This is a genomic window from Variovorax sp. MPBD4-3 (assembly GCF_058809745.1).
In genome coordinates, this window is the sequence record NZ_JBXASW010000005.1 from 1 (window position 1) to 55149 (window position 55149).

Annotated in this window: 53 protein-coding genes (1 of these 53 only partly in view); 24 read left to right on the forward strand and 29 right to left on the reverse strand. The window is 66.5% G+C overall.

Going from position 1 to position 55149, the window contains the following annotated elements; translation table 11 throughout:
- Positions 1–40: 40 nt before the first annotated feature.
- Both AC1RVW_RS04040 and AC1RVW_RS04045 read right to left on the reverse strand, forming a co-directional pair.
- Positions 41–880, reverse strand: coding sequence for a siderophore-interacting protein (locus tag AC1RVW_RS04040; protein WP_493198161.1), 840 nt, complete (start codon positions 878–880; stop codon positions 41–43).
- Positions 881–929: 49 nt separating this feature from the next.
- A complete protein-coding gene (locus AC1RVW_RS04045; protein ID WP_493198163.1) occupies positions 930–1514 on the reverse strand; it encodes a PadR family transcriptional regulator in 585 nt (194 codons plus the stop codon).
- A gap of 69 nt (positions 1515–1583) precedes the next feature.
- On the opposite strand from AC1RVW_RS04045, the gene AC1RVW_RS04050 reads away from it, so the two are divergent.
- Entirely contained in the window at positions 1584–1793 is a 210-nt protein-coding gene (locus tag AC1RVW_RS04050) for a DUF938 domain-containing protein (protein WP_493198165.1), read from the forward strand.
- Here the strand turns inward: AC1RVW_RS04050 and AC1RVW_RS04055 are convergent.
- The 3 genes from AC1RVW_RS04055 to AC1RVW_RS04065 all read right to left on the reverse strand — a co-directional run bounded on the left by AC1RVW_RS04055 (position 1781) and on the right by AC1RVW_RS04065 (position 5915).
- Positions 1781–4318 (reverse strand): TonB-dependent siderophore receptor, encoded by a 2538-nt coding sequence (locus tag AC1RVW_RS04055; RefSeq protein ID WP_493198166.1) that lies wholly within the window; start codon positions 4316–4318, stop codon positions 1781–1783. The genes AC1RVW_RS04050 and AC1RVW_RS04055 overlap by 13 nt on opposite strands.
- An 84-nt stretch (positions 4319–4402) precedes the next feature.
- Positions 4403–5401 carry a FecR family protein gene (locus tag AC1RVW_RS04060; RefSeq protein WP_493198168.1) on the reverse strand — a complete coding sequence of 333 codons (999 nt, stop codon included), beginning with the start codon at positions 5399–5401 and terminating at the stop codon, positions 4403–4405.
- Position 5402: 1 nt separating this feature from the next.
- Positions 5403–5915 carry a sigma-70 family RNA polymerase sigma factor gene (locus AC1RVW_RS04065; protein ID WP_081266517.1) on the reverse strand — a complete coding sequence of 171 codons (513 nt, stop codon included), beginning with the start codon at positions 5913–5915 and terminating at the stop codon, positions 5403–5405.
- Between the two features lie 159 nt (positions 5916–6074).
- Here AC1RVW_RS04065 and AC1RVW_RS04070 point away from each other — a divergent pair, with 159 nt between their 5' ends.
- The 4 genes from AC1RVW_RS04070 (at position 6075) to AC1RVW_RS04085 (ending at position 8621) form a co-directional block, all read left to right on the forward strand.
- Positions 6075–6869 (forward strand): DUF1266 domain-containing protein, encoded by a 795-nt coding sequence (locus tag AC1RVW_RS04070; protein WP_172839788.1) that lies wholly within the window; start codon positions 6075–6077, stop codon positions 6867–6869.
- A 97-nt stretch (positions 6870–6966) separates the two neighbouring features.
- A complete protein-coding gene (locus AC1RVW_RS04075) occupies positions 6967–7893 on the forward strand; it encodes a protein NO VEIN domain-containing protein (protein ID WP_493198171.1) in 927 nt (308 codons plus the stop codon).
- A 19-nt stretch (positions 7894–7912) separates the two neighbouring features.
- Positions 7913–8188 carry a hypothetical protein gene (locus AC1RVW_RS04080; protein ID WP_493198172.1) on the forward strand — a complete coding sequence of 92 codons (276 nt, stop codon included), beginning with the start codon at positions 7913–7915 and terminating at the stop codon, positions 8186–8188.
- Between the two features lie 151 nt (positions 8189–8339).
- Positions 8340–8621 carry a hypothetical protein gene (locus tag AC1RVW_RS04085; RefSeq protein ID WP_493198174.1) on the forward strand — a complete coding sequence of 94 codons (282 nt, stop codon included), beginning with the start codon at positions 8340–8342 and terminating at the stop codon, positions 8619–8621.
- Positions 8622–8817: 196 nt separating this feature from the next.
- Here AC1RVW_RS04085 and AC1RVW_RS04090 read toward each other — a convergent pair whose 3' ends face one another.
- From AC1RVW_RS04090 to AC1RVW_RS04115, 6 genes are all read right to left on the reverse strand, one after another.
- Complete coding sequence (locus tag AC1RVW_RS04090) at positions 8818–9087, reverse strand: DUF3850 domain-containing protein (RefSeq protein WP_493198176.1); 270 nt, start codon at positions 9085–9087, stop codon at positions 8818–8820.
- Positions 9084–11258 (reverse strand): Rossmann-fold NAD(P)-binding domain-containing protein, encoded by a 2175-nt coding sequence (locus AC1RVW_RS04095; protein WP_493198178.1) that lies wholly within the window; start codon positions 11256–11258, stop codon positions 9084–9086. The genes AC1RVW_RS04090 and AC1RVW_RS04095 overlap by 4 nt, the downstream gene beginning before the upstream one ends.
- Positions 11255–11869, reverse strand: coding sequence for a hypothetical protein (locus AC1RVW_RS04100; protein ID WP_493198180.1), 615 nt, complete (start codon positions 11867–11869; stop codon positions 11255–11257). The genes AC1RVW_RS04095 and AC1RVW_RS04100 overlap by 4 nt, the downstream gene beginning before the upstream one ends.
- 335 nt (positions 11870–12204) lie before the next feature.
- Entirely contained in the window at positions 12205–13536 is a 1332-nt protein-coding gene (locus tag AC1RVW_RS04105; protein ID WP_493198182.1) for a sulfatase family protein, read from the reverse strand.
- Between the two features lie 23 nt (positions 13537–13559).
- Positions 13560–14558, reverse strand: a complete 999-nt coding sequence (locus AC1RVW_RS04110) for a Bug family tripartite tricarboxylate transporter substrate binding protein (RefSeq protein ID WP_285412446.1) — start codon at positions 14556–14558, stop codon at positions 13560–13562.
- Between the two features lie 151 nt (positions 14559–14709).
- Positions 14710–15720: a Bug family tripartite tricarboxylate transporter substrate binding protein gene (locus tag AC1RVW_RS04115; protein ID WP_493198184.1), complete on the reverse strand. Its 1011-nt coding sequence runs from the start codon at positions 15718–15720 to the stop codon at positions 14710–14712.
- Between the two features lie 125 nt (positions 15721–15845).
- On the opposite strand from AC1RVW_RS04115, the gene pcaQ reads away from it, so the two are divergent.
- Positions 15846–16805, forward strand: a complete 960-nt coding sequence (gene pcaQ, locus AC1RVW_RS04120; RefSeq protein ID WP_493198186.1) for a pca operon transcription factor PcaQ — start codon at positions 15846–15848, stop codon at positions 16803–16805.
- Complete coding sequence (locus AC1RVW_RS04125) at positions 16802–18013, forward strand: DUF418 domain-containing protein (RefSeq protein ID WP_493198188.1); 1212 nt, start codon at positions 16802–16804, stop codon at positions 18011–18013. The genes pcaQ and AC1RVW_RS04125 overlap by 4 nt, the downstream gene beginning before the upstream one ends.
- Here the strand turns inward: AC1RVW_RS04125 and AC1RVW_RS04130 are convergent.
- The gene (locus AC1RVW_RS04130; protein ID WP_493198190.1) at positions 17986–18606 is read right to left on the reverse strand and encodes a LysE family translocator; all 621 of its coding nucleotides are present in this window, start codon (positions 18604–18606) and stop codon (positions 17986–17988) included. The two genes, AC1RVW_RS04125 and AC1RVW_RS04130, sit on opposite strands and share 28 nt — an antisense overlap.
- 106 nt (positions 18607–18712) lie before the next feature.
- Between AC1RVW_RS04130 and AC1RVW_RS04135 the strand changes: the two genes are divergently transcribed.
- Entirely contained in the window at positions 18713–19207 is a 495-nt protein-coding gene (locus AC1RVW_RS04135; protein WP_493198192.1) for an Lrp/AsnC family transcriptional regulator, read from the forward strand.
- Between the two features lie 126 nt (positions 19208–19333).
- Here AC1RVW_RS04135 and AC1RVW_RS04140 read toward each other — a convergent pair whose 3' ends face one another.
- From AC1RVW_RS04140 to AC1RVW_RS04160, 5 genes are all read right to left on the reverse strand, one after another.
- Positions 19334–19894 (reverse strand): hypothetical protein, encoded by a 561-nt coding sequence (locus tag AC1RVW_RS04140; RefSeq protein ID WP_493198194.1) that lies wholly within the window; start codon positions 19892–19894, stop codon positions 19334–19336.
- 12 nt (positions 19895–19906) lie between these two features.
- Positions 19907–21043 (reverse strand): hypothetical protein, encoded by a 1137-nt coding sequence (locus AC1RVW_RS04145; protein WP_493198196.1) that lies wholly within the window; start codon positions 21041–21043, stop codon positions 19907–19909.
- 139 nt (positions 21044–21182) lie between these two features.
- Complete coding sequence (locus AC1RVW_RS04150) at positions 21183–22262, reverse strand: mechanosensitive ion channel family protein (RefSeq protein ID WP_493198198.1); 1080 nt, start codon at positions 22260–22262, stop codon at positions 21183–21185.
- On the reverse strand, positions 22262–24514 hold the full coding sequence (locus AC1RVW_RS04155) for an FUSC family protein (RefSeq protein ID WP_493198200.1): 2253 nt from the start codon (positions 24512–24514) through the stop codon (positions 22262–22264). Before AC1RVW_RS04155 ends, AC1RVW_RS04150 begins: the two co-directional genes overlap by 1 nt.
- 2 nt (positions 24515–24516) lie before the next feature.
- Entirely contained in the window at positions 24517–25575 is a 1059-nt protein-coding gene (locus tag AC1RVW_RS04160; protein WP_081266529.1) for an inositol monophosphatase family protein, read from the reverse strand.
- A 110-nt stretch (positions 25576–25685) separates the two neighbouring features.
- Between AC1RVW_RS04160 and AC1RVW_RS04165 the strand changes: the two genes are divergently transcribed.
- Complete coding sequence (locus AC1RVW_RS04165; RefSeq protein ID WP_081266530.1) at positions 25686–26426, forward strand: RNA methyltransferase; 741 nt, start codon at positions 25686–25688, stop codon at positions 26424–26426.
- Between the two features lie 76 nt (positions 26427–26502).
- A complete protein-coding gene (gene cysE, locus AC1RVW_RS04170) occupies positions 26503–27276 on the forward strand; it encodes a serine O-acetyltransferase (RefSeq protein ID WP_081266531.1) in 774 nt (257 codons plus the stop codon).
- Positions 27277–27286: 10 nt separating this feature from the next.
- Here the strand turns inward: cysE and cadR are convergent, their stop codons facing one another.
- The gene (cadR, locus tag AC1RVW_RS04175; RefSeq protein ID WP_081266532.1) at positions 27287–27757 is read right to left on the reverse strand and encodes a Cd(II)/Pb(II)-responsive transcriptional regulator; all 471 of its coding nucleotides are present in this window, start codon (positions 27755–27757) and stop codon (positions 27287–27289) included.
- 70 nt (positions 27758–27827) lie between these two features.
- On the opposite strand from cadR, the gene AC1RVW_RS04180 reads away from it, so the two are divergent.
- The gene (locus tag AC1RVW_RS04180; RefSeq protein ID WP_493198203.1) at positions 27828–30149 is read left to right on the forward strand and encodes a heavy metal translocating P-type ATPase; all 2322 of its coding nucleotides are present in this window, start codon (positions 27828–27830) and stop codon (positions 30147–30149) included.
- An 87-nt stretch (positions 30150–30236) separates the two neighbouring features.
- Positions 30237–31490, forward strand: coding sequence for a cation:proton antiporter (locus AC1RVW_RS04185; protein WP_493198205.1), 1254 nt, complete (start codon positions 30237–30239; stop codon positions 31488–31490).
- Between the two features lie 4 nt (positions 31491–31494).
- Here AC1RVW_RS04185 and AC1RVW_RS04190 read toward each other — a convergent pair whose 3' ends face one another.
- Positions 31495–32820: a heavy metal sensor histidine kinase gene (locus AC1RVW_RS04190; protein ID WP_493198207.1), complete on the reverse strand. Its 1326-nt coding sequence runs from the start codon at positions 32818–32820 to the stop codon at positions 31495–31497.
- Positions 32817–33494 carry a heavy metal response regulator transcription factor gene (locus AC1RVW_RS04195; protein WP_081266536.1) on the reverse strand — a complete coding sequence of 226 codons (678 nt, stop codon included), beginning with the start codon at positions 33492–33494 and terminating at the stop codon, positions 32817–32819. The genes AC1RVW_RS04190 and AC1RVW_RS04195 overlap by 4 nt, the downstream gene beginning before the upstream one ends.
- 159 nt (positions 33495–33653) lie before the next feature.
- Between AC1RVW_RS04195 and czcI the strand changes: the two genes are divergently transcribed.
- From czcI to AC1RVW_RS04225, 6 genes are all read left to right on the forward strand, one after another.
- Entirely contained in the window at positions 33654–34028 is a 375-nt protein-coding gene (gene czcI / locus AC1RVW_RS04200) for a cation efflux protein, CzcI family (RefSeq protein WP_493198209.1), read from the forward strand.
- A gap of 95 nt (positions 34029–34123) precedes the next feature.
- Entirely contained in the window at positions 34124–35488 is a 1365-nt protein-coding gene (locus tag AC1RVW_RS04205) for a TolC family protein (protein ID WP_493198211.1), read from the forward strand.
- 18 nt (positions 35489–35506) lie between these two features.
- Positions 35507–36856 carry an efflux RND transporter periplasmic adaptor subunit gene (locus AC1RVW_RS04210; protein ID WP_493198213.1) on the forward strand — a complete coding sequence of 450 codons (1350 nt, stop codon included), beginning with the start codon at positions 35507–35509 and terminating at the stop codon, positions 36854–36856.
- A gap of 10 nt (positions 36857–36866) precedes the next feature.
- Positions 36867–40082 (forward strand): CusA/CzcA family heavy metal efflux RND transporter, encoded by a 3216-nt coding sequence (locus AC1RVW_RS04215; protein ID WP_493198215.1) that lies wholly within the window; start codon positions 36867–36869, stop codon positions 40080–40082.
- A gap of 237 nt (positions 40083–40319) precedes the next feature.
- Positions 40320–42578, forward strand: a complete 2259-nt coding sequence (katG, locus tag AC1RVW_RS04220) for a catalase/peroxidase HPI (protein WP_493198217.1) — start codon at positions 40320–40322, stop codon at positions 42576–42578.
- 161 nt (positions 42579–42739) lie between these two features.
- Complete coding sequence (locus tag AC1RVW_RS04225) at positions 42740–43012, forward strand: hypothetical protein (RefSeq protein WP_493198219.1); 273 nt, start codon at positions 42740–42742, stop codon at positions 43010–43012.
- Between the two features lie 20 nt (positions 43013–43032).
- Here the strand turns inward: AC1RVW_RS04225 and mog are convergent, their stop codons facing one another.
- Together mog and yjgA are read right to left on the reverse strand one after the other, a co-directional pair.
- Positions 43033–43632, reverse strand: coding sequence for a molybdopterin adenylyltransferase (gene mog / locus AC1RVW_RS04230; protein ID WP_493198221.1), 600 nt, complete (start codon positions 43630–43632; stop codon positions 43033–43035).
- Positions 43629–44285, reverse strand: coding sequence for a ribosome biogenesis factor YjgA (yjgA, locus tag AC1RVW_RS04235; protein WP_081266544.1), 657 nt, complete (start codon positions 44283–44285; stop codon positions 43629–43631). The genes mog and yjgA overlap by 4 nt, the downstream gene beginning before the upstream one ends.
- A 105-nt stretch (positions 44286–44390) precedes the next feature.
- Between yjgA and pmbA the strand changes: the two genes are divergently transcribed.
- The gene (gene pmbA, locus AC1RVW_RS04240; RefSeq protein WP_106935009.1) at positions 44391–45761 is read left to right on the forward strand and encodes a metalloprotease PmbA; all 1371 of its coding nucleotides are present in this window, start codon (positions 44391–44393) and stop codon (positions 45759–45761) included.
- Positions 45762–45818: 57 nt separating this feature from the next.
- On the opposite strand, the gene AC1RVW_RS04245 is transcribed toward pmbA, so the two are convergent.
- Positions 45819–46706 carry a LysR family transcriptional regulator gene (locus tag AC1RVW_RS04245; protein ID WP_493198223.1) on the reverse strand — a complete coding sequence of 296 codons (888 nt, stop codon included), beginning with the start codon at positions 46704–46706 and terminating at the stop codon, positions 45819–45821.
- Positions 46707–46807: 101 nt separating this feature from the next.
- Here AC1RVW_RS04245 and AC1RVW_RS04250 point away from each other — a divergent pair, with 101 nt between their 5' ends.
- A complete protein-coding gene (locus AC1RVW_RS04250) occupies positions 46808–47566 on the forward strand; it encodes a sulfite exporter TauE/SafE family protein (protein ID WP_493198225.1) in 759 nt (252 codons plus the stop codon).
- Between the two features lie 7 nt (positions 47567–47573).
- Here AC1RVW_RS04250 and AC1RVW_RS04255 read toward each other — a convergent pair whose 3' ends face one another.
- From AC1RVW_RS04255 to AC1RVW_RS04280, 6 genes are all read right to left on the reverse strand, one after another.
- Entirely contained in the window at positions 47574–48050 is a 477-nt protein-coding gene (locus AC1RVW_RS04255; RefSeq protein WP_493198227.1) for an NUDIX domain-containing protein, read from the reverse strand.
- On the reverse strand, positions 48050–48499 hold the full coding sequence (locus AC1RVW_RS04260) for a GatB/YqeY domain-containing protein (RefSeq protein WP_081266549.1): 450 nt from the start codon (positions 48497–48499) through the stop codon (positions 48050–48052). The genes AC1RVW_RS04255 and AC1RVW_RS04260 overlap by 1 nt, the downstream gene beginning before the upstream one ends.
- A gap of 109 nt (positions 48500–48608) precedes the next feature.
- Positions 48609–48821 carry a 30S ribosomal protein S21 gene (gene rpsU / locus AC1RVW_RS04265; protein WP_007833691.1) on the reverse strand — a complete coding sequence of 71 codons (213 nt, stop codon included), beginning with the start codon at positions 48819–48821 and terminating at the stop codon, positions 48609–48611.
- Between the two features lie 222 nt (positions 48822–49043).
- Positions 49044–50249: a BaiN/RdsA family NAD(P)/FAD-dependent oxidoreductase gene (locus AC1RVW_RS04270; RefSeq protein ID WP_493198229.1), complete on the reverse strand. Its 1206-nt coding sequence runs from the start codon at positions 50247–50249 to the stop codon at positions 49044–49046.
- 11 nt (positions 50250–50260) lie between these two features.
- Entirely contained in the window at positions 50261–51052 is a 792-nt protein-coding gene (locus AC1RVW_RS04275) for a YaeF family permuted papain-like enzyme (protein WP_493198230.1), read from the reverse strand.
- The gene (locus AC1RVW_RS04280; RefSeq protein ID WP_081266551.1) at positions 51052–52182 is read right to left on the reverse strand and encodes a sterol desaturase family protein; all 1131 of its coding nucleotides are present in this window, start codon (positions 52180–52182) and stop codon (positions 51052–51054) included. The genes AC1RVW_RS04275 and AC1RVW_RS04280 overlap by 1 nt, the downstream gene beginning before the upstream one ends.
- 146 nt (positions 52183–52328) lie before the next feature.
- On the opposite strand from AC1RVW_RS04280, the gene AC1RVW_RS04285 reads away from it, so the two are divergent.
- The 4 genes in view from AC1RVW_RS04285 to AC1RVW_RS04300 are tightly spaced (at most 30 nt apart) and all read left to right on the forward strand, a layout consistent with a single transcriptional unit that may run on beyond the window.
- Complete coding sequence (locus AC1RVW_RS04285) at positions 52329–53162, forward strand: transporter substrate-binding domain-containing protein (protein WP_285412415.1); 834 nt, start codon at positions 52329–52331, stop codon at positions 53160–53162.
- Between the two features lie 10 nt (positions 53163–53172).
- Positions 53173–53970, forward strand: a complete 798-nt coding sequence (locus AC1RVW_RS04290; protein ID WP_493198232.1) for an amino acid ABC transporter permease — start codon at positions 53173–53175, stop codon at positions 53968–53970.
- A gap of 1 nt (position 53971) precedes the next feature.
- On the forward strand, positions 53972–54742 hold the full coding sequence (locus AC1RVW_RS04295; RefSeq protein ID WP_081266553.1) for an amino acid ABC transporter ATP-binding protein: 771 nt from the start codon (positions 53972–53974) through the stop codon (positions 54740–54742).
- 30 nt (positions 54743–54772) lie between these two features.
- On the forward strand, positions 54773–55149 hold the 5' portion of the coding sequence (locus tag AC1RVW_RS04300) for an aspartate/glutamate racemase family protein (RefSeq protein ID WP_493198234.1). Its footprint extends 280 nt past the window's final position; only the first 377 of its 657 coding nucleotides appear in the window; it begins with the start codon at positions 54773–54775; the stop codon falls past the right edge of the window.

Here is a 55149-nt window from a genome sequence, read left to right on the forward strand (position 1 = left end):
CATCCCGGCCTTCCCCCAGAGGGGGAAGGAGCAAGGCAACTCACTCGTCGTGGGTGTCGTGCGTCGCCACCGCGCCCTTGCGCCAGTAGCCCGAGGCCCGCGTCCATTTCGGATTCGCGCCGCGCTCGCCCACCAGATGCGCGCGCAGCGCCTTGGCGATGGCCGATTCGCAGCCTACCCACGCATGGAAGTCGCCGGCAGGCAGCTTCGCGGCCTTCAGCGCGTCGAGCAGCACGGGGCTGGTGCCCGGCTCGGCGCCGCGCCTGTGCACCCAGTGCAGCGTGAGTTCGGCGCGGGTCTCGAAGGGCAGCTCGTCGGCTTCGCTGTCGACCTCCGCCAGCACCACCACGCGCGTGCCGGCCGGCAGCTCGGCCAGGCGGCGCGAGATGGCGGGCAGGGCGGTGTCGTCGCCGATCAGCAGGTGCCAGTCGAATTCGGTGGGCACGATGAACGAGCCGCGAGGGCCGCCCACGCCGAGGATGTCGCCGGGCTTGGCCTGCTCCGCCCATTGCGTGGCGGGGCCGGCGTCGTGCAGCGCGAAGTCGATTTCCAGCGTGCCGGCCTGGGCGTCGTGGCGGCGCGGCGTGTAGTCGCGCATGGTGGGGCGGCCGCTCGCGGGCCACACCGGGCCTTCGGGGCCGGCGGTCGGCAGCGTGAGCTTGCCGGTGGCGGCATCGGGAAAAAAGATCTTGGCGTGGTCGTCGAAGCCGGGGCTGTGGAAGCCCGCAAGGTCGTCGCCGGTGAGCGTCACGCGGATCAGGTGCGGCGTCACGCGCTCCACGGTCTTGACCGTGAGCTGGCGGAAGCGCAGTTCATGCCGCACCCGGCGCGGCGTGCGGTCGGGTGCGGAGGCGGTTGGCGAAGTACTGAAGTCAGTCATTGCATGAATCCTGTGGGAACAGGGCGGGTTGAGATTCGGTGGTGGTGGCTCAGATCTTGTCGATCTGCTGTGCGGCGCTGTCGAGCACGGCGGCAAAGTCGTGCGCCTGCTGCTCGGTCAGCGGCGTGCCCGACAGGCGCATGCGCATGGCGAGCTTGAGGTTTTCTATGGCGCGCGTGACTTGCGGCGGGCGCCCGCCGCGCGGGCCGGCGCCGTCTACGCCGCCGCTCATGCGGGCCATCATGGCGTCGGCCGTCTCGCGGTTGGCCGCGAGAAATTCCTGCCCGCCGGCGGTGATGCTGTAGCGCTTGCGCCCGCCGTTGTCGGCGGTTTCCACGCTCAGGTAGCCCAGCTCCTCGAGCAGCGTGAGGGTGGGGTAGACCACGCCGGGGCTGGGCGCATAGCTGCCGCCGAGGCGGTCTTCGATCGCCTTGATCAGTTCGTAGCCGTGGGCGGGCTTGTCGGCGATGAGCTGCAGCAGCACGAAGCGCAGCCCGCCGTGGCCGAACACGCGGCCGCCGGCGCCGCCGCCGCCGCCGCGCCCGCCACGGTGTCCGCGACCGCCGGAAAGGCCGTCTTCATGCTCGCCGCGCGCGGTGTGGCAGTGGTGGTGGCCGAAGTGGAAATGTCTCATGCTGGGCATCCTTCTCGATGTATATCTGAAATTATTTTAGATATATCTAAAAACAAGTCAAATCGATACATGACGGGATGCCCGGCAGCGCGCGAGGGGCTGCCGATTACCTACGGCCCGTATTTCGAGGATGAGGCCCCGGCGCCGGGCAACCTCGCGTTCGACCAAAGCCTGCGCGACCGCAACGTTTCCCTGGGCATCCGCCGGCTGGAAGACGTGGTCGCGCAGGCGCGCAGCTCAGGCCTCGCACTGCGCGAGAGGCACGCTCAGAACTTGTAGCGCGCCGTCAGCTGCACGTTGCGCGGCGCGCCGTACGTGCCCGAGTACCACCAGCCCGAAACCGACGAGATGTACTTGCGGTCGAACAAGTTCTGGACGTTGAGCGTGAGGGAGAGCTGATCGTTGACTTCGTACCGAGCCATCAGGCTGGCCACGGCATAGGCGCCCTGGCGTGCGGTGACCGTGCGTTCGATCTGCCAGGCCTCTCCCGTGTAGTAGAAGCCGCTGCTCCAGTCCACGCCGCCGCCCAGCGTGAGCCGCCGCCAGTCGCCGGACATGCGATAGGTGGTCCACAGGCGAGCCATCTGGCGCGGAAAGGTGGTGTTGATGCGCTGGCCGTTGGGGTCCTTCGAGGTGCTGAAGTTGTAGGACGCAGCCACGTTCCAGCCGCGCGCCAGCGTGCCGTTGAGCTCCAGGTCGATGCCCCGCGTCGTCGCGCCCTTGATGGCGCGCGAGGCCGTGGTCGTGGTGCCCGGAACGAAGTAACCCGAGTCCGCCTCCGCGACGTTGTCCTGCTTGATCTGGTAGACGGCGGCGCTGCTCGTCACCCGGCCGTCGAGGAAGCTGCTCTTGATGCCGGCCTCGTACGTGTCGCCCTTTTGCGGATCGAGCAGCGCGCCGTTGCGGTCGACCGAGCTTTGCGGGTTGTAGATCGTGGCAAAGCTTGTGTAGAGCGTGTGGTTCTCGTTCAGGTCGTACAGCAGACCGGCATAGGGCGTGAACACGCGCCGCTCGGACGAAGGCGAGTTCGTGTGGTAGCCGTCGGTGGTGTCGGTGATGTAGTCGCTGTCGTAGTCAAGCAGCTTGCCGCCCACCACCAGCTTGAACTGGTCGCTCAGCTGGAGGCGGCCCGCGCCGTAGATGCTCTTTTGCCGCCGCGTGCTGTCGAAGGTGACGTAACGGTCCCCGAACACCGGCGTGCCCGTGTTGTTCCAGCTGTAGATGTTGACTGGCGCATTGCGCAGCCCCGAGATGTCGAAGCTGCCGTTGGTGAGGCTGCGGAAGTCGGTGTAGTCGGCGCCGATCACGGCTTCGTGCTGGCGGCCGAACAGGGTGAACGGGCCCGTCAGCTTCAGGTCCACCGTCTTGTTGCGCAGGTTGTAGTCGCGGCGCTCGGCGTTCAGGTTCAGTCCGTCGCCGGTGAACTTGTCGAAAAGGCTGCTGTTGACCGCCAGGTAGACCGAGTCTTCGCGCTGCTTCGAGCGCAGGTAGTTGGCCGAGAGCTTGAGCTTCCAGTCGTTGGCGAGCGACTGCTCCAGCATCACGAAGCCGCTGGTCGAATTGGTGTTGAAGCGGTTGTCGCGGCTCGCGCCGTTGAAGGACACCGGAAAGTCGACCTGCTCGCCGCTGCTGTTGAACAGCGGATAGCCCAGGTAAGACAGCGATCCGCGAGACCGGTTTTCCTGATAGTCGATGCCCGCGGTGAGCTTCAGCGTGGAGGTCAGGTCGGCTTCCACCACGCCGTAGAACACGTCTTTCTTCTTGCGGTAGTAGTCGATGTAGCTGTTGCCTTCCTGGTGCACCGCCACCATCCGGCCGCGCACGCTGCCCGATTCGTTCAGCGGGGTCGAGATGTCCAGCATGCCGCGCCGGTCGCCCCACGAGCCGACGCTGGCCTCCGCCACGCCCTGGAACGCGGCCGTGGGCTTCTTGCGCACCATGTTGATGATGCCGGACGGATCACCCGCGCCCGTGGTCAGGCCCGAGGCGCCGCGCATCACCTCGATGCGGTCGTACAGCGCCATGTCCGCGATGCTCTGCGTGGGCAGCGCATCCAGGCCCAGGAATTCGCTGTGCGTGCTGATCCCGTCGAGCTGGTAGTTGGTGATCGGGTAGCCCCGCGCGCTGGCGCTGTTGCGCTCCGTGCCCAGCGTCGAGGTCGAGAGGCCCGGCGTGCGCGCCAGCACCTGGCCGATGCTGGTGAGGTTCTGGTCTTCCAGGCGCTGCTGCGTGATCACGCTGATCGACTGTGGCGTGTCCTTCAGGCTCAGTCCGAGGCCGGTGGCCGAACTGCTCGGCCCCCTGGCGGTGTAGGCACCAGTGCCTTCGGTGGTGCCAGTGCGGTCGGCCTGCGCCGTCACGCGCACCTCGGCCAGCGTGGAGCCCGCTTCAGGCGTGAACGGCAGCGCCGCGCTGCTTTCGGACGCGACCACCGTCAGCGTGCCGCTCGGTGTCTGCGCCAACGCGAGTCCGCTGCCGGCCAGCGCCTGCTGCGCCGCTTGCGCCACGGTCAGGCGCCCTTGCACCGCAGGCGCCCGGCGTCCGGCCACGAGCGCGGGTGCCGCACTGATGGTGCGGCCGCTCTGGCGGGCGATGCGTGCCAGCACGATGCCCAGCTCATCGGCGGGCAGCTTCCATGCCAGGGCGCCGTCGGTTGCAGCGGGAGCGCCCGGGGATGCGGTTGGCGCTTGCGCGAACGATGCGCTGCCGCATGCGAACAGTGCGGCCAGCGCCAGTGTGGCCTTGCGCGTCGGCAGGGGTGGGCCGGCCTTCGGGCGGGCCGATGAAATAGGGGAGAGCGTCACGTCGGACATTCCTCGTCGGTTCTGTCTGGGTTGATCGGAGTGTTCAACCCTGTATGTCCCGCGAGGGTGCGAAAACCCGTCAGCTCATGCGTCGCGCACGTCCACGTACACAACCAGATCGCTCCAGCGGCGCACGCGCAGCGGCAGCGTGTCCACCAAGTCCTGCAAGACCTGCATCGGCCGGTCCAGCGGGTAGACGCCGAAGACACGCACGCGCGCGGCCGCGGCGCTCACGCGCAACACGGCAGGCGTGTAGGGGCGCAGCGCGTCCAGCACGTCGGCCAGCGGCTGGTCATGCACTTCCAGCACGCCCGCCGACCAGGCGCTGGGGTCGACACGCGTGGCGAAGATCGCTTCGACGCGGTCCGACTGCATCCACGCGCTGCTGCCCTGCTCCAACGCGATGCCGGCGCCTTCGTCGCCCGGGGCCAGCCGCACGCTGTGTTCCAGCACCGACACCAGCGTGCGCCCCTGTTCCTGCTGCACCATGAAGCGCGTACCCAGCGCGCGCACCGTGCCCTGCGCGGTCTGCACGACGAAGGGCCGCAGCGCGTCGGCCGCGACCTGGGCGATCAACGCGCCCGCGCGCAAGCGCACGAGGCGCTGCGTCGAGCTGAAATAGAGATCGGCCGACGAGCGCGCGTTGAGCAACAGGTCGCTGCCGTCTTCCAGCGCGAAGCGCCGGCGCTCGGCCGTGCCCGTGTGCAGATCGGTGGACCAGGCCATGAGCGGCATGCGCCGGTTGAACCAGATTCCGCCGCCAGCGGCCGTGAGCAAAGCCACCGCGGCGCTGCCCAGCAGTGCGCGACGGCCTGGGCGATGGGCCGCAGCCGTGCTCAGGGCGCGGACGCTGGGGGATGCATGGCCGTCGGCCTGCAACTGGCTCAACGCGGGCGAGATCCGCTGGTTCAAGCGTTGCTGCAGGTCCATCCATGCGGCGGAATGGGCTGGGGCCATGGCAAGCCACTGCGCGAAGGCCTGTTGGTCGCCATCGTTGCTGTGGCCCGAGTCGAGCCGCACCAGCCAGTCGATGGCCTGCTCGGTGACCGCATCGAGCGGCAGTGCATGGGCGTGCGCAGGCATCTCAGGCCTCCGCCTGCACCGGGCAGGTGTAGAGATGCACGATGGCCTGTTTCACATAGCGCTCGACCGAGGTGATCGAGATGCCCATGCGCGCCGCGATGTCGGCATGCGCCAGGCCCTCCAGCCGGCGAAGCAGGAAAGCCTCGCGTACCTTGGGCGGCAGGCCGTCGAGCCAGCGGTCGATGGTTTCGACCGCTTCGCGCACCAGCGCGTAGGTTTCCGGGGAGGGCGCCAGTTCCTGCGGTTGCGCAGCAAGTGCGTCGAGCCATGCGCGCTCCAGCTCGCGGCGGCGCCAGAAGTTGTAGAGCACCCGCTGCGCCAGCGTCGTCAGGTAGGCGCGCGGCTCCTGGATCGCCTGCGCCTGGCCGCCGCTGATGACGCGAACGAAAGTGTCTTGCGTCAGGTCGGCGGCCGTGTGGCCGTCGCCCAGCCGGCGCCGCAGCCAGCCTTGAAGCCAGTCGCGGTGCTCCCGGTAAAGCGCATCGATCGGGGCTGTCGCAGCGGGGGAAGGCATGGAACGAAAGTGCGTCAAATGAGAATTGCTCTCATTTTACCCGTGGCCCTCGGTATCCTGCCGCCCGTGCTGGTTAACATGTGCCGTTCCGCGGGCTGCGGCGTGCCCGCCACGCCAACCCGGTCCGTTTGGCTTCAATCACAGGGAGTTTCAATGGGGATGATGGATACCCTCGGCCACGCGCTGATGGACAACGACAAGCTTCACTTCGACACCGCCGAGGTGCTCACGGGGCAAGAGCAATGGCTGGTCACGCTCAGTGCGCCGCTGTCTGCTTTCAATGGCGACTTCGTGAACGCGGTGGCCACCGGCAAGGACAACGACGTGCTGCGCGAGGGCATCGCCGACGTCTGGAGCGTGCACGACCGCGCCAGCTTCGAGCAGACGGCCCGCTGGCTGGTCGACGAGGGCCAGCGCTCGGCCTACCGCCCGCTGTGGAATGCCGTGGCCGCCATCGACACCGCCACGCGGGAAACGCCCATGCTGCTGCGGATGGCCATGGAGGCCTTCTTCCCGGCGTTCTTCCAGATCAAGGCGCGCAAGAGCCTCGACTATCGCCAGCTCGCCGCGCAGAGCGGCAAGTCGACGCAGGAGCTGTCGGCGTTGATGACGGGCAGCCCGAGCTGGGTCGAGGCCCTGCGCAAGCACTTCCAGGTCTCCGCGGCCGACGTGCCCGACCTGGTCGCGTGGGACGCCGTGCGCCTTGCCAGCCTCTCGCGCTGGGCGGTGCAGCTCGGCTACATCGAGCGCGCCGAGTTCGCGGGCTTTGCCGGCGGCCTGGCCACCAAGGTGCGCGAGGCCTACTCCAGCTGGTCGCAGGTGAGCGCCGCATACATAGCGGGCGGGCTCATCTGGAAGTACTCCGATGCGCGCGAAGAGCATCTGCTTCGCACCAACCGAATGCTGCTCGGCGATGCGCGCAGCCCCTACCGCAGCGTGCCGTTCGCCGGCTGAAGCAGCGCCTGATGCGCCCATGCCCGCATCCACCGGCTGCCCAGCCGGTCGATGCGGCATACTCCCCACCCCCTCAAACTCACCAGAATTCCACTGAATGGACAAGGAAGTCGACCCCCGCGTACTCACTGTGATCGACGAGATGCGGCTCTCGGGCCCACGGCTCACACCGGTCGAGATCGTTGCAAAAATGGGTGTGTTCGACGCTCGCGACAAGCCCTTCGAGCATGCCTGGCTGGCCACCGGCGACAACATCATCGCCACCATCTGGGCCGAATGGGTGAACGTGGCGGCCAACGGGCGCTGGTTCTACCTCGAGTCGCTCGACGTGCACCACCGCGCTGGCGGCGGCGAACGCAACGCACAACAGATACAGCGCGCCAAAGACCGGCTCGCGCTGCTCAAGCGCAGCTATGACAGCGGCAGCGGCTTCCGCGCCGTGGTGCAGACCAACCGCATCGCCATCCTCGAAGTCGAGAGCAACAAGGACGCCAAGGTCTCTACCCGCGTGCGCGACGACGACGAATGGCACGTCGCCAGCTGGGAGCCCGAGCACAAGCTGGCCGTGCTCGTGCGCGGCCCGAGCGGCTGGACGCCCACCGACGCCGAAGTGCAGGCCGCCAGGGCGCGCGGCAACGTGCCGCAGCCCATCTCGACCACGGCCAATGCGGGCGCGGCAGGCGGCGGCGACAACAAGGCGTCGCCCGAACAGGTGCAGGCCGCGGCCCTCGAATACGTCGTCAAGCACTTCACCGGCTACGGCTACAAGGCCGAGAACATGACCGGCAAGGGCTTCGACCTCGAAGTGTCCAACGCCAAGGGCCAGACCCTGCTGCGCGTGGTCGTCAAGGGCACCGCGCCCGGCGTGCCCAGCTTCAAGCTCAGCAAGGAAGAAAGCGACTGCTCCGTGCGCGAGCCGCTGTGGCGCCTGCTGGTGGTGACCGACGCCGGCAGCGGCGTGGCGCAGCACAAGATCTACAAGCCGACGGAGATCAATTCGGCGCCGGGGTTTGATCCGGCTTGATTGCTGATGGCGCGCGGCCTTGATTGATGCTGCCGCGTTGCCCCTTTTCTTTTATCTGACTGAAGCGGCGCTCTTGAAGCGCCGTTTTTTCGTCAGTGACAGTGCCCAACTGTCATGGCTTTGTGTCTTGCCGCAGCGCCCCGGCAGATATCTCGTTGATTCGAGAATTCCTCGACGAAATCTTTTCTCTTGCGCGGCTTCGCTTCTCTACAGTGAATGCCCCTGCCGCAAGACGCCCCTCCTTGTGGGCGACGAACACCATGAAAAGGAACTCCCCGAACTTCTGATCAAGTGAACTGATGAACCGCCCACCTCACGGCGGGTTGCCGGTGCTCCCTTGGTGCATCGGTGCGAACGTGAGGCACAAAAGGCGACGGCCAGGGCGCGCAAACACCCTGACCGTCTGACCACATGACGTGCATTACCTTGGAAGGAGAGCACACCAAATGGCTGAGCGAATTATGGCCGGGCGTTCTGCGCCCAAATCTTCCCGCGGCACACGCGGCACCACGAAGCCCACGGCGGCAACCACCCCGACGGCCGACGAGGCAAGAGACCTGCTTGAAATCAAACTGGCGCAGCTGAACTCGCTGCTTTGGTGCTGTTATGGCGACGGCAATGGGTGGTTCGAGGAGGCGGGGGAGAAGCATCGGGATCACATGCTTTGGATTGCTTCTGATCTGGCTCGAGAGGCGGAGATGTTGTTGGAGGTGAGTGGGAGGGGGTAGGGCATGGGCCGTCGCTCGTTTGTGACGAGCGGTGGCTCCAAACTTTGGTGGCCTTTCTAACTGATGTCGAGTGCTTCAATCCAAGTTAATAGTACTGCGACAGCCAAAGCCGGCATCTTCCATAAAGGAAGCAACACCAATGTGCGCCGTATCCGCAGCAGAGTTTGCATATGGGATTACGCGCGAGTCCACCATTTCAATCAATCAAACGGACACTCAAGATGCAGAAATGCGGATCAAGTGCTTCTTCCGAAACTGCACACGGCTCTTCGGCCGAAGTCATTGACATAACTAAGACAGAGCAAGCTCGACCGGTGTATTCACCCTTGGCAGGATCAAACTCCCGCAACTCAAGTTTATCCCCAATCTGAAATTCGCGGTCTTGGCGCCGCAACTCGTGCGTACGAATGCCCGCCGCAATCGGCTCAAAAAATTTTGGCCAGCTTTTTAAGACGTGTGCCTTCATTTCGCATTTGCACTATTAATCGGGATGAAATCAGAATGATCAAAATTCAACTGCAACGGAATGTCAACTCGAGGTGGGTCTATTTTTGTAACCAATTCTAATATATTCTTTACTTTGATTGAGAGTTTTTGTGCCGGCTTTATGGTGTTTGCCAATTCCGCAAGCTGAATATTTCTAATTCCGTCAATGGGTGCAACGGCGGCTCGCTGGAGAGCTTCAAGAAATGACTTGGTCATCGTCACGATCTGTTTCAGTTCTCTGTCGTCGATGAAAAATCTCGATGCGGTGCTGTCGATATAAATTACGCCAAGAACTGGCGAAGGCGCTGTGTGAGATGATTTTAATTCTGGTTCGAGTAATGGGATTGCAAGTACAAATCCAACCTTTTTTGACATAAGTCTCGAAGCCTGATGAAGCTTTAACGGCTCCATTGATGCATTCAACTTGGCTGAATCGATATCTCGAATGGAACGAACTATCTGGCGACAGCAATAGGCTTGCCCAATCGTGCCATTTTCAGCTGGAAAGGTACGTCCAGCTGCTGATTGTTGAGCTCGAGCATCCTCGGTGCCCTGATAATCACAAGCCTGTTGGAGTAACTCCTCCGATCCGAAAATCATCGCTCGATGAAGCGTCACCCTCAATCGGCCTTTTGGATGGCGTGCAAGAATAGCTCCAGCAATTGCGGAGCAAAAAGCAGTGGCGACCATCTCCGTTGGGCCAGGTAGATATTCTTTTCGCCAATGAGATCTTTGATCGTCGCCAATTTTGTCAATCTCTTTGCTTGGACCGGGTATGTCGAAATAGCCACCCGGCCAGCGAGGTTTATCAATCTGAGAAAAGGGGTCAGGGCGAGCAGCGCCCCTGCGGGCTTGGATCGCTTGGTACAAATTCTCGGAGAGCATGTCCTCCAATTGTTCGTCGCGATAGGTGCCATGTCGCCGAATTACGAGATTTTCAGGGATTCCATGTTGTTGTGTTAGTTTTTTTTCATCGTATGTGGAAGGTACGAAGCCGCCGCACTTGTACAGCATATACACAAGCAACTTGTTTTGAAATGAGATTCGAGAAGTTTTCGGATCAAAGAGCTGCGATAGCTTTTTGACCTGTAGTCGGAGAATGGCGTCCGTATCTCGGCGCAATCTACGTCGGAGTCGATCGCATGCGCTCTCAAATTCGGCCTTGGTCTTGGTTTTACTGCTGAGAGCCTCAAAAGCACCAAACAATCCTGCTTTATGGAGACTATAGGCAAATTTCTGATGAAGTGCCTGTATTGCAAGTAACAGTTGATCGTGACCTGTAAAAACTTCTTGCAATATACGGTCTTGCCTATACTGCGAAATTCTGACCCGAAGAAGATCAATCATCGCACCATCGCCCTGTCCGGAAACTAGATAAGTGCGACGCGGCTCGTCTAGGCTTGGTTGACCCACGGTTTCATTGCGCCAATAAGAAAGAGCCCCATCACGCTCAAGTCCGAAACCAACCGCAAGAATTACCATGTCGAAGTCATCTGACATCCCTGTCGCCAGACTGATTCTGCCTCTGTGTGCGGTGCCGTCGGCAGGATCTCGTTCTTCGCCAACCCACTCAATGCGTAAACGCTTACTGGAACGTGGCACCTCATGAATTTGCAGATGCCGCGCATTGCAATAGAGCTTTACCGAATTCTGGCTCGACGCGTGAACTATCTTTCCCCATTGAGCAAGTACCTGAACGACCACATCAGACGCTCGGGCCGCCGTCCAATTTAAGATCGGAAGCATCGCCACGCTCGCTTGACTGCCCGTTTTTGGCCAATCGTAGATCCTTGGATGAAGCCACCGTGAATCGCTTCCTTGTTGTAGCGGAAGCAGAGCATCTCGCTGTTCAAATAAGGTGAGGTCGGCTAGAACACCTTTTGCAAGCAAACCTGCGGCAACGGACAAGCCAGCAAAACCAGCCCCGACGATCGCAATTTTCTTGCGCTTCTTAGCAAATTTTTTGTCTGCAGAAATTGCCGCAGGCAACAGTTCTGATTCAATCGCAGACCAAGCGAGATTTAAAGCGCGGATCTGCTGGCTGAACACTGTAACCCCAGTATCAAACGTGCCAACCATGTATAGGCAGGAGCCGTCAACACGGTACGTTTTTATCAATTCCAAGGCTGCTGCATGTGAGACATCGGTCATTGTGCTTCTTCCGCAGATATGCCGTCTAACCATTGATAAACCGCTGCCGGGTCAATATTGTCTCCAACCACAAGGAGTTTTTCATGCGGCAGCCTATCCGTGAGTTCGTCCAGGTGTGCGCACGCGCTCCGAACATATTGCCTAAACGAGTCTTCGGTAGGGCGTGATCTGCGCTCAATCCGCTCAACGATGACTTCCGGCGTTTGTTTGAGAAACAAGTATCCGCTTGGGGGGCCTAGCCTTCTCTGTACGACGGCACGAATCGCTTCGTAGGCTGGAAGATCATCAGCCAACCTCAAAGAGGCCCAAAGCCAGTCCGTTTCGAAGGACCAGTCGCAGAAAGCAATCGTGTCACTGGGGGCTGTCGAAACAAGGTGCGCATGCTGCAACAGAAAAGACAAGTCATAGCCCAGATACCCGAGCGCTGCAACCGAACTGCTGTCACCCCAGAATGGGTTGCGCTCGTGGTCTTCAGGGAGGAGTTGTCCTGAAGCGAGTGCTAAGCGCCTCGCCAAAGTGGTTTTTCCTGACCCGAATACACCAAGAATCTCCACGCGACGCGGGCGAGTTTTTGCGCAAAGTTTAGGGGCTGAAAGTATGACCATGGCCAATTGTGCACCTCCAGTGAGGCAATACTTTCGGCGATGGTCGGTTCGTCATCTACGTCAGCAAACTCGCCGAAGCTGTTCAGCTGAGGTAGGTGCAGTTTGATGGCCCAAATCTAGTTGGGACCGCTGAGCCTCAACGGCGGCATAGAGCTGAGGTCAGCTACTTGGCCGCACTGACTCGACTTTAGGTCGGCCTTGAGCGTTATGGCTGTTGCCGATCGGCGCAGGCAGCACACACTATCGCCTGGGCACTGGGGCACAGCAGGGCGGTTTGCTTGCGCGATCGCTTCGAGAACGATGAGGTCGTCCGACAGGGACTGGGCTGACCACAAACTGCCTCACCTCTGCGGCATATCCTTAACCGAGTACCCCAAACTCACGGTCGCATCCTCCGGAATAGCCGGCATAGTCGCATTCCAAGCCGCCCAATCCGCCCGCATAGCGGCGAGTCGTTCAGGCTCCTTCTTCGCCAGATTCGCCCGCTCGCGTTCATCCCCGGGGATGTTGAACAGGTACTCGTTCCCGTCCACCTTCAGGTACTTCCAGTCGCCGTCGCGCAGCGCTTCCTGTCCGCGATGGTTCATGCGCCAGTGCAGCGGGCGGCGGAAGCTCTTCGACGCGTCCTTGAGCACGGGCATCAGCGAAACGCCATCCAGCGGATAGTCCGGGTGCGCGGCCACGCCGGCTGCGTCGAGCATGGTGGCCGACCAGTCCATGGTCATGCACAGCTGCGGGCTCTCGCCGCCCTTGGCGATCACGGCGGGCCAGTGGGCGATCCATGGCACGCGGATGCCGCCTTCGGTCAGGTCCATCTTGCCGCCGACCAGCGGCCAGTTGTCGGAGAAGCGTTCGCCGCCGTTGTCGCTGGTGAACACCACCAGGGTGTTGTCGGCCATGCCGTGCTTTTCCAGCGCAGCCATGATCCAGCCGATGCCTTCGTCCATGTGATGGATCATGCGGCGGTACACATGAATGTTGCCGCCGGCCAGGTCGAACAGGTTGTCCTTGATGTTCGGCGCCTTGGCCGCGTCGTCGCGTGTCTCCCACGGCCAGTGAGGTGCGGTGTAGTGCAGGCTCAGGAAGAAGGGCGCGTCGTCCTCTTTCTTCTGGAGTTCTGCCATGCGGTCGACATAGTCGACTGCGCGCCTGGATAGGATGTCGGTGAGGTAGCCCTCTTCGACCTTGTCTTCTTCGCCGAACCACAGGTCGTGGCGGCCGGTGGAGTCGCAATGCGTGAAGTAGTCGACGCCGCCCGACATGGGCCCGAAGAATTCGTCGTACCCCGAGCGCAGCGGCCCGAAGCTGGGCGGGTAGCCCAGGTGCCATTTGCCGATGAGGGCGGTCTGGTAGCCGCTGGCCTTCAGCAGCGAAGGCAGGGTGGGGTGGTCGGTGGGCAGGCCCAGGGTGGTGCTGCCGCGGCTCCTGCTGTTGATGGGCTCTTCGGCCGCGCCGCGCAGGCGGTACTGGTAGCGGCCGGTGATCATGCCGAAGCGCGTGGGCGAGCACACGGGCGAGTTGGCATAGCCCTGGGTGAGCTTCAGGCCGTTGGCGGCCAGGCCGTCGAGCACGGGCGACACGGGGCCGAACGCGGCATCGCGCCCGCCGTAGCAGCCGAGGTCGGCATAGCCGAGGTCGTCGGCCACGATGAAGATGATGTTGGGTCTGGTCATATATCTCCTGGAGTTCTTTTTCTTCAGGGCTGGTAGCCGGACTTCTGGACCACGGGCGCCCACTGCGTGCGGTAGGCCTTCAGCATGGCCACGGTCTGCGCCTGGGTGCTGACCACGGGCGTCATGCCGGAGTCCTTGAACTTGCGTTGCGTGTCCGGGTCTTGCATGACTTCGCGGATGGCGGTGGCCAGCTGCTCGACCTTGGCCTTGGGCATGGTGGTCGGGGCAAAGAAGGTGTTCCAGCCGGTGGCGGCCAGGTCGAGGCCGGCTTCCTTGAAGGTGGGAATGTTCGGCGCGAACGGCGAGCGCTTGGCGCCCGACAGCGCCAGGATGCGCAGCTTGCCCGCCGTGTGCTGCGGCAGCACCACGTCTTCGGTGTCGACGGCAATGGGCACCTGCCCGCCGATCAGGTCGTTCAGCAGCGGCGCGGAGCCGCGGTAGCCGATCACCTGGGTCTGCACCTTGGCCTTCTCGCCCACCATGAGGCCGAAGAAGTGCGGCAGGCTGCCGGTGGCGGGCACGCCCACGTTGGCCTGGTCGGGGTTGGCGCGCATCCATGCGAGCAGGTGGCTCAGTTCGCGCACCGGCAGGGTGGGCGACACGGCGAGCGCGAAGTCGTAGTCGTTGACGTGCGACACGGGCACGAAGTCGCGGTCGGGGTCGTAGTTGTTGTCCTTGAAGACCAGCGGCGCCACCACCATGACGGCGGGGTTGGCGAGCATCAGCACGTTCTGGTTGGCCGGCGTGACTTTCACCTGCTGCGCCGCGAGGCGGCCGCCCGCGCCGGGCTTGTTGTCGACGATGACCGCCACGCCCAGCTTGGTGCCGAGCTTGTCGGCCACCACGCGCGCCACGCGGTCGGTGGCGCCGCCGGGCGCATAGCCGACCACGATGTGCAGCGGGGTGTCCAGCTTGGCCTGGGCGGCGGCACCGGTGGCAAAAGCCGCCGTGAAGCCGGCTACAGCCAGCATGCCGACGAGGCGGTGGGTGGCGCGGCGGGTGAGGGAGTGGGTCGGCAGCATGATGTGCAGGTCCTTGTCTTCTTCGGTTCAGGCAATGGCCAATGAGTGTGACCGCGAGGTCCGCGGTTGCGGACGATTCTGAAGACGCTGCATTCGATTGTTCAAATCAACCATTGCCCTGGTTTACCCAGGTGTGGCGCTCCTGCCCTGTTCAGTCGACCTTCATGCCGGTGGCCTTGACGATGCGGCCGTAGCGCGCAAGGCTGGCGGCCAGGTGGTCGCTGGCGGCGGTGCCGGTTTCTCCGAGCGCAACCATGTCGAGCGCGGCAAGGCGCGACTTCACCTCGGGCAGCGCCATCGCCTTCTGAAGCGACGTGCGCAGTGTCAGCATCACCGGCTCGGGCGTGGCGGCCGGCACCATCGCGAGGTAGAGCACCTCGAACTCCAGGTTCTTCAAACCCAGTTCGCCCACGGTGGGCACCTGCGGCAGCAGGGGCGAGCGCTGGCGGCCGGTCACGGCCAGGGCGCGCAGCTTGCCCGACTGCACCTGCGGCAGCAGACCCGGCGTGGCGAGGATTCCGGCCTGCACTTCGTCGCCCATCAGCGCCAGCACGGCGGGCGCGTTGCCCTTGTAGGGCACGTGCGTGATCTTGGCGCCGGTCTCGCTCGCGAAGATCTCGGCGGCGATGTGGCCCGGGCTGCCGTTGCCGGCCGAGCTGAAGGTGGCGGGCTCGGCCTTGGCCTGCGCGATGAACTCGGGCAGCGTCTTCGCCTTCACGTTGCCCGCCACGCCAAAGCTCAGGCCCGACGAGCTGAAGATCATCAGCGGCTTCAGGTCCTTGGCCGCGAAGGGCATCGACGCATAGAGGTGCGGGTTGATGGTGAAGGTGGTGTCGATGCCCAGCAGCACCGTGTAGCCGTCGGCCGGGCTCTTGGCCACCAGGTCGGCGCCGATGTTGCCGCCCGCGCCGGGGCGGTTGTCGACGATGAAGGGCTGCTTAAGGTCCTTCTGCAGCGCGTCGGCCAGCGCGCGCGCAAGGATGTCGATGGGTCCGCCGGCCGGGAAGTTGGTGAGCAGCTTCACCGCCTTGGCGGGGTAGGGGGCGTCGGCCGCCTGCGCCGCCGTGGCGCTGAGGCCCAGCGGCAGCAGCGCGGCACAGGCAGCAGCTACGGCAAAGCGGCGGCGCGCGCCGCCCAGGGCGTTCTTGAAAACGGTGGTCATGTCTTGGCTTGTCTCCTTGTCTGAGGCAACTCTAGGCCGGCGCCGGGGCCCGCACAACTGAAAGCTCTTCTGCCAGGTATTCCGGCTGGTTATATTTGCAAGCCCGTCGCTCCAAGGGAAGACCGATGTCAGCCATGAACTTTGCGCGCCTGAAGCTGCGCCACCTGCAATGCCTGGTGATGGTGGCGCAGGAACGCAACCTGGTGCGCGCCGCCAAGGCGCTGTCGCTCACGCAACCGGCGGTGTCCAAGACCGTGGCGGAGCTGGAAGAAATCATCGGCCGCCCGCTGCTGCTGCGGCGACGCCGCGGTGTGGAGCTCACGCCGGCCGCCGAAGTGCTGGTGCGCCATGCCGTGTCTGCGCTGCGCGGGCTGAGCGAAGGCCTGGGCCTGGCCATGGACATGCCCGAGGCCGACCAGCTGCACGTGGCCGTCGGCGCGCTGCCCAACATGGTGGCCAACCTGCTGCCGGAGGCGGTGGCCTTGCTGCATGCCTCGCATCCGGCGCTGCGCGTGCGGGTGGTCAGCGGCATCAACGCGCAGCTGATGACGCAGCTGCGCCAGGGCGAAATCGATCTCGTGCTGGGCCGGCTCGCGCAGGCCTCGGCCATGGCCGACCTCGCCTTCGAGCATCTCTACAGCGAACCCTTGCTGCTGGTGGTGCGGCCGGGGCATCCGCTGGCCTCGCGGCGCAAGCCGGCGCTCGATGCGCTGGCCGGCTATCCGCTGGTGCTGCCGGTGTCGGGCTCGCTGATCCGCCACACGGCGGACGCCTTTCTCATTGCGCAGGGCGTGGCCCTGCCCAACCGGCTGGTGGAGGCGACCGACACCAGCTTCGCCATCGGGCTGCTGCAGCGCTCCGATGCGGTGTGGTTCGCGCCGCAGGGCGCGGTCGAAGGCTTTGTGGCGCGCGGCGAACTCGAGCGCGTGGCCATCGACACCAGCAGCACCGAAGGCCCGGTCGGGCTCACGGTGCGGCGCAACGGCGAGCCGGGCGAGGGCGCGCGGCTCCTGATGGAAACCATCCACGGCATCGTGCAGAAGCGCAAGCCCGTCACGAGCCTGCGCCCGGTGGAGGCGGCATGAGCACGGTGGCTTCATCTCACGAGCGGCAGCCGCTGGTCGATGCACTGCGCGGCTTCGCGCTGCTCGGCATCCTGGTGGTGAACATCGCGAGCTTCTCGTCGCCGTTCTACGGCCTGGGCCTGTCCGACCCGATGGCCCAGTCGGCGGTGGAGCGCGCGGCGCTGTTCGCGCGCTCCTTGCTGTTCGAGACCAAGTTCTACCTGCTGTTCTCGTTCCTGTTCGGCTACAGCTTCACGCTGCAGATGCAGTCGGCCGAACGAGACGGCAAGCCCTTCGCGCCGCGAATGCTGCGGCGGCTGGCGGGGCTGTGGGTGCTGGGCCTGCTGCATGCGGTGGTGCTGTACCACGGCGACATCCTCACGACCTACGCGGTGATCGGCGGCGTGCTGCTGTTGCTGCGGCGGCGCGGCGACGGCGTCATGGCGTTCTGGGCGGTCAGCCTGGTGCTGCTCACTTCGCTGCTGTGGGCCAGCCTCGGCTACCTGATGACGCGCGCGGGCTTCGATGCCGACACGCTGAGTCTTCATGCCGAGGCCTTCGCGGCACTGGAGGCCTACCGGGGCACACCTGCCACGGTCATCGCCCAGCATGTGCGCGAGCTGGCGCAGGTGTGGGTGGTGCTCGCATTCGCGCAGGCACCGACGGCGCTGGCGATGTTCCTGGCGGGCTTCATCGCCGGGCGGCGCGGCCTGCTGGCGAATGCGGGCGCGCACCGCGCGTTGTTGAAGCGCCTGTTCTTCTGCGGGCTGCTCATCGGCGTGCCGGGCGCCATGTTCTACGCGCTCTCGACCACGCGCACAGGCGCCGGCGGCCGCGAGGTGGTCGGCCTTGCGCTCGGCCTGCTCACCGCGCCTTTCCTCACCGCCGCCTATGCGTCGGGACTGGCGCTGCTGTTCCAGGCGCCGCGCGGGCGGGCGCTTGTCGCGTGGCTCGCGCCGGCGGGGCGCATGGCGCTGTCCAACTACCTGCTGCAGTCGCTGGTGTGCGCGTGGATCTTCCTGGCCTACGGGTTGCGGCTGATGGGCTCGGTCGGGCCGCTCGCCAGCTTCGGGTTTGCGTTCTCCATTTTCGCGGTGCAACTGCTGCTGAGCCGCTGGTGGATGCAGCGCTTTGCCTATGGCCCGGTCGAATGGCTGCTGCGGGCGTTCACGCTGCTCGAGCTGCCGTCGATGCGCAAGACTCAGCGCATGAACAGCGTCGAGAGCTGATACGCCGCAAAGCCCACCAGCACCACGCCTGAAAACCGGTTGATGCCCTGCATGGCCCTGTCGCTGAGCCGGTGCCGCACCATCGACACCGCGCTCGAAAGCCCGAGCCACCACAGCGCCGAGCCGAGGAACACGCCGAGCACCATGGTTGCGGCGGCCGGCGCGCCGCTCACGTGGCCGGTGGTGATGGAAGCGAACACCGCAATGAAAGACAGGATGGTCATCGGATTGGCCAGCGTCAGCAGGAACACCGACAGCACCGCCTTCAGCGGCGTGGTCGCGTCGGCGGCCTCGCGTGCCTTGGTGGCGGCGGGCGCGCGCAGCAACTGCACGCCCATCCACGCGAGGAACGCCGCGCCGCCCAGCGCCAGCGGCACGCGCGCCGCCACCATCGTGGCAATGACGGCAGATACACCCAGCGCGCCGATGGCGCCGTAGAACGCATCCGCCAGCGCGGCGCCAAGGCCGCTCATGAAGCCGATGAGGCGGCCATGCGCGAGCGTGCGCTGGATGCACAGCAGGCCGATGGGACCGACCGGCGCGGCAATCGAAAGGCCGATGACGAGGGACTTGAGGAAGAGTGCGGAATCCATCCGGCAATTCTCCCGAGCCGCCCCGTTGTAGAGAATGGCGAAGCGCAGGCCGATCGGCCCGTTGGCCTGAAATCGGAAGCCTGCGCCTCACTCACGCCTGAAATCCATGGAAATCGACAGCAAGAACTGGCAGATCCTCGACGTGCTTCAAGAGGACGCGCGAACCTCGCTCACCTCGCTGGCGCGGCAGGTCGGCCTGTCGGTGCCGTCGACGTCGGAGCGCGTGAAGCGGCTGGAGGAGGCTGGCGTGCTTGAGGGCTATCGCGCCGTGGTGCCGCCGCGCAAGGTGGGCTACACGGTGACGGCGCTGGTCGGCATCACCACGCTGCAGCCAGACAAGCCACGGCTGTTGAAGCTGCTCGAGGGCAAGCCCGAAGTGCTCGAATGCCTGCACGTGACGGGGCAGGACTCGTACGTGATGAAGGTGATCGCGCGCGACATCGAGCACCTGGAGAGCTTCGTCGGCAGCATCAACCACCTGGGCGAGACGCGCACGTCGATCGTCATGTCGGTGCCGATACCGGCACGCGCGGTGCGGGCGCCGGCCGGGCTGGCCGATCAGCGCGTTGCCGGGGCTGTAAGTACGGCGGGCGGCGCGTAGATCTGCCCGCGAGCCAGATGCCCGGCACCCGGGGCTTCCAGATTTCGCCGGGCGCGGCGGCAAATCGGGCTAGTCGACGATGCAAATCTCACGGTCGACGACATGCTGGCTTCCGCCACATAAGGATCAAGTTGCGACTTGTCGGCGCTTTTCTGTGTCCGAACGCATTCTTTGAGGGTGACGGCCGTACTGTCGTTTGAAGCCCAGCTCTTCCGGCTTCACGTCGTACTCGTTGATCAGCGTACGGACTTCCTCGACGACTCTCGGTTTGTGGGCAGCAATCAATTCGTCCAGTTCCCGCTGGAGATCAGCGATTTTTCTATGCACTTCTTCGAGGGGAATCTCACTCTTCGCCGTTGCTATGCGCTTCCTGTTTGTCCCGGGGCTTCGCGCGGCAGGTGGACGCTTGTGCTTGGCGTCGCCGTTCTCGTCGAGGCTGGCAAGGGTCCGAGACAGTTTCTCGAGAATCAGCTTGCGCTGGCTGTAGTCAGCGTTACGAAGACGTTCGACGGTCGTGGCCTTGTTTGCGAGCTTGTTACTGTTCTTGGCAAGCTCGCTGAACTTGAGCGCCAGTTCATCTAAGTTGTCCATATCTTCGACCGCTGAGGTGTCATCAGGCCTTCGCCGCTCGAGTTCAAGGCCCGGATTCAGTGCAATCAATTTTTTGAGCAAGGCATCGCGATCCATGGGGTCTTCCTTCTATCCTACTGAAAGAGAGTCCATTTCCTGTGCCAAGTTCTCGGCAAGCTCATGGGCAAGATTATAAAAATCAATCAACTCGTCGGCTGTGATGTCGCTGCCGGCGATGTTGAAACCTGCCAATTGGCGCAACTCATTTGCGACAGTGCGATCGAGATCTTTGAGCATACGCTCAAGTTCCGCGCTACGCGCCGAGTTCGAAATCCTGACCATGACGGGGTGACCGAGCACGCTTGCGATGTCGCTTACAGGCTCCTCCATTCCTGCAACCAGGTACCAGGAGAGGGCGCGCTTCAGCGCTTTGACGAGTTTTGGGCCCGACGCCGGAAGCTCCTTGGCTCCTGCTTCGGTCAATGCCTTGGTTTCGTCCTTGAGCCAGTTCATGTAGCGCCCCAAGTCTTTCGGCGCGAGGAGCGAACGATGCGGCTGCCGAGTCTCTTCACAGACCGCGATCTCCTGATATTGAAAGCTCAAGGCCGCATTGTGCGAATCGGTGTAACTGGTGTCGGTCGACAGGATCAAGTTGGTAACCGCGATCGGGCCGAAGCACGCGGGCGCGGCAACATAATCGAGCTTGAATCGCTCGAACTCGGTCTTGGAGCCGACATGCAGTTTGATTCCGGCCAGAAACGGCTCCAGATTCGGGAACGGGCGGCGCTCCGCCTGGGCATCTGACTTGACGCGAAAAAGGCACGGCAGTGTTTCCTCCTTGGCCTTGGCGTCTACTCTAGTCTTGGCACTATCGAGATCGTCGAAGTAGTACTCGCAGAAATCAAGATCGGTGATGGAAGCAATCTTGCCTAGAAAGGTGGCGCTACCGCTGAGGCAGATGTTGCCGGACTCGTTGAGCCTGCAAGCAATCAGCAGATCGTTGATTTCGTCGAGCATCGCGCCTACCGGAAACATTGAGGCGAGATTGAACGGCACGTAGTAGTTTTTGCCGTGAACCGACTTGACCAGATAGCCCGGAGAAGAATGGACCCGTTGAAACCCGCTCGAAGCCAGCAGCAGCGCAGCCCCTTCGGTGCGCAACTTCAGATAGTCTTCGACGAGGCCGAATAGAACTCCATCGGCCGGTTGCCCGTTGAATGCGAATTGGGCGCAGGCCAGTGGGATAAGCGAAATTTCATCAGGCATGGAACGATCCGAACGACGGTTCCAGCCCATGAAGCGGGACAGAAACCAAACTTCTCGGCATTTAGTATCTCAGATGAAGTTTGCAGCCCGCTGCCGCCGTATGGTCGGGGCGGCAATGGCCGCCGTTGTAGCGCCCCGCTCAGGTGTGGGGCGCCTGCTGCGAAATTTGCCGCTCCTGCGCACCTTCGCTCTCGATGCGCATCTTGGGCAGGAACTGCGGGTACTCGCGCTGCATGAAGTCGATCAGCCCTTCGCGCACGTTGCATCGCAGGTCGAAGGCCAGGCCCGAAGTGGCGGCGGTGCACAGCACGCGGATCTGCATGGTGCGCTCGGTGGCGTCGGTCACGCGCAGGTTGAAGAAGCGGCCGTCCCATTCGGGCGAAGACTTCACGATGCGCTCGACCTCTTCGCGCAGCGGCGCGAGCGGCATGCCGTAGTCGGCGTAGATGAACACAGCGCCCAGCAACTGCGACGAGTGGCGCGTCCAGTTCTGGAACGGCTTCTCGATGAAGTAGGTGAGCGGCAGGATCAGCCGGCGCTCGTCCCAGATCTTGATGACCACGAAGGTGCCGGTGATCTCCTCGACACGGCCCCATTCGCCTTCGACCACCAGCACGTCGTCGATGCGGATCGGCTGCGCCAGCGCGATCTGCAGGCCGGCGATGAGGTTGCTGAACACCGGCTTGGCCGCCAGGCCGGCCACGATGCCGATCACGCCGGCGGAGGCCAGCAGGCTGGCGCCGACCTGGCGCGCGCCGGGGAAGGTCATGAGCATCATCGCGCCGCCGGCCACCAGCACCACCGTCATGGCGGTGCGCGCGAGCACGCGGGTCTGCGTGAGCACGCGGCGCGCATGCAGGTTGTCGGCCACGTCCGAGGGGTTCTGCGCCAGCACGCCTTCGGCGAAGCCGCTGATGGCCCTGACCGCGAGCCAGGTGGTCGAAGCGATCAGCAGCAGCCCGGTGAGATGGCGCACGTTGCCGATGAACTGCAGGTTGTCAGGCGCGCCCTGCCACACCACGTTGAGCGCCAGCAGCGGCAGCACGAACCGCGCCGCGGAATTGCAGCTGACCACCATCGAATGGATCGTCGGGGCGGGGCGGGTGACCCGCCTCAACACAAGGCCGCCGATACGGTGCGCGAGAAGAGAAAGGGGAACTGCGATCAGGGCGGCAACCCATGTGCCGAACCAGGGGTGGGCGAGTATCTCTTTGATCATCAGGCGGTGGTCGTCTTTGCTTGTGCTGTGGTTTCGTTCAGTGGTTGAAGAATGCGGGCCGCGTCGTCGCGCAGCTGCGTGGCGAGGGCCGTGGCCAGATCGAGGCGGCGCAGCAGCCAGGGGCTGATGTCGTTGTCGAACGGGTCGGGCAGGGGAATCGGTCCGCCGACGGCGGTGGAACCGCTGCTCTCGGGGTGAGAGGGGCCGGTGGTCGGCATAGTTCCGATGGCGGCCTCGATTCGTTGCGAGGTGCGGCTGATGGGGCCTTCGACCTCGCCCGGCGTGAGGCGGTCGCGGCGCAGCACGAGCATCGACTTGACCGCGCTGAGTTGCGCGAGCAACTGGTAGCTGTGGGCCTGCAGGTGTTCGAGCGGCTCCAGCGGCGGCTGCACCGCGCGCGGTTCGGAGAGCGAACGCTGCGTGGCCTGCACCAGCGCCGAGAGGCTGTCGTAGGCCTCGCGGCGCGCAAGCCGCCATTCGAGCTCGGGGCTGCTGTCGATGGCCTGCAACTGGCCCAGGCCGAGCGCCAGGCGCGCATGGCGGGCCTGCGCCGTGAGCACGCGCGCCACCAGCGCGGGAATCTGCGTGCGCTCCCATGACGGCAGCACGTAGCAGAAGCCCCAGGCCAGCGCGGCGCCGATGAGCGTGTCGGCGATGCGCTCGAACAGCGCGAAGATGGGCGCCACGCCCACGTTCAGCATGTGGGCCTGCACCAGGCCCAGCACGGTGGCGGCCACGGCGGTGATGAGGTAGCGCCGCACCGCGAAGCTGTGCGCGATGGCCTGCGCCACGGTCACGATGGCCAGCAGCGCCAGCGCCGACGGATGCGCCGACAGCAGCCCCACCGCGAGCACGCAGCCCAGCAGCGTGCCGGCCACGCGCGCGTTGCGCCGCTCCAGCGTCTGCGAGAGGCTGCCGCGCAGCACGACCACGATGGTCAGCAGAATCCAGTAGTCGTGCGAGCCCCACGGCATCGACACCGCAATGGCGTAGCCGGCACCGATGGCCAGCGACGCGCGGATGGCGTGGCGCAGCGGCGGCTGGTCCCAGCGCCACAGCGTGAAGAAGGGGCGCCACGACCAGTCGGTCGGGCTCACGAACATCTGCCAGTTGGCGCGCACCACGGCAAGGTTGGGCTCGACGTCGCCGCGGGCCATGGCCGACAGGCGCAGCACTTCGTCGTTGATGTGGCCGATGCGGCTGGCCAGCCCGCGCGCCAGCATGGCGGCGGTGGGGCCGATGTGGCCGCCGCCCCCATGGGTGCTGGCGCTGTCGTCGGCCGACACATGGATGGCCGCGAGCCGAGGGCGCCGGTCCGCCACGGCGGCGGGATGGCGGCGCATCAGCAGCGCATCGGCCAGCGCGATGGTCTCGTCGGCGAGTTCTTCGAGCACCTCGCGCATTTCGATGAGCGACGCGGCATGCGCGGGGTGGGCGCGCAGGGTGTCGAGGTCGAGCTCGCTCGCGAGCAGCTGGTCGCGCATTTCGAGCACGATCACCAGCATGGCGGCCAGCCGCTGGCGGCGCGGCGTGCGGGGCGATTCGAGCACGATGTCTCGCGTGGCCTGCAGCTGGTCGGCCAGCGCGGCCTGTTCGCGCAGCAGCTGGCCGAGCACGGGCGCGGGGGTGTCGCGCACGTCGCGGGTGTCGTCGTGCGGCAGGAACTGGCCGGCCTCGGTGCGCATGAGCGCGGCCAGCGAATACAGCACGTCGGCCATCGACTGGGTGCGAAAGCGCCCGTTGAGCAGCAGGTTGGCGAGCGTGGCCCAGATCACGTAGAGGCCCGCGCCCAGCCCGAAATGCCAGGTGCGCTCGATGGCATCGGCCATGTCGCGCGGGGTCTGCGTGGCCATGGAGAAGATCATCGAGAACATCACCGCGATGGCGATCGGGATGCCCCGCTTGCCCCAGGCCATGGCCAGGAAGGCCATGAAGGTGGCCGGCACCAGCAGCAGCCCGAGGCGGATGGGCGCGGTGTGCAGCATCTGCACCGCAAAGAAGAGCGGCAGGCCGATGAGCGGCGCCGGCAGCATCTGGAAGAACTTGCCGCGGCGCGGGCCGGGCAGGTCGGGCGGCGCGGTGACGATCACGCCGGTGGCGGCCGTGGAGGCCGCCAGGGTGCCCAGCCACAGGTGGATGCCGCCCGATATGAACAGCAGCCCCAGCGCCACGGTGAGCCCGCTCGCGACATAGTGGCTCAGCGCAATGCGCAGAGCGGCGCGAACCCGGTGGGCGGCGCGGGGCCCCAGCATCGTCACTTGGCGGAAGCGTCGCCCTCGGAGGGGGCTCCAGCGGCGGGAGCGGCGTCGCGGCGCACGCGCGTGAGCTTGCGCGGCGCGGCGGGGGCGGCCACGGCGGGCTTGTCGCCTTCAGCGGTTTCGTCGGCGAAATCGACCACCGTGCTGCGGGCGTACAGGTCGGCCGACGCGTCGTCGGGGTTCGACTTGGTCGAGGCCGACACGGCGCGCATGCGGTCGCTGGCGCGCAGCTTGTCGTCGACGTTGGCGAACTTGGAGTACTTGGCGAGCAGCGGCACCAGCTGGCCGTAGATGCGCGGCGCGGCAGCCAGGCATTCGCGCTGTTCGAGGAATTCGGGCTCGCCCGTGAAGTTGCCGATCAGGCCGCCGGCTTCGGTGACCAGCAGCGAACCTGCGGCCACGTCCCAGGGGTTCAGGCCGGTCTCGAAGAAGCCGTCGGTGAAGCCCGCGGCCACGTAGGCCAGGTCCAGGGCAGCCGCGCCGGGGCGGCGCAGGCCGGCCATGCGGGGCATCATGTCCGCCATGATGGCCAGGTACTGCTTGAAGTTGTCGCCCGTGCGGAACGGGAAGCCCGTGGAAATGAGGCACTCGGTGAGCTTGGTGCGCTTGGACACGCGGATGCGGCGCTCGTTCATGTAGGCGCCGCGGCCCTTGGTGGCCGTGAACAGGTCGTTGCGGCTCGGGTCGTACACCACGGCCTGCTCGATTTTGCCGCGCACGGACAGCGCGATGGACACGCAGTACACGGGGAAGCCGTGGATGAAGTTGGTGGTGCCGTCGAGCGGATCGATGATCCAGACGTAGTCGGAGTCCTTGGCGCCGTGTTCGGTGCCCGATTCTTCGGCCAGGATGCCGTGCCCCGGGTAGGCGCCGAGCAGCGTTTCGATGATCGCTTGCTCGCTCGCGTGATCGACTTCGGTGACGAAGTCGTTGACCTGCTTCTGCGAAATGCGCACGGCCTCGACGTCGAGGGCAGCGCGGTTGATGATCGCGCCGGCGGCGCGTGCGGCCTTGACGGCCACGTTGAGCATGGGATGCAGGTTGGGGGACGACATTGGATTGTGGGAAGAACGGTGGGGAGGACCCCGGAGGCGGCCCGGCGATGCGGGCAGCGAGAATCGGGGCATTTTACCGGCTCCGCCGTTCCGTGTCTCCCGAACCCGCCATGCGCACCCGTTTCATCCTGATCCAGACCAGCCACGCCGGCAATGTGGGCGCCGCCGCCCGCGCCATGAAGACCATGGGCTTCTCCGACCTCGTGCTGGTGGCTCCCCGCTGGGCCAACGTGCTGCGGCGCGAGGAAACCATCCAGCGCGCGAGCGGCGCGCTCGACGTGCTGACCAACGCCCGCATCGTCGAGACGCTGGACGAAGCCCTCGACGGCGTGACCCACCTTTGCGCCACGGCCATGATCCCGCGCGACTTCGGCCCGCCCACCCGCACGCCCCGGGAGCACCTGGAGCCGCTGGCGAAGCAGGGTGACCAGCACGTCGCCTTCCTGTTCGGCTCCGAGCGTTTCGGCATGCGGAACGAAGACGTCTACCGCTGCAACGTGGCGCTGACCATTCCCACCGACCCCAAATTCGGCTCGCTCAACCTGGGCGCGGCCATCCAGGTGATCGCCTACGAATGGCGGCTGGCGCTGGGCGGCTACGAAGTGCGCGAGGCCGTCAACCCGGTGCAGGCCGCCGACGCGCAGGCCGTGGCCGGCATGCTCGACCACTGGGAGCGCTCGCTGGTGGACATCGGCTTTCTCGACCCGGAGGCGCCCAAGAAGCTCATGCCGCGGCTGCAGCAACTGTTCAACCGGGCCCAGCCCACGCCGGAAGAAATCCACATCCTGCGCGGCATCGCCAAGGCCATGAGCGACGCGACCAAGCCGCCACGTGGCTCGCTGCCCGAATAAAACCTTATCGCCCGTAAGCGATGGCGGCGGGCTATAGACTGCCCGCCCCATATAGATATAACGACAAAAGGCAGCGATGTTCTCTCGACTGCGCGCCGACATCCGGTGCATCCTCGAACGCGACCCGGCCGCCCGCAGCGCCTGGGAAGTGATCACGGTCTACCCCGGCTTCCATGCCGTGGTGCTGCACCGTTGGGCGCACGCCTGTTGGACCCACGGCTTCAAGTGGCCGGCGCGCTTCATCGCGCACTGGGCGCGCTGGATGACGGGCATCGAGATCCACCCGGCCGCCAAGATCGGCGAACGTGTGTTCTTCGACCACGCAATGGGCGTGGTGGTCGGCGAGACCGCCGAGATCGGCGACGGCTGCACCATCTACCAGGGCGTGACGCTGGGCGGCACCTCGCTCTACAAGGGCACCAAGCGGCACCCCACGCTGGGCCGCAACGTGGTGGTGAGCGCAGGGGCCAAGGTGCTGGGCGGCTTCGAGGTGGGCGACGGCGCCAAGATCGGCAGCAACGCGGTGGTCATCAAGCCGGTGCCCGCGGGCGCGACGGCGGTGGGTATTCCGGCGCGCATCATCCCGTCGAAGGCCGGTGAAAGCGCCGACGTGGCCGCGCCGCAGAAGTTCTCGGCCTACGGCATCACGCAGGAAGACGACCCGCTGAGCCAGGCCATGCGCGGCCTGGTCGAGAACGCGTCGAGCCAGGAGCACCAGATCGCGCTGCTGTGGCAGGCCATCGAGAAGCTGTCGGACCGCTCCGGCACCACCAAGGACTGCGTGCCGGGCGATGCGGCCCGCGACGAGTGCTTCGAAGCCGAGAAGCTCACGCAGCTCATCGGCAAGTAGAAAAGACCGGTCAGGCCGCGCGCTTGGCCGGCGCGTGCAGCGCGCCGTGCACGTGCCCCGCGTGCTGGCCGAAGGGCTCGGGCGCGAGCGTGGCGGTGTCCAGCTCCTGCAGGATGCCGCAGTTGCTCGCCGACTCCGACCCGCCGCATTGCTGGCGCAGCGCCTTCAACTGTTTTTCCAGCGTCTTCAGCTCGGCGATGCGCGCGGCCACGTGGCCGATGTGGTCGTCGAGCAGCTGGTTGACCTGGCCGCAGTCTTCCTGCGGGGCGTCGCGGAATCTGAGCAGGCTGCGGATCTCGTCGAGCGTCATGTCCAGCGAGCGGCAGCGGCGGATGAAGCCCAGGCGCTGGGCGTGGTCTTCGTCGTAAATGCGGTAGTTGCCGTCGGTGCGCGCGGGCTCGGGCAGCAGCCGTTCGCGCTCGTAGTACCGGATGGTTTCGACGGGTGTGTTCGCGACCTTGGCCAGCTCACCGATTTTCATGATGCGGCAAATGAACGAATGGAAATGAACGTTTGACTCTACACCTGCTTCAGGGTTTCCAATCGATTCCATGACGAACGAAAACGCTCTGACCCGGCCTGTGCCGCACGCCCATTCGCACCCCCATCTGCAGGGCGACGACCACGGCCACGACCACGAGCACGCCAAGCCCCATGCCCACTCGCACGCCGAGCATTCGTGCTGCGGCAGCGCCAGCCCCTGCGGCCCGGTTCCGCTCGCTCCGGCCGCAACAGACAATGCCGATGTGCCCAAGGGCGCCTTGCTGTTCCGCATTCCCACCATGGACTGCGCGGTGGAAGAGTCGGAAATCCGCCGCGCGCTGGAACCGGTGGCGGGCGTCAAGGCCCTGCGCTTTCGCCTCGGCGAGCGCACCATGGCCATCACCACCGAAGACGGCGCGTTGCCCGAGGCACTGGCCGCCATCCGCAAGGCCGGCTTCAAGCCGGAGCCGCTGAACGCTCCCGGCGAGCAGGCCGCCGCGGCGCCCGCGCAGATCGCCGGCATGAACATGGGCCTCGTGCGCCTCGTCGCGGCGCTGGTGCTGGCCATCGCCGCCGAGTCGATTTCGTTCATGGCGCCGGACGGCATGGGCTTCAAGGCCTTGGAAGTCGTGCTCGCGCTCGGCGCCATCGGCCTGGCGGGCCTGGACACCTACAAGAAAGGCTTTGCCGCGCTGGTGCGCGGGCGCCTGAACATCAACGCCCTGATGGCGGTGGCCGTGACCGGCGCCTTCATCATCGGCCAGTGGCCCGAAGCCGCAATGGTGATGGCGCTCTACGCCATAGCCGAGCTGATCGAGGCGCGTGCCGTGGACCGCGCGCGCAACGCCATCCAGAGCCTGCTGGCGCTCGCGCCCGAGCAGGCGGAGGTCAAGCAGGCCGACGGCAGCTGGCAGACCGTGATGGCCAACACCGTGGCGCTGGGCGCCGTGGCGCGCATCCGCCCCGGCGAGCGCGTGCCGCTCGACGGCGTGGTCACCGAAGGCACCAGCGCCATCGACCAGGCACCCGTCACCGGCGAGAGCATTCCCGTCGACAAGACCGTGGGCGACCCGGTGTTCGCGGGCACCATCAACCAGACCGCCGCGCTCGAGTTCCGCGTGACGGCGGTGGCGTCGAACACCACGCTCGCGCGCATCATCCACGCCGTCGAGGAGGCACAGGGCTCGCGCGCACCCACGCAGCGCTTCGTCGACAGGTTCGCGGCCGTCTACACGCCCACGGTCTTCGTGCTGGCGCTGGCCGTGGCGGTGCTCACGCCGCTGTTCATGGACTGGACGTGGATGCAGTCGGTGTACAAGGCGCTGGTGCTGCTGGTCATTGCGTGCCCGTGCGCGCTGGTCATCTCCACGCCGGTCACCGTGGTGAGCGCGCTGGCCTCGGCCGCGCGGCGCGGCATTCTCATCAAGGGCGGCACGTACCTCGAAGAGGCGCGCAAGCTCAAAGCGATTGCGCTCGACAAGACCGGCACCATCACCGAAGGCAAGCCGAAGCTGGTCGAGTCGGTGCTGTTGGATGCATCGGGCAATGAAGCCGTCGCTTTCGCGGTGGCCGCCAGCATCGCTGGCCGCTCCGACCACCCGGTGTCGAAAGCCATTGCAGGGCGCCTGAAGAGCCAGCGGCAAGAGGTCGCCGACTTCACCGCGCTGCCCGGCCGCGGCGTCGGGGCCACGCTGGCGGGCCAGGCCTACGTGCTCGGCAACCATCGCCTGATCGAGGAACGCGGGCTGTGCTCGCCGGCGCTCGAAGCCGAGCTCAAGCGGCATGAAGAAGCGGGCCGCACCGTCACGCTGCTGGCGTCGGACACGGCGGTGCTGGCGCTGTTCGCGGTGGCCGACACCATCAAGGAATCGTCGCAGGCGGCGGTGGCCGAGCTGCGCGCGCTGGGCGTGACGCCCGTGATGCTCACCGGCGACAACACCGCCACGGCAAAGACCATCGGCGCCCACGCCGGCATCGACGACGTGCGCGGCAACCTGCTGCCCGAGGAAAAGCTCGACGCCATCAAGGCCATGCAGCAGCGCTACGGCGCGGCCGCCATGACCGGCGACGGCATCAATGACGCACCCGCGCTGGCACAGGCCGACATCGGCTTCGCCATGGGCGGCGCGGGCACCGACACCGCCATGGAAGCGGCCGACGTGGTCATCATGAACGACGACCTGCGCCGCATTCCCGAGACCATCCGCCTGTCGCGCCGCGCGCATTCGGTGCTTTGGCAGAACATCACGTTGGCCCTGGGCATCAAGGCGGTGTTCTTCGTGCTCGCGGTGTTCGGCAGCGCAACGATGTGGATGGCGGTGTTCGCGGACATGGGGGCGAGCCTGCTGGTGGTGGCGAACGGGCTGCGCCTGATGCGCGTAGCCAAGTAAGGGTAGGGCGGAGGCCGGGTTGAGCCGGTCATCGGGGGGCACTAACATGGGCCGCAATTCCGTCGGCTTCCAAGTTATCGCTACGCCATGTCCGCAACCTCCCTGCTGCTGCAACTCATCGTCATCCTGACCACCGCGCGCGTCTGCGGCTGGGTTCTCCGGCACGTCGGGCAGCCCGGCGTGGTGGGCGAGATGGCCGCCGGCCTGATGCTGGGGCCGATCGTCTTCGGGGCGCTGTTTCCGTCGCTGCATGCGCAGCTGTTCTCCAGGGAGTCGCTGCAGGGACTGTCGTCGCTGTCGACCCTCGGGCTGGTGCTTTTCATGTTCGTGGTGGGGCTGGAGCTGCGAGCTTCCAAAAGCGTGCGCGAGCAGTTGCGTTCGGCGGGCTACGTGGGCGTGCTGAGCGTGGTCGTGCCGCTGGCGCTGGGCATCGCGATCTCGCCGGCCCTCTATCCCACGCTGGCGCCGGCGGGTGTCGGCTTCTGGCCGTTCGCGCTGTTCATGGCGGCGGCGCTGTCGATCACCGCATTCCCGGTGATGGCGCGCATCCTCAAGGACCGCGGCATGACGCGCACGCCCTTCGGCCAGCTGTCGCTCGGCGCCGCCGCCGTGGTCGACGTGTTCGCGTGGATCCTGCTGGCTTTCGTGGTGGCGATGGTGGGGGCGGGCGAGGGCTACCAGGGGCTGCTCAAGACCACGCTGGGCATGGCCGTGGTGCTGTGCGTGCTGTTCTTTGGGCTCAAGCCGGCTTTCGCGTGGCTGTTGCGCACCAGGGCACCCGAGGGCGAGCCCTCGACCACGGTGATGGCCTCGCTGATGCTCGGCCTGCTGGCCACGGCCCTGGCCACCGAGTGGCTGCACCTGCACGCGGTGTTCGGTGCTTTCCTCTTCGGCGCCTGCCTGCCGCGCGACGACCGGCTGCTGAAATCGCTGAGCGAGCGCATCGAGCCGATCTCCATCGTCGTGCTGATGCCGCTGTTCTTTGCGCTGGCCGGGCTCGGCACCACGTCCAACGCGTTCGCGGGTGCGGGCTTCGGCGCCATGATGCTGATCCTGGCCACGGCCGCCTTCGGCAAGATCGCCGGCGGCGCGGTCGGCGCCCGCATGGCGGGCTACGGCTGGCGTGAAAGCCTGGCCACGGGCTCGCTGATGAACGCGCGCGGGCTGATGGAGCTCATCGTCATGAAGATCGGCCTGGACGCCGGCCTCATCGGCCCCGAACTGTTCACCATGCTGCTGGTGATGGCGCTCGCGACCACCGCCATGACCGGGCCGCTGATCAACCTGTTCATCGGCCGCCGGGCGCCTGCCGTGGCCGACGCGGCGCACGCCAAGCCTTGATGGCTCATCGCTGCAGCGTGAACCCGATGCGCGTCTCGCCGCCCTGGCTGGCCGCGAACACCCGCCCGCCGTGCATGCGCGCGATGGCCTCGACGATCGACAGCCCCAGGCCGTGGTGCCGTGTCGAGCCGTCGCGCGCCTGGGCTGCGCGGTAGAAGCGCTCGAACAGGCGCGGCAGCGCGGCGGGGTCGATGGGCTCGCCGCGGTTGACCACCGCGATGGTGAATTCATCTCCATCGCCAGCAATCTCGATGCGGATGACCGAGGCCGGCGTGGCGAAGCGGATGGCGTTGCCCAGCAGGTTGAACAGCGCGCGCCGTATCAGCGCGGCATCCACGTCGGCCATGGCGTCGCCGGCCACCTCGGCGCGCAGGCCGGCTTCTTCCAGCATGGCGTCGTAGAAGTCGATCACGTCGGCTGCCTGCACGGCCAGGCTGGTCGACGCGCGCGTGCGCATCGGCGTGCCGCGCTCGGCCTGCGACAGGAACAGCATGTCGGTGACGATGCCCGAGAGCCTGCCGACCTCTTCCAGGTTGGACGCGAGCACGGCCTGCAGCTCTTCGTTGCTGCGCTGGCGGGTCAGCGCGAGTTCGGTGGAGCCGATGAGGTTGGCCAGGGGTGTGCGCAGCTCGTGCGCCACGTCGGCGTTGAACGACTCCAGCTGCACGTAGGCGCGCTGCACCCGCAGCAGCAGGGCATTGAATTGGGTGATCCAGGGGCGCAGTTCCTCCGCGAAGTCCATGGCGTCGATCGGCCGGTTGGCCTTGTCCGGCGCCATCGCCGCGGTGCTCTCGGCCAGCCGCTTGAGCGGACGCAGCCCGCGCCGCACCAGCCACATGCCGGTGAACGAGACCAGCGCCGTACCCAGCACCACCGCGCCCAGCAGCGTCCAGGCGAGGCGCCGCAGCAGCCGCACTTCCTGCGCGGTGTTCACGCCGATCTGCACCGACAGCTGCGTGCTGGTGGCGCCCTGCGTCCATGGCACCTCGATGTCGCGCAGCATCCAGCGGCCTCCGACGGCGGGCGTCGACTGGAACAGCGTCTGGCCCGCGTGCGAGATCGACAGCGTCACGTCGTCCTGCATCGAGAAGAAGTCGTCGAGCTTGTGCCGCAGGAAGGGCAGGTCGCCGCCTTTCTCGGCCTCTTTCAGCAGGTGCTGCACCAGCACGGCCTTGTGGTCGAGTTCCTCTTCCTGCTTCTGCCCGAAGTTCCAGGCGGTGACGAGGTAGATGGCAAGGCAGATCACGCTGAGCCCGAACAGGGTCTGCGCGGCGATCCAGAGCGACAGCCGGCTCTGGATGGAGTGCGGCCGGCCTGGGGGCTGGCTCATGCCCAGGAGCGGTCTTCCAGCACGTAGCCCATGCCGCGCACCGTATGCAGCAGCTTCACGTCGAACGGGTCGTCGAGCTTGCTGCGCAGGCGGCGGATGGCCACTTCCACCACGTTGGTGTCGCTGTCGAAGTTCATGTCCCACACCTGCTCGGCGAGCGTGGTGCGCGACAGGATCTGGCCGCGCCGGCGCAGCAGCACCACCAGCAGCGTGAATTCCTTGGCCGTGAGGTCGAGCCGCGCGCGGTTGCGAAAGCACTTGCGGCTGACGAGATCGAGCTCCAGGTCGGCCAGCCTCAGCGTTGTCGATTCCTGCGGCTTGCCCCTTCGCAGCAGCGCCTGAACCCGCGCCAGCAGCTCCGAAAACGAGAACGGCTTGACGAGATAGTCGTCCGCCCCCTGCTGCAGGCCCTGCACGCGGTCTTCGACCTTGTCGCGCGCGGTGAGTACCAGCACGGGCACGTTGCGGGTGCGCCGTATGGCCTGCAGGACGGCGAAGCCGTCGATGCCGGGCAGCATCACATCGAGCAGAACCAGTGCGTAGTCACCCTCGGTGGCGAGGTATTTTCCCTCGATGCCGTCGCGGGCTATGTCGACCACGTATCCGTTCTCTTCGAGCCCCTTTTTCAGGTAATCGCCCAGTTTGGGCTCGTCTTCGATGACAAGAATGCGCATTTCCGAATGGTAACGAAGCACTTTCGCCGCCATGGTTACGTTTTGGTAATCCTATTGACGGACAAGCGCTCGACCTTGTGTCATACATTCCGCGGCGCCTGCAAGCCGCAAGGGCATTGCCGAAGCACTGCCACAGGCCCCCGATATACTTTTTGCTCCATGCGCCGCTGGTTCCTGATCCTCATGCTGTTCCTGCTTCCGTTCCAGCTCGGCTGGGCGGCGGCGTCAGCCTATTGCCAGCACGAGCGCGACATGCAGCCCCAGCACTGGGGGCACCACGAGCACGAAAGCCGCGGCACCGACCGCAGCCACAGCGGCGAGGGCGCGCAGAAGAACTCCAGCACCCAGCCCAATGCCGTCATCGGCGACTGCGCGGTCTGCCATTCGGGCCACGCGCAGCACGTCGAAGGCACGCCGGAGCCCGTGCTGTCCGCGCGGCGCATTGCACAGCCGCTGCGCGTCATGGCCGCCGAGCGCTTCGACTCGCACATCTCCGACGTTCCGGTCCGTCCCGACTGGTCTCTCGCCCTCTGATTCGGCGAGAGAACACACCCGACTTCTGATCCACACCATCAGCTGAGCTCTCGCCGAATTCGTCCGTCCGTTGTTTCGCAACCCAGGAGAATTCGATGCGCACGCTCTTCGTGCCGCTGGCCGTATTGGCCATGGCGGTGCCCCCGGCATATTCACAACAAGTCACGCCGTCCGTTCCGGCCTCGGCCGGTTCCTCTTCGGCTTCGCCGCAGGCGTCTTCGCGCGCGGCCACCAGGACACTGGAGCCCGCGGGCCCGCTGACCCTGCGCAGCGCGGTTGCGATGGCACTGCGCGCCAACCCCGGCCTTGCCGCCGCGTCGCGCGAGCAGGACGCCACCGAGGCCGCCATCGTGCAGGCCGGCGCCTGGCCCAACCCCACGCTGGACGCACAGCTCGAAGACCTGCGCCGCGACAACCGCACCACCACCTTGCAACTGAGCCAGCCGATCGAGCTCGGCGGCAAGCGCGCGGCCCGCGTGACCGCCGCCGAGCGTGCGCGCGACCAGGCCGCGTCCGCGCTGGCGGGGCGCCGCGCCGAGATCCGCGCCGCGACCGTCACCGCCTTCTTCGACGTGCTGACCGCGCAGGAGCGCCTGCGGCTCGCGCAGGATTCCGTGGGCCTCGCGCAGACCGCGACCCGCGCGGCCACCAACCGCGTGGCCGCCGGCAAGGTGTCGCCGCTGGAAGAAACCAGGGCGCGCGTGGCCGAGGCCGGTATGCGCGTGGAGCTGCTGCAGGCCGAAGGCACGCTGCGCTCGGCCCGCCAGCAACTGGCCGCGCTGTGGGGCAACCCCGATCCGCGCTTCACGCAGGTGGAGGGCGCGGTCGACCAGTTGCCCGCGATGGCGGCGTCGCAAGACCTGGGCGTGCGCATTGCCGCGGCGCCCGTGGTGGTGCAGGCGCGGCTCGAGGTCGAGCGGCGCAAGGCACTGTCCGACCTGGAGCAGGCCAAGCGCATTCCCGACGTGACCGTGTCGCTCGGTGCCAAGCGCGTGCCGGCTTCCGACGGCGAGGCCGGCGGCAGCCGGCGCAACCAGGTGGTGGTGGGCCTGTCGGTGCCGCTGCCCATCTTCGACACCAACCGCGGCAACGTTGCCGAGGCCCTGAGCCGCGAGGAAAAGGCGCGCGACGACCTCGCTGCCGCCGAGCTGCAACTGGGCACCGAGGTGGCGCAAGCCACCGAACGGCTGCGCTCCGCGCGCGCCACCGCGCAGACGCTGCAGCACGACGCGCTGCCCGGTGCCGAGACGGCGTACAAGGCCGCGACCAAGGGCTTCGAGCTGGGCAAGTTCAGCTTCCTGGAGGCGCTGGATGCCCAACGCACGCTGTTCCAGGTGCGCGCGCAGTACCTGCTCGCGCTGGCCGACGCACACCGCGCGGCCGGCGAACTCGACCGGCTGCTCGGCAACGAAGGCGACGACATCTCTCCCGTGACACCCGCGGCGCCCGTGGCGCGCTGACAAGCAAGGCAACAGATCATGAACACAGAAAACCGCGGCTCGTTCAAAGAACGCGTCGGCAAGAAGCAGTGGATGGCGATCGTCGTCGTCTTCGTGGTGGGCCTTGGCGCCGGCGCGCTGATCCTTCGCTCCGCGCCCGTGAAGCCGGAGGCCGCAGGCCACTCGGAAGAGGCCGGCCACGGCGACGGCGAGCACCACGAAGAAGGCAAGGCTCGCGGCAAGCGGGAAGCCAAGGACCACGACCACAGCCACAGTGAAGCCAAAGGCCACGCCGACACCGAGCACCACGAGGAAGGCAAGCAGGAGGCTAAAACAGAGCCCGCCGGCCACGAGGAAGAGGAAGAAAAGATCGCCTTCACCGACGCGCAGATCAAGGCCGCCAACATGACCATCGAAAGCGCGGGCCCCGCGCGCATCAAGTCGTCGCTGCAACTGCCCGGCGAGATCAAGTTCAACGAAGACCGCACGGCCCACGTGGTGCCGCGCGTGGCGGGCGTGGTCGACAGCGTGTCGGCCAACCTGGGCCAGGAGGTCAAGCGCGGCCAGGTGCTGGCCGTGATTTCGAGCCCGGCGCTGTCGGAGCAGCGCAGCGAGCTGCAGTCGGCGCAGCGCCGGCTCGCGCTGGCGCGCACCACCTACGAGCGCGAGAAGAAGCTCTGGGAAGAAAAGATCTCGCCCGAGCAGGACTACCTGCAGGCGCAGCAGCTGATGCAGGAGGCGCAGATCGCCGTGGCCAACGCGAACCAGAAGCTGCTGGCGCTGGGCGCCACGCCATCTTCGTCGGCGCTGGGCCGCTACGAGCTGCGTGCGCCCTTCGACGGCATGGTGGTCGAGAAGCACATCTCGCTCGGCGAATCGGTGGGGGAAGCGGTGAATGTGTTCACCATCTCCGACCTGTCGACGGTGTGGGCCGAGATCAGCGTGGCGGCCAACAACCTGAACCTGGTGCGCATCGGCGAGCCGGTGAGCATCCGCTCCAGCGCCCTGGGCCAGACGGCCACGGGCAAGGTGTCTTACGTGGGTTCGCTCATCGGCGCGCAGACGCGCACCGCCACCGCGCGCGTCACGCTGACCAACCCGCAGCGCGTGTGGCGCCCGGGGCTGTTCGTGAACGTCGAGCTCGTGGCCTCCGAAGTGGATGCGCCCGTGACGGTTTCGGCCGAGGCGGTGCAGACCGTGGAAGACAAGCCCACCGTGTTCCTGCGCGTGCCCGGTGGCTTCGTGCCGCAGCATGTGCAGACCGGGCGCAGCGACGGCCAGCGCATCGAGGTCACCAGCGGCCTCAAGCCCGGCGCGGCCTATGCCGCCAGCGGCAGCTTCGTCGTGAAGTCGCAGCAGGGCAAGAGCTCCGCCACGCACACCCACTGAGGAAGCCCGCATGTTCGAACGCATCATCCGCTTCTCCATCGAGCAGCGCTGGCTGATCCTGCTTGCCGTGCTGGGCATGGCGGCGCTGGGCATCTTCAGCTACCAGAAGCTGCCCATCGACGCGGTGCCAGACATCACCAACGTGCAGGTGCAGATCAACACCGCCGCGCCCGGCTACTCCCCGCTGGAGACCGAGCAGCGCGTGACCTACCCGATCGAGACCGTCATGGCCGGCCTGCCGGGGCTGCAGCAGACGCGCTCGCTGTCGCGCTACGGCCTCTCGCAGGTCACCGTGATCTTCAAGGACGGCACCGACATCTACTTCGCGCGGCAGCTCGTCAACGAGCGCATACAGTCGGCGCGCGAAAGCATGCCCAGCGGCATATCGCCGGTGATCGGGCCCATCTCGACCGGCCTCGGCGAAATCTATCTCTGGACCGTGGAAGCGGAAGAGGGCGCGAAGAAGGCAGACGGCAAGCCCTATTCGCCCACCGACCTGCGCGAGATACAGGACTGGATCATCAAGCCGCAGCTTCGCAACGTGGCGGGCGTGACCGAGATCAACTCCATCGGTGGCTACGCCAAGGAATTCCAGATCGCGCCCGACCCGGCCAAGCTGCTGGCCCACGGCCTCACCATGACCGACGTGGTCACCGCGCTGGAGCGCAACAACGCCAACGTGGGCGCGGGCTACATCGAGAAGCGTGGCGAGCAATACCTCATCCGCGCGCCGGGGCAGGTGAAGTCGGTGGAGGACATCGGCAACGTCATCCTGGGCAACGCCGGCGGCATTCCGCTGCGCGTGCAGGACGTGGCCGACGTCGGCATCGGCAAGGAACTGCGCACCGGTGCCGCCACCGACAACGGCCGCGAAGTGGTGCTGGGCACGGTGTTCATGCTGATCGGCGAGAACAGCCGCACCGTGTCGCAGGCCGTCGATAGGAAGATGCAGGAGATCAACCGCACGCTGCCCGCCGGCGTGAAGGCGGTGACGGTGTACGACCGCACGGTGCTGGTCGACAAGGCCATCGCCACGGTGAAGAAGAACCTGTTCGAGGGCGCGGTGCTGGTCATTGCGATCCTGTTCCTGTTCCTCGGCAACATCCGTGCGGCGATCATCACCGCGCTGGTGATTCCGCTGTCGATGCTCTTCACCTTCACCGGCATGGTGAACCAGAAGGTCAGCGCCAACCTCATGAGCCTGGGCGCGCTGGACTTCGGCATCATCATCGACGGCGCGGTGGTGATCGTGGAGAACTGCGTGCGAAGGCTGGCCCATGCGCAAGCCCACAAGGGCCGGCCGCTGACGCGCAGCGAGCGCTTCCATGAAGTGTTCGCGGCCTCGCAGGAGGCGCGCCGGCCGCTGCTGTTCGGCCAGCTCATCATCATGATCGTGTACCTGCCGATCTTTGCGCTCACGGGCGTGGAGGGCAAGCTGTTCCACCCGATGGCCTTCACCGTGGTGATCGCGCTGCTGGGCGCGATGATCCTGTCGATCACCTTCATCCCCGCGGCTGTGGCGCTGTTCATCGGCAACAAGGTGAGCGAGAAGGAAAACCGCCTGATGGTGTGGGCCAAGCGCGGCTACGAGCCGCTGCTGGCGCGCGTCATGGCCGCCAAGCCGCTGGTGATCACCACCGCGGTGGTGGCGGTGGTGCTGTCGGGCCTGCTGGCCACGCGCCTGGGCACCGAGTTCGTGCCCAGCCTGAGCGAGGGCGACTTCGCCATCCAGGCGCTGCGCATTCCGGGCACCAGCCTCACGCAGTCGGTCGAGATGCAGAAGCAGCTCGAACGCACGCTGAAGCAGAAGTTTCCCGAGATCGAGCGCATCTTCGCGCGCACCGGCACGGCCGAGATTGCTTCGGACCCGATGCCGCCGAACATTTCCGACGGCTACATCATGCTCAAGCCCGAGAGCGAGTGGCCCGCGCCACGCCGCTCGCGCGCCGAGCTGCTGGCGGCGGTGCAGGAAGAAGTCGAGAAGCTGCCGGGCAACAACTACGAGTTCTCGCAGCCGATCCAGCTGCGCTTCAACGAGCTGATCTCCGGCGTGCGCAGCGACGTGGCGGTGAAGATTTTCGGCGACGACATGGACGTGCTCAACAAGACCGCGGCCGAGGTGTCGCAGGCGCTGGGCAAGATCCCCGGCGCGGCCGAGGTGAAGGTCGAGCAGACCACCGGCCTGCCGATGCTCACGGTGAACATCGACCGCAACAAGACCGCGCGCTACGGCCTGAACGTGGGCGACGTGCAGGACGCGATCTCGGTCGCGGTGGGCGGGCGCGAGGCGGGCACGCTGTTCGACGGCGACCGCCGCTTCGACATCATCGTGCGCCTGCCCGAGAACCTGCGCACCGACCTCGAGGCCATCAAGCGCCTGCCAGTGGCGCTGCCCAAGGGCGCCGGCGCGGAAGGAGCACGCACCAGCTTCATCCCGCTGGGCGAAGTGGCCACGCTCGACATTGCGCCGGGCCCCAACCAGGTGAGCCGCGAAGACGGCAAGCGCCGCATCGTGGTGAGCGCGAACGTGCGCGGCCGCGACCTGGGCTCATTCGTGGCCGAGGCCGAAGAGGCCATGCGCAAGGTGAGCATTCCCTCCGGCTACTGGACCGTGTGGGGCGGCCAGTACGAGAACCTCGCGTCCGCCACGCAGCGGCTGCAGATCGTGGTGCCGGTGTCGCTGCTGCTGGTGTTCACGCTGCTGTTCGCGATGTTCGGCAACCTCAAGGACGGGCTGCTGGTGTTCACCGGCATTCCGTTCGCGCTCACGGGCGGCATCGTCGCGCTGTGGATGCGCGGCATACCGCTGTCGATCTCTGCGGCGGTGGGCTTCATAGCGCTGTCGGGCGTGGCGGTGCTCAACGGGCTGGTGATGATCTCCTTCATCCGCAACCTGCGCGAGGGCGGACTGCCGCTGGACGCGGCCATTCGCGAAGGCGCGCTCACGCGGCTGCGGCCGGTGCTGATGACCGCGCTGGTCGCGTCGCTGGGCTTCGTGCCCATGGCCATCGCCACCGGCACGGGCGCCGAGGTGCAGCGGCCGCTGGCCACCGTGGTGATCGGCGGTATCCTTTCGTCGACCGCGCTGACGCTGCTGGTGCTTCCGCTGCTCTACCGCATCGCGCACAGGCGCGACGAAGACGAGGTGCGGCAGGAAGAAGACGCACGCGAGCAGAACCACGGCGCGCCGCTCGACCCAGTACCGCAAGGACCCCATGGCACATGAGCATTCGCACGCCGCAGCGCCCTGCGTGATGCCACTCGGCTGCTGGGGGGGCGATCGATTGCGGCGGGGCGGGCGATGGGGCTATAAAGCTCGCGTCCGCACGGCAGAGACCGCATGGCGAACGACCGCAACGGCCAGCTTGCGCTATCGCTGGAATTGAGTGCTTCTATTCGCCCCACGGCTGCTTCTGTCAGAGAATTTGCCCCATCCCCTCGCAGCACAAAACCAGGAGTTCCCATGAGCAGTGACAAGACCGAAGCCAAGTGTCCCTTCAGCCAGGCAGCAGGTGCCGGCACCACCAACCGAGACTGGTGGCCCAGGCAGCTGCGTATCGATCTGCTTCACCAGCACTCGTCGAAATCCGATCCGATGGACAAGGACTTCGACTACGCCGCGGCGTTCAACAGCCTCGATCTTGCAGCGGTGAAGAAAGACCTCGCCGCGCTGATGACGGACTCGCAGGACTGGTGGCCGGCGGACTTCGGCCACTATGGCCCGCTGTTCATTCGCATGGCATGGCACAGCGCGGGCACCTACCGCATCGGTGACGGACGCGGCGGCGCCGGTCGCGGCCAGCAGCGCTTCGCGCCGCTGAACAGCTGGCCCGACAACGTGAGCCTCGACAAGGCACGGCGCCTGCTCTGGCCGATCAAGCAGAAGTACGGCAACAAGATTTCATGGGCCGACCTGTTGATCCTCACGGGCAACGTCGCGCTGGAAACGATGGGCTTCAAGACCTTCGGCTTCGCGGGCGGCCGTGCCGATGTGTGGGAACCCGACCAGGACGTGTACTGGGGCCGCGAGACCACCTGGCTCGGCGGGGACATCCGTTACTCGCAAGGTTCGCCGGGCGTCGAGAAACCCGGCGCTGTGCTCGTGAAGGACGACGACAGCAAGGTGCCGCACACACGCGACCTCGAGAACCCGCTGGCCGCCGTGCAGATGGGCCTGATCTACGTGAACCCCGAAGGTCCGGACGGCAACCCCGATCCGCTCGCCGCGGCACGCGACATCCGCGACACCTTCGCGCGCATGGCCATGGACGACGAAGAAACCGTGGCGCTCATCGCCGGCGGCCACACCTTCGGCAAGACGCACGGCGCGGGTCCGGCAACCAACGTCGGCCATGAGCCCGAGGCAGCGGACATCGAGGCCCAGGGCCTGGGCTGGAAGAGCAGCTTCGGCACCGGCAAGGGCGGCGACACCATCACCAGCGGCCTGGAAGTCACCTGGACCACCACGCCCACGAAGTGGAGCAACAACTTCTTCGAGAACCTGTTCGGCTTCGAATGGGAACTCACCAAGAGCCCGGCGGGCGCGCACCAGTGGGTGGCCAAGGGCGGCGCCGGCGCGGGAACCATCCCGGACGCGCACGACCCGTCGAAGCGCCACGCGCCGACCATGCTCACCACCGACCTGTCGCTGCGCATCGACCCGGCGTACGAGAAGATCTCGCGCCGCTTCCTTGCGAACCCCGACCAGTTCGCCGATGCATTCGCCCGCGCATGGTTCAAGCTCACGCACCGCGACATGGGCCCGCGCGCACGCTACCTCGGCCCTGAGGTACCGGCCGAAGAGCTGATCTGGCAAGACCCGATTCCCGCCGTTGACCACGCGCTGGTCGATGCGCAGGACGTGGAGGCGCTCGCGAAGAAGGTGCTGGCCTCGGGCCTCACGCCGGCGCAGCTCGTCTCGACGGCATGGGCGTCGGCGTCGACCTTCCGCGGCTCCGACAAGCGGGGCGGCGCGAACGGCGCGCGCATTCGCCTGGCGCCCCAGAAGGACTGGGCAGTGAACGAGCCGGCGCAACTGGCCAAGGTGCTGCAGGTGCTCGAAGGCATCCGCGATGAGTTCAACGCATCGCAGCAGGGCGGCAAGAAGATCTCGCTGGCCGACCTGATCGTGCTGGCCGGCGGCGCGGGCGTGGAGCAGGCCGCGCGCAATGCCGGACGCGAACTGAAAGTGCCGTTCTCGCCGGGGCGTGCCGACGCGTCGCAGGAGCAGACCGAGGTGCAGTCCTTCGAGCCGCTGGAGCCGGTGGCCGACGGTTTCCGCAACTACACGAAGGCGCGGTTCAGCGTGCCGGCGGAAGTGCTGCTCGTCGACCGGGCGCAACTGCTGACGCTGACCGCACCGGAGCTGACCGTGCTCATCGGCGGCCTGCGCGTGATCGGCGCCAATGTCGGCCAGAGCCAGGACGGCGTCTTCACCAGGAAGCCGGGCACGCTGACCAACGACTTCTTCGTGAACCTGCTCGACATGGGCACGGAGTGGAAGGCTGTTCCGGCCGGCAACGAGAAGTACGAAGGCCGTGACCGCAAGTCGGGCGAGCTGAAGTGGACCGGCACGCGCGCCGACCTGGTCTTCGGCTCGAATGCGCAGCTGCGTGCCGTTGCCGAGATCTACGCGAGCTCGGACGCACAGGAGAAGTTCGTGAACGACTTCGTGGCCGCGTGGACGAAGGTGATGAACCTCGACAGGTTCGATCTGAACTGAGCCTGAAAAGCCCCCGGCGCGTTGCGGCGGGGGCTGCCGATTCGCGGACAATCGGCTCGATGGTCAGCTACGACAAGTCTTCCGCACGCACCACAGCCACCGCCGAGCCGCGCGCTTCACAGCGCCGCCGGGTCCATGGCGGCTCACCTTCACATCCGCCCATGGCGTTCGACGTCGGCCCCGTGGCCGAGCCCGCCGTGCCCAGTGCGCGGACCTGGCGCTCCACAGTGGTGGGCATGTCGCTCGGGCTGGGCATCGTGCTGGCGCTGTCCATGAAATGGCTCATGAGCTACCAGATCGACAGCGCCGAAGAGCGCCGTGTGCAGCAGAAGGCCGCGCGTGCCGCGGCCGCGCGCTGCCACGAGCAGGCATCGCACGCGGCGGTCAGTGCGTGCCTGAAGGACGTGGAGGCCAGGAGCCTTCCGCCGCAGTAGCGGCCGTTGGTCCGCGCCGCTCAGGCGCGTGTGCGGATGGCCGACTTCGGCCTGAAGGCCTTGCAGACCGAATCGTCGGTTTCCAGGTACGGCCCGCCGATCAGGTCGATGCAGTAGGGCACCGCCGCGAAGATGCCGGGCACCAGCTGCGCGCCGTTCGCGTCCTTCAGTCCCTCGAGCGTTTCCGCGATCGACTTGGGCTGGCCCGGCAGGTTGATGATCAGGCTCTTGTCGCGGATCACCGCCACCTGCCGCGACAGGATCGCGGTCGGCACGAAGCGCAGGCTGATCTGGCGCATCTGCTCGCCGAAGCCGGGCATTTCCTTGTGGGCGACGGCCAGCGTGGCCTCGGGCGTCACGTCGCGCAGGGCGGGGCCGGTGCCGCCGGTGGTCAGCACCAGCGAGCAGCCGGCATCGACCAGCTCGACCAGCGCAGCGCTGATGCGCGCGGCCTCGTCGGGAATCAGCCGGGGCTCGAATTCGATGGGGTTCTTCAGCGCCTTGCCCAGCCATTCCTTCAGCGCGGGCAGTCCCTTGTCTTCGTAGGCGCCGCTGGAGGCGCGGTCGCTGACCGAGACGACGCCGATGCGGACCAGCTCGAAGGCGGCTTCCGCGCTCATGCGTCCTCTTCCCGGTCTTGTTCCGCCGCGGCGGCTGCGTGGTCGTCGCCGCCGTGCACCGCCAGCTGTGCGCGCACCAGCTGGAAGATCTCGCGGTAGGCCTTGCCCTGGCGGGGCGCTTCACCGGCCGGGCCGGTCTTCATGTCCTTGCGGGCCTGGCGCACCAGGGCGCGCAGTTGCTGGGAGTCGGTGGCGGGGTGGGTTTCGATCCAGCCGCCGAGGGCGTCGTCGTCGGCAATCAGCCGGTCGCGCCAGCGCTCGGCCTCGTGCAGGGCGGCGGTTTCGGCGGCCGGCACGCTGGCCTGCTCCGACAGGGCCTGCCTGACGGCTTCCAGCACCTCGGGCTCGAGCTTGCGCATGAGCTTGCCGATGAACTGCATCTGGCGGCGCTTGCCCTCGAAATTGGTGATGCGCTTGGCCTCGGCGATGGCGTCGACCAGCTTCTCGTCGAGCGGGAGCGCGTCGAACAGGCCGGCGCGCAGCGTGAGCAGTTCGCCGCCCAGTTTCTGGAGTTCGTCGCTCTCGCGCTTGAGGTCGGTGCGGCTGGCGTCGTCGGTGCCCTTGAGCTCGCGCTTGAGCTCCAGGTCGAGCTCGCTGCCTTCGGCGACGAACTGGCCACGGACGAAATAGCCTTTTTTGGGTTTGCGGGACATGGGATGGATTCTGGGCCGCACCGCGAGGCGTTGCAACGCATGCAATGCGCGGTGGGAAGCAGGGGGTAAACGGGGATTGGGGGGCGCAAGTATCATAGCCACCACATGACGACATCCTCCTCGCGCGCCGATTCCGGCTTCGCCTACAGCCGTTCCTTCTTCGAAAACCTGGTCGACTCGGCCTTGGCGCACGCCAAGAAGCTCGGGGCGACCGATGCCGGCGCCGAGGCGTCCGAGGGCTGCGGCCTGAGCGTCTCCGTGCGCAAGGGCGAGCTCGAGAACGTCGAGCGCAACCGCGACAAGTCGCTGGGCATCACGGTCTACGTGGGCCACCGCCGCGGCAACGCCAGCACCTCCGATTTCTCCGAAGCCGCCATCGAGCAGACCGTCCAGGCGGCCTACGACATCGCCCGCTTCACCGCCGAAGACCCGGTGAGCGGCCTGCCCGACGAGGATGACATCGCCAAGGAACACCCCGAGCTCGACCTGTTCCATCCCTGGGACGTGACGAGCGAGCAGGCCGCCAGGCTGGCGCTGGAATGCGAAGCGGCCGCCCTGTCGACCGACAAGCGCATCACCAACAGCGAAGGCGCGGGCGTCTCGGCCCAGCAGAGCCACTTCTTCAGCGCCCACACGCACGGCTTCCGCGGCGGCTACGCCAGCTCGCGGCACTCGATTTCGGTGGCGCCCATCGCCGGCAAGGGCGACGACATGCAGCGCGACGCCTGGTACAGCTCCATGCGCTCTGCCGACGAACTGGCCAGCCCGCAGGCCGTGGGCCGCTACGCCGCCGAACGGGCGCTGAGCCGCCTGAAGTCGCGCAAGATCAAGACCACCGAATGCCCGGTGCTGTTCGAGTCGCCCCTGGCCGTGGGCCTGCTGGGCGGGCTGGTGCAGGCCGTGAGCGGCGGGGCGCTGTACCGCAAGAGCAGCTTCCTGCTCGATTCGCTGGGCAAGCCCGTGCTGCCCAAGCACATCGACGTGGCCGAAGACCCGCACGTGATGCGCGGCAAGGGCAGCTCGCCCTTCGACGACGAAGGCGTGACCACCCGGGCGCGCAAGGTGGTCGATGCCGGCCGCCTCGAAGGCTACTTTCTCTCGACCTATTCGGCCCGCAAGCTGGGCATGAAGACCACCGGCAACGCCGGCGGTTCGCACAACCTGACGCTGAGCTCGCGCCTCACCAAGCACACCGACGACCTCGACGCCATGCTCGCCAAGCTGGGCACCGGCCTGTTCGTGATCGAGCTGATGGGCCAGGGCGTGAACTACGTGACCGGCGACTACTCGCGCGGCGCCAGCGGCTTCTGGGTCGAGAAGGGCAAGATCGCCTTCCCGGTGCAGGAGATCACCATCGCCGGCAACCTGAAAGACATGCTCATGGGCATCGAGGCCATCGGTGCCGATGCCTACACCTTCGGCGCCAAGACCACCGGTTCTGTGCTGGTGAACCGCATGAAGGTGGCCGGCGCCTGAGGTCCTGGGTCAACCGGGTCGGGCTTCTTCCGCGGCCCGACGCGGCCTGGCTGGTTCTTAAGCCGGCGCGATCAGGTGCTCGAGCATGCGCCTGGCATTGAGCGGCAGCTCTTCCGACGAGCGCACGCAGGCCATCAGCGTGCGCTCGGCCCATTTGTCCGCAAGCGAGGCGCGCGCGATCTTCATCGAGCGGGCACAGCGCTCGGCGGCCGTCTGCGGCACGATGCCCACGCCGATGCCGTATTCGACCATGCGGCACACCGCCTCGAAGTTGCGCACGCGAACCCGGTAGGCGAGGTGCTTGCCGAGCGCGCGCACATGCTGGGTGATCAGCTGCTGCAGCGCGCTGTCGGCGGGCAGGCCCACGAATTCGTTGTCGACCACCTCGGCCAGCTTCAGCCGCCTGCGACCGGCCAGCGCGTGGCCGCGCGGCATGACGAGCACGAGGTCGTCACGGCGGAAGGTGTGGCATTCGAGGCCTTCGCTGTCGATGGCGTCCGAGACGATGCCGATGTCGCACAGGCCGGCGCGCAGCGCTTCCACCGTGTCGGGGCTGGCGCGTTCTTCCAGGTCGACCGAGATGCGCGGATGCTGCGCGAGAAAGCGGCTCAGCACTTCGGGCAGGTGCTCGGTCAGCGCCGAAGTGCCGCACATGAAGCGCACGTGGCCCTTGAGGCCCTGGCCGTATTCGCCGAGTTCGCCGCGCAGCCGCTCCATCTGCTGCAGCACGACGCGCGCATGATGCAGCAGCGTGCGGCCGGCCTCGGTGGCGCGCACGCCCTGTGCATGGCGCGTGAGCAGCGGGGTGCCCAGAGCGTCTTCCATGCCGCGCACCCGCTGGCTGGCGGAGGCCAGTGTCATGTGCGAGCGGCCGGCGCCGCCAGTGAGGCTGCCGGCCTCGACCACGTTGAGGAACAGCCGCAGGTCGGTGAGATCGAATCGCATGATCCGCCGGAGTGTGCACCAGGAGCCTCAGGCCCAGCCTGAGGCCGGCTGCGCGAATGCCGCATTTCCGGGCGCAGGCTTCCCCGGCAGACTCGGCCGCCATGACGATGCCGACGAACGACGCCATGAGCTTCTGGGCCGCCGCCACCGCGGTGTACCTGCTGGCCGGGGTGCTCAAGGGCGTGGTCGGCCTCGGGCTGCCGACGGTGTCGATGGGGCTGCTGGCGCTGTGGATGTCGCCCGTGCAGGCGGCGGCGCTGCTGATCGTGCCGTCGCTCGTCACCAACATCTGGCAGACCGGGCCGCGCGAGACCTTCATGCCGGTGCTGAGGCGCATCGGCGGCATGCAGCTGGGAGTGGTGATCGGCACCTTGGGCGGGGCGTTTTGGCTGGGCGTGCCGCCGGGGGCCTGGGCTTCGTTCGCGCTCGGGGTGGCGCTGGTGGTCTACGCGGTCTGGGGGCTGACCGGGCGTCAGCTCCATGTGAGCGACGCGCGGGCGCGCTGGCTGGGGCCGGTGGTGGGCATCGTCACGGGGCTGGTGACGGCGGTGACCGGGGTGTTCGCGGTGCCGGCGGTGCCGTACCTGCAGGCGCTGGGGTTCCAGCGCGATTCGCTGATCCAGGCGATGGGGATCTCGTTCACTACCTCGACGGTGGTGCTGGCCGTCGGGCTGATCGGAAACGGGGGCTATCCGGTGTCGGCGCTGGGCGGCTCGTTCGCGATGCTGGTGCCGGCCATCGGCGGCATGGTGCTGGGGACCTGGCTGCGGCGGCGGCTGCCGGTGGCCGTGTTCAAGCGCTGCTTCCTGATCGGGCTGGCGCTGCTCGGGCTCTATATGGCCGCGCGCGCCGGGCTGTGAGCCGTTGTCAGGCTGCGAGCAGCAGCGCGGCGCGGACGCGCTCGATGGTCTGGCGGTAGGGCAGGGCGAAGTCGTCCAGCGCGTCGCCGGCTTCGAGCCAGCTGAACAGGAACACCAGGCCTTCCTCTTCGGGGCTGCCCGTTGCCGTGTGCGTGAAGCTCTCGGGCAGCGGGCTTTCGGCACGCATCAGGAACAGGTGCCACAGCTGCGGGTGGCGATGGGTGTTGCCTTCGACGCCGGCCTCGCATTCGCGGTCCAGCGTGCCCAGCGACTGCAGAGGGCCGCGGTGGTCGATGCCCGATTCCTCGAGCAGTTCGCGGCGCACCGCCACCTCGGGCGCTTCGCCGGGCTCGATGGTGCCCTTGGGGAGCTGCATGTTGCCATCCTCGGGATGGCGGAACACCAGCAGCCGGCCCCGTGCGTCGACCAGGCAGGCGCAGGCCTTGGGAATGGCGACGGAGCGGCTGCCGGTGTTCATCGGCATCAGGCGCCCGTCAGAGCGGCCTTGACCGCTGCGCTGACCTGGCCCATGTCGGCCTTGCCGGCGAGGCGGGTCTTGACCACGCCCATCACCTTGCCCATGTCGCCGGGGCCGCTGGCGCCCAGCTCGGCCACGATGGCCTTCACCGCGGCCACCGTTTCATCGGCGCTCATGCGCTGGGGCAGGTAGACCTCCAGCACCTTGATCTCGGCGGCTTCCTTGTCGGCGAGGTCGGCGCGGCCGCCGGTGGTGAAGGCGGCGATCGAGTCCTTGCGCTGCTTGACCATCTTGTCGACGATGGCGACGACCATGGCGTCGTCGAGCTCCACGCGCTCGTCGACTTCCTTCTGCTTCATGGCGGCCAGCAGCAGGCGGATGGTGGCCAGGCGCTCGGAGTCCTTGGCGCGCATCGCCGTCTTCATGTCTTCGGTGATCTGTTCTTTGAGTGTCATTCGGCAACCTTTCGGAAAAAACAAAAGCCGCGGCAGGTTTCCCTGGCGCGGCTGAGGCAACTGGGCGGCGGTGCTGACTTTCGTCTGGAGCCGGCCGCCGGGGCGTTGCTTAGTACAGCTTCTTGGGCAGCTGCATGCTGCGCACGCGCTTGTAGTGGCGCTTGACCGCGGCGGCCTTCTTGCGCTTGCGCTCGGCGGTCGGCTTTTCGTAGAACTCGCGGGCACGCAGGTCGGTCAGCAGGCCGAGCTTTTCGATGGTGCGCTTGAAACGGCGCAGTGCGACGTCGAAGGGCTCGTTTTCTTTAACGCGGATGGTGGTCATTGATGAATCGTTGAAATGAATTTGGCCTGGAGAGATCGAGGCCCCAAGCCGGGGTTCCTCAACTGAAAACTGTTTGCGGCCGTTGAGGGGAGGCCAGAGTTAGCCCGCGATTATAGCACTCCCCCAGGCTGCGCGCACTTCGTGTCGCTTCGCCTTCCCCCTCGCCGGGGGCGGCACCTGTGGCCCGGCGAAGCCGGTTCCACGGTGCCCTGGCGAATAGGGTCAGAGGGCCGTCGCGCATGCATGTGCGCTCGCCCACGCCCATTGGAAGTTGTATCCGCCCAGCCAGCCTGTGACATCGACCACTTCGCCGATGAAAAACAGCCCGGGCTGCTTCGATTCCATGGTCTGGGACGACAGGTCGCGTGTGTCGACGCCGCCGGCCGTGACCTCGGCTTTTTTGTAACCTTCGGTGCCGCTGGGGGTGATCTGCCAGCGGGCGATGCGCTCCGACAGCGCGGCCAGCGCCTTGTCGGCGGCCTCGTTCACGGGGCGCTGCAGTGCCGGGTCCTGGCCGACCCAGGCGTCGGCCAGGCGCGAAGGCACCAGGGCGGCCAGTTCGTTGGCGATGCGCTTTTTCGAGCGCAGCTTGGCTTCGCCCAGCGCCTGGGCCACGTCCACGCCGGGGGCGAAATCCAGCGTCAGCGGGGCGCCGGGCTTCCAGTAGCTCGAGATCTGCAGCACCGCCGGGCCTGAAAGCCCGCGGTGGGTGAACAGCAGGTCTTCGAGAAAGGCCATTTTTTCCTTCTTGGCCCCCGTTTCGATGCGCACCGGCAGCGCCAGCCCGGCCAGCCCCGCGTAGGGCTCCCAGGCTTCGCCGCCGAAGGTCAGCGGCACCAGCGCCGGCCGCGGCGTGACCACGCGCAGGCCGAACTGCTCGGCGATGCGGTAGCCGAAATCGGTGGCGCCGATCTGCGGGATCGACAGGCCGCCGGTAGCAACCACGATCTTCGGTGTCTCGACCGGACCCCGGCTGCTCTCGATTCGATAGCTGCCTGAGCCCGTCAAGGCGATGTTCCCGATCTTGCACGGCTGCCACCGTTCGACGCCACCCGCCGCGCATTCGGCCAGCAGCATGTCGACGATCTGCTGCGAGGAACCGTCGCAGAACAGCTGCCCCTTGTGTTTCTCGTGGAAGGCGATGCCGTGCTTCTGCACCAGGTCGATGAACTGCTGCGGCGCGTAACGCGACAGAGCAGAGCGGCAGAAATTCGGGTTGTCGCCGATGAAGTGGCGCTGCGGCGCCCGCACGTCGAGGTCGCGATTGGTGAAGTTGGCGCGCCCGCCGCCCGAGATGCGGATCTTCTCGCCCACCTTCTCGCTGTGGTCCACCACCAGCACCTTGATCCCGCGCTGGCCCGCCACGCCGGCGCAGAACAGCCCGGCAGCGCCGGCACCGATCACGACGACGTCGAACCGGTGGGACACGTCCGCCGCGCTCAAGGCCCATCCGCCGCGAGCAGCGGCGGCGGGTTGTATTTCAGGTGGCCCACGTAGCGCAGCGGCTGCGTGGCGGCGATCGAGGGAACGTCGCCTTCGCGCATGTGCAGCAGGTCGGCCGGGCTCACCCAGCGCGGGTCGGCGCGGGTGATCGGCAGGCCGGCCTGCCTGTAGGCCTCCAGCACGAACTGCGAGCAGAAGAACTGGTCGTTGCGGCTCGCGCCCAGCTGCACCATCGCCATGCCGCTCATGCAGTAGCTGCTGACGGCCTCGGGCATGAGCGGCAGTTCGCAAAGGCGGCGGTTGAGCACGAAGGGCGCGTTCAGCAGCACGCCCACGGTGTTGTAGCGCGTGCCGACCTGCGACATCGCCCATTCGCGCAGGCGTGCGGCGCCGGCGGCATCGACGCCCGGCACACGAAAGGCCACGACCATCTGTTCCTCGTCGACCACTTCGGCCAGCGGCCGTGCGCGCACGCCGGTGCCCACGGCTTCGGCGATCTGGCCGTCGCCGAGGTACAGCACCGCGTGGCTCACCGGCGAGAAGGTGCCCAGCCGGATGCCGAACGAATTGACCGTGGCGATGGAGGTCAGCAGGATGTCGCCCGGCTCCAGCGCATCGGCCGCGATGAGCTCGCCGCCATTGCCCGGCGCGATGACTGAGCTTTGCACGCGCAGGCGCAGCCCGGCGTCCTTGGAGGGCAGGTCGAGGCGGGTGGCGCAGGCCGTCAGCATGAGCAGTGCGGCGCTCGCGGCCGCCAGGGCCGCGCGGGTCTTGAAGGCAGCGCGCATCAGCCCTTCCAGACGAACGGGAACTTCAACTGCTTGAAGAAGCCGTTGGGCACGTAGTCGCCCAGCACGCCGTATTTTTCGGGCCAGAGCTTGGTGCTCTTCACGGCCGTGCCGAAGATGTAGTCGAGGAAGGCGTAGTGCGCCGCATAGTTCTTGTCGAGCGCCTCGATGTCCTGGCTGTGGTGCCAGTGGTGGAAATTGGGCGTCACGATCAAATAGCGCAGCGGGCCGAGCCGCACGCTCACGTTGCAGTGGTTGAACACCGCCTGGAAGCCGACCACCACGATGTAGGCGTCGATCACTTCCTTGCTGAAGCCCAGCACGTAGATGGGCGCCAGCACCAGCGTGCGGGTGATCAGCAGCTCCAGGATGTGCTGGCGCGAGCCGGCCATCCAGTCCATGCTCTTCACGCTGTGGTGCACCGCGTGCAGGCGCCACAGCACGGGCACCTCGTGGTAGGCGCGATGCGTCCAGTACTGCACCAGGTCGGCCACCAGGATGATCAGCAGCAGCCCGGCCCAGAACGGCAGGTTGCCGACCCAGCCGCGGATGCCGTCGTTGGCGGCCCAGCCGAAGAGCTTGTGCACCAGCAGGTTGGTGGCCAGCAGCACGAAGCCCACGATCATGTGGTTCACCACGAAGTGATGGAAGTCGGTCTGCCACTCCTCGCGGAACACGGGCTGGTCCTTGCGCAGCGCGAACAGCTTCTCGATGAAGATGAAGATCAGCGACGAGCCCAGCAGGTCGAGGATGAACCAGTCGAGCCCGATGTACGGCGTGTGGTCCGCGAAGTCGTGCACCGGCACCTTGTGCCCGCCCAGCAGCGCCGACGCAACCACCAGCAGGAACGCGGCCGACGACAGCCAGCGCGAGCGGTTGAAGATGATGTTCACCAGCGACAGCCCGCCCGAGATGACCAGCGCCGTCAGCAGGATGATGCGCATCACGTCGACGTTGTAGCTCTTGCGCAGCTCCGGCGTGGTGAGGTACTGCGGAAAGTGGAACGCGAGCACGCCCAGGAAGCACAGGATGGCCAGGCTCAGGGCGATCGTGCCCGTGACCAGCCCCTGGCCGCGGCGCAGTTCGCCATGGTTGTTGGTGAATTCGTTGAGTTTGTCGATGTCGAGCATGGGACCCCCTCAGGGTTGCGTTGTGCTTGTTGTGCGGCGGATTTTAGGTCGCGCGGTGTTTTTCGACGAGGCGGCTCGAGCGCAACTAAACCTTGGAACCAATCGCTTACCTTTGTATATTGGCAAGCCAATTGCTTGGAGTGCTCGTGACCATCAAACAGAAATTCATTCGGGCCCTCGTGGCTGCCGTTGCCGCCTGCACCATCGGGCCGGCTTTTTCCCAGGACCAGGAAAGCTCGCTCGCGCGGGTGCAGCGCACCCATGTGCTGCGCGTGGGGGCCATCGCCGGCGCCATTCCGTACTTTGCCAAGGACCCCGGCACCGGCAAGTGGGAGGGCTTCGGCCCCGACTTCGGCGAGAGCCTGGCCAAGAGCCTGGGCGCCAAGGTCGAATACGTCGAGACCACCTGGGGCAACGCGGTGCTCGACCTGCAGTCCAACAAGATCGACGCCATGTTCGGCCTGGCCCCGTCGCCGCAGCGCGCGGCCATGGTCAACTTTGCCGACACGCTGTTCGAGAACACCTACACGGTGGTCTGCAAGAAGGGCGTGCCGCAGAAGAGCTGGGAACAGCTGAACACGCCGGAGACCAAGATCGTGGTGGACATCGGCTCCAGCCATGACCAGCTGGCCCAGCGCGTGCTGCCCAAGGCCGACGTCACCCGCCTGGAGAATTCCGGCGCCGCCACCATGTCGCTGCAGGCCGGCCGCGCCGATTGCCAGGTGCTCGTGATCCTGCTGGCCGAGCCGCTGCTGGCCAAGCGCCCGGGCCTGGGCACGATGTACATCCCGCAGCCGGTGTACACCGCGCCCGTGAGCATCGGCCTGCGCAAGGACTCCGACCCCGGCCTGCAGAAGGCGGTGAACGCCTGGCTGGCGCAGGAGCGCAGCAAGGGCGCGGTGCGCAGCGTCATCCTGAAGAACATGGAAAAGCTCGCGGGCGTGCCGGCCAGCGCCTTCCCGCCTGAAATCAAGTTCTGAAGGGGTCGCCATGGACCTCGAGGATCCGACGAGCGAGCCCAGGGGCCGCTCCCGGCTCGGCACGGCCGTGCTGCTCGCCTGCGTGCTGGCGGGCGTCTGGGCCGCCGTGCGCCATTTCTCCGGCGGTGCCTCCGGCACGGCCTACGACTGGGACTTCAGCGTGCTCTGGAGCTACCGGCGGCTGCTGCTCATCGGCCTGGCCTACACGCTGGTGTTCACCGTCGTGTGCGTGGTGCTGGGGCTCCTGATCGGCCTGGTCACCGGGCTGGGGCGGTTGTCGCGCAACCCGTGGGTGTCGGCGCCGATCCGCGCCTACATCGAGGTGTTCCGCTGCACGCCGGTGCTGGTGCAGCTGGTGTGGTTCTACTACGCGCTGCCGGTGCTCACCGGGCTGGAGATCTCGGCCGTTGCGGCCGCCACGCTGTGCCTTTCGCTCTACGGCGGTGCGTTCTATTCCGAGATCGTGCGCGGCGGCATCATTTCCATCGACAGCGGGCAGGTCGAGGCGGCGCGCGCGCTCGGCATGACGCGCATGCAGCTCATGCGCCGCGTCGTGCTGCCGCAGGCGTTCAAGCGCATGGTGCCGCCGCTCATGAGCCAGTCGATCATGCAGCTGAAGAACACCTCGCTGCTGTCGGTGCTGGCCGTGCCCGACCTGCTCTACCAGGGCCAGGTGATCGCGCATGAAACCTACCGGCCGCTGGAGCTCTACACCTTCATCGCGGTCGCCTACTTCGCGGTGCTTCTGCCCGTCACCATCTGGGCCAAGCGCATGGAATTCGGCGCGGGCGCCAAGGAAGAAACCTGAGATGCCCGCACCCCTGATAGAGATCAGCCAGCTCAAGAAAGCCTTCGGGCAGAACGTGGTCCTGAAGGACATTTCGCTGCAGGTGGAGCGCGGCCAGGTGGTCGCCATCATCGGACCCTCGGGCTCGGGCAAGTCGACGCTGCTGCGCTGCATCAACCTGCTGTCGGTGCCCAACGCCGGGCGCATCACGGTGGGCGAGCAGAGCATCGAGTTCAACGGCGTGCACACCACGCTGCCCAACGAGCGCGCGCTGGCGCGCTTCCGGGCGTCGACGGGCATGGTGTTCCAGCATTTCAACCTCTTCCCTCACATGACGGTGCTGCGCAACGTGATGGAAGGGCCGGTGACGGTGCTGAAGACGCCCAAGCCGCAGGCCGAGGCCGAGGCGCGCGCGCTGCTCGCCAAGGTGGGCCTGCTGGACCGCGCCGACTACTTTCCCGACAAGCTCTCCGGCGGCCAGAAGCAGCGCGTGGCCATTGCGCGTGCGCTGGCCATGAAGCCTGCCGTCATGCTGTTCGACGAAGCCACCTCCGCGCTGGACCCTGAACTCGTCGGCGAGGTGCTCGGCGTCATCAAGGGCCTGGCCAGGGAAGGCATGACCATGATCCTGGTGACGCACGAGATCGGCTTCGCGCGCGAGGTGGCCGACCAGGTGATCTTCATGCGCGACGGCGTGGTCGCGGAAAGCGGACCGCCGCAGGTGGTGATCGACAACCCGAGGCAGGCGGCGACGCAGGCTTTCCTGGGCCGCTTCAAGGGTGCGGCGGCATAGCGCAGAGGGCGTGCTGTGACAAGCGATGCCATGCCGTTCCTCGGCGTGCTGATGCTCGACACGCGCTTCCCGCGGCCGCCGGGCGACGTGGGCAATCCGGCGACTTTCGAGCGGCACGGCATTGCGGTGCGCCGGCTCGTGATCGAGGGTGCTTCGCCCGAGCGCATCGTGAAGGAGGCCGACCGCTCGCTGCTGCAGCCCTTCGTCGACGGCGCGTTGCGGCTGGCCGGGGAGGGCGCGGCCATGCTCACCACCAGCTGCGGCTTTCTGGCGGCGTACCAGCAGGTGCTGGCCGGCGCGGTGCGGGTTCCCGTCGTCACGTCGAGCCTGCTGCAATGCCGCGAGTTCGCGCGCCCCGGCATCCTGACCTTCGATGCGGATTCGATGAGCCGGGCCATCCTGGACGC

Coding starts and splice junctions, on each gene's coding strand:
- AC1RVW_RS04040 (WP_493198161.1), bottom strand. CDS start 880: ATGACTGACTTCAGTACTTCGCCAACCGCCTCCGCACCCGACCGCACG.
- AC1RVW_RS04045 (WP_493198163.1), bottom strand. CDS start 1,514: ATGAGACATTTCCACTTCGGCCACCACCACTGCCACACCGCGCGCGGC.
- AC1RVW_RS04050 (WP_493198165.1), top strand. CDS start 1,584: ATGACGGGATGCCCGGCAGCGCGCGAGGGGCTGCCGATTACCTACGGC.
- AC1RVW_RS04060 (WP_493198168.1), bottom strand. CDS start 5,401: ATGCCTGCGCACGCCCATGCACTGCCGCTCGATGCGGTCACCGAGCAG.
- AC1RVW_RS04065 (WP_081266517.1), bottom strand. CDS start 5,915: ATGCCTTCCCCCGCTGCGACAGCCCCGATCGATGCGCTTTACCGGGAG.
- AC1RVW_RS04070 (WP_172839788.1), top strand. CDS start 6,075: ATGATGGATACCCTCGGCCACGCGCTGATGGACAACGACAAGCTTCAC.
- AC1RVW_RS04075 (WP_493198171.1), top strand. CDS start 6,967: ATGGACAAGGAAGTCGACCCCCGCGTACTCACTGTGATCGACGAGATG.
- AC1RVW_RS04085 (WP_493198174.1), top strand. CDS start 8,340: ATGGCTGAGCGAATTATGGCCGGGCGTTCTGCGCCCAAATCTTCCCGC.
- AC1RVW_RS04090 (WP_493198176.1), bottom strand. CDS start 9,087: ATGAAGGCACACGTCTTAAAAAGCTGGCCAAAATTTTTTGAGCCGATT.
- AC1RVW_RS04095 (WP_493198178.1), bottom strand. CDS start 11,258: ATGACCGATGTCTCACATGCAGCAGCCTTGGAATTGATAAAAACGTAC.
- AC1RVW_RS04105 (WP_493198182.1), bottom strand. CDS start 13,536: ATGACCAGACCCAACATCATCTTCATCGTGGCCGACGACCTCGGCTAT.
- AC1RVW_RS04110 (WP_285412446.1), bottom strand. CDS start 14,558: ATGCTGCCGACCCACTCCCTCACCCGCCGCGCCACCCACCGCCTCGTC.
- AC1RVW_RS04115 (WP_493198184.1), bottom strand. CDS start 15,720: ATGACCACCGTTTTCAAGAACGCCCTGGGCGGCGCGCGCCGCCGCTTT.
- pcaQ (WP_493198186.1), top strand. CDS start 15,846: ATGTCAGCCATGAACTTTGCGCGCCTGAAGCTGCGCCACCTGCAATGC.
- AC1RVW_RS04125 (WP_493198188.1), top strand. CDS start 16,802: ATGAGCACGGTGGCTTCATCTCACGAGCGGCAGCCGCTGGTCGATGCA.
- AC1RVW_RS04130 (WP_493198190.1), bottom strand. CDS start 18,606: ATGGATTCCGCACTCTTCCTCAAGTCCCTCGTCATCGGCCTTTCGATT.
- AC1RVW_RS04135 (WP_493198192.1), top strand. CDS start 18,713: ATGGAAATCGACAGCAAGAACTGGCAGATCCTCGACGTGCTTCAAGAG.
- AC1RVW_RS04140 (WP_493198194.1), bottom strand. CDS start 19,894: ATGGATCGCGATGCCTTGCTCAAAAAATTGATTGCACTGAATCCGGGC.
- AC1RVW_RS04145 (WP_493198196.1), bottom strand. CDS start 21,043: ATGCCTGATGAAATTTCGCTTATCCCACTGGCCTGCGCCCAATTCGCA.
- AC1RVW_RS04150 (WP_493198198.1), bottom strand. CDS start 22,262: ATGATCAAAGAGATACTCGCCCACCCCTGGTTCGGCACATGGGTTGCC.
- AC1RVW_RS04155 (WP_493198200.1), bottom strand. CDS start 24,514: ATGCTGGGGCCCCGCGCCGCCCACCGGGTTCGCGCCGCTCTGCGCATT.
- AC1RVW_RS04160 (WP_081266529.1), bottom strand. CDS start 25,575: ATGTCGTCCCCCAACCTGCATCCCATGCTCAACGTGGCCGTCAAGGCC.
- AC1RVW_RS04165 (WP_081266530.1), top strand. CDS start 25,686: ATGCGCACCCGTTTCATCCTGATCCAGACCAGCCACGCCGGCAATGTG.
- cysE (WP_081266531.1), top strand. CDS start 26,503: ATGTTCTCTCGACTGCGCGCCGACATCCGGTGCATCCTCGAACGCGAC.
- cadR (WP_081266532.1), bottom strand. CDS start 27,757: ATGAAAATCGGTGAGCTGGCCAAGGTCGCGAACACACCCGTCGAAACC.
- AC1RVW_RS04180 (WP_493198203.1), top strand. CDS start 27,828: ATGACGAACGAAAACGCTCTGACCCGGCCTGTGCCGCACGCCCATTCG.
- AC1RVW_RS04185 (WP_493198205.1), top strand. CDS start 30,237: ATGTCCGCAACCTCCCTGCTGCTGCAACTCATCGTCATCCTGACCACC.
- AC1RVW_RS04190 (WP_493198207.1), bottom strand. CDS start 32,820: ATGAGCCAGCCCCCAGGCCGGCCGCACTCCATCCAGAGCCGGCTGTCG.
- AC1RVW_RS04195 (WP_081266536.1), bottom strand. CDS start 33,494: ATGCGCATTCTTGTCATCGAAGACGAGCCCAAACTGGGCGATTACCTG.
- czcI (WP_493198209.1), top strand. CDS start 33,654: ATGCGCCGCTGGTTCCTGATCCTCATGCTGTTCCTGCTTCCGTTCCAG.
- AC1RVW_RS04205 (WP_493198211.1), top strand. CDS start 34,124: ATGCGCACGCTCTTCGTGCCGCTGGCCGTATTGGCCATGGCGGTGCCC.
- AC1RVW_RS04210 (WP_493198213.1), top strand. CDS start 35,507: ATGAACACAGAAAACCGCGGCTCGTTCAAAGAACGCGTCGGCAAGAAG.
- AC1RVW_RS04215 (WP_493198215.1), top strand. CDS start 36,867: ATGTTCGAACGCATCATCCGCTTCTCCATCGAGCAGCGCTGGCTGATC.
- katG (WP_493198217.1), top strand. CDS start 40,320: ATGAGCAGTGACAAGACCGAAGCCAAGTGTCCCTTCAGCCAGGCAGCA.
- AC1RVW_RS04225 (WP_493198219.1), top strand. CDS start 42,740: ATGGCGTTCGACGTCGGCCCCGTGGCCGAGCCCGCCGTGCCCAGTGCG.
- mog (WP_493198221.1), bottom strand. CDS start 43,632: ATGAGCGCGGAAGCCGCCTTCGAGCTGGTCCGCATCGGCGTCGTCTCG.
- yjgA (WP_081266544.1), bottom strand. CDS start 44,285: ATGTCCCGCAAACCCAAAAAAGGCTATTTCGTCCGTGGCCAGTTCGTC.
- pmbA (WP_106935009.1), top strand. CDS start 44,391: ATGACGACATCCTCCTCGCGCGCCGATTCCGGCTTCGCCTACAGCCGT.
- AC1RVW_RS04245 (WP_493198223.1), bottom strand. CDS start 46,706: ATGCGATTCGATCTCACCGACCTGCGGCTGTTCCTCAACGTGGTCGAG.
- AC1RVW_RS04250 (WP_493198225.1), top strand. CDS start 46,808: ATGACGATGCCGACGAACGACGCCATGAGCTTCTGGGCCGCCGCCACC.
- AC1RVW_RS04255 (WP_493198227.1), bottom strand. CDS start 48,050: ATGCCGATGAACACCGGCAGCCGCTCCGTCGCCATTCCCAAGGCCTGC.
- AC1RVW_RS04260 (WP_081266549.1), bottom strand. CDS start 48,499: ATGACACTCAAAGAACAGATCACCGAAGACATGAAGACGGCGATGCGC.
- rpsU (WP_007833691.1), bottom strand. CDS start 48,821: ATGACCACCATCCGCGTTAAAGAAAACGAGCCCTTCGACGTCGCACTG.
- AC1RVW_RS04275 (WP_493198230.1), bottom strand. CDS start 51,052: ATGCGCGCTGCCTTCAAGACCCGCGCGGCCCTGGCGGCCGCGAGCGCC.
- AC1RVW_RS04280 (WP_081266551.1), bottom strand. CDS start 52,182: ATGCTCGACATCGACAAACTCAACGAATTCACCAACAACCATGGCGAA.
- AC1RVW_RS04290 (WP_493198232.1), top strand. CDS start 53,173: ATGGACCTCGAGGATCCGACGAGCGAGCCCAGGGGCCGCTCCCGGCTC.
- AC1RVW_RS04295 (WP_081266553.1), top strand. CDS start 53,972: ATGCCCGCACCCCTGATAGAGATCAGCCAGCTCAAGAAAGCCTTCGGG.